This window comes from Methylotenera sp., assembly GCF_029946165.1.
Taxonomy (GTDB): Bacteria; Pseudomonadota; Gammaproteobacteria; order Burkholderiales; family Methylophilaceae; genus Methylotenera.
This window is the reverse complement of sequence record NZ_JAQSDZ010000001.1, coordinates 57672-115342: the sequence shown is the minus strand read 5'-3', so window position 1 is coordinate 115342 and position 57671 is coordinate 57672. Positions and strand designations below refer to the sequence as shown.

The 57671-nt window shown below is 41.2% G+C and carries 57 protein-coding genes (1 of these 57 only partly in view); 49 read left to right on the top strand and 8 right to left on the bottom strand.

What is annotated here, in order from left to right:
• Positions 1 to 82 precede the first annotated feature (82 nt).
• Both PSV17_RS00560 and vapB read right to left on the bottom strand, forming a co-directional pair.
• A complete protein-coding gene (locus PSV17_RS00560; RefSeq protein ID WP_300385883.1) occupies positions 83 to 487 on the bottom strand; it encodes a type II toxin-antitoxin system VapC family toxin in 405 nt (134 codons plus the stop codon).
• Positions 484 to 717 carry an antitoxin gene (gene vapB / locus PSV17_RS00555; RefSeq protein WP_300385880.1) on the bottom strand — a complete coding sequence of 78 codons (234 nt, stop codon included), beginning with the start codon at positions 715 to 717 and terminating at the stop codon, positions 484 to 486. Before vapB ends, PSV17_RS00560 begins: the two co-directional genes overlap by 4 nt.
• Before the next feature lie 504 nt (positions 718 to 1221).
• Between vapB and PSV17_RS00550 the strand changes: the two genes are divergently transcribed.
• The 13 genes from PSV17_RS00550 (at position 1222) to PSV17_RS00490 (ending at position 17165) form a co-directional block, all read left to right on the top strand.
• A complete protein-coding gene (locus PSV17_RS00550; RefSeq protein ID WP_300478456.1) occupies positions 1222 to 2676 on the top strand; it encodes a mannose-1-phosphate guanylyltransferase/mannose-6-phosphate isomerase in 1455 nt (484 codons plus the stop codon).
• Positions 2673 to 4037: a phosphomannomutase CpsG gene (locus tag PSV17_RS00545; RefSeq protein ID WP_300478453.1), complete on the top strand. Its 1365-nt coding sequence runs from the start codon at positions 2673 to 2675 to the stop codon at positions 4035 to 4037. Before PSV17_RS00550 ends, PSV17_RS00545 begins: the two co-directional genes overlap by 4 nt.
• Positions 4038 to 4060: 23 nt before the next feature.
• Positions 4061 to 5221 (top strand): capsule biosynthesis protein, encoded by a 1161-nt coding sequence (locus PSV17_RS00540; RefSeq protein WP_300478451.1) that lies wholly within the window; start codon positions 4061 to 4063, stop codon positions 5219 to 5221.
• A 43-nt stretch (positions 5222 to 5264) separates the two neighbouring features.
• Entirely contained in the window at positions 5265 to 6026 is a 762-nt protein-coding gene (locus PSV17_RS00535; protein WP_300478448.1) for an ABC transporter permease, read from the top strand.
• On the top strand, positions 6023 to 6673 hold the full coding sequence (locus PSV17_RS00530) for an ABC transporter ATP-binding protein (protein WP_300478445.1): 651 nt from the start codon (positions 6023 to 6025) through the stop codon (positions 6671 to 6673). Before PSV17_RS00535 ends, PSV17_RS00530 begins: the two co-directional genes overlap by 4 nt.
• Before the next feature lie 16 nt (positions 6674 to 6689).
• Positions 6690 to 8243 (top strand): glycosyltransferase family 1 protein, encoded by a 1554-nt coding sequence (locus tag PSV17_RS00525; protein ID WP_300478443.1) that lies wholly within the window; start codon positions 6690 to 6692, stop codon positions 8241 to 8243.
• Positions 8240 to 9979, top strand: coding sequence for a polysaccharide pyruvyl transferase family protein (locus PSV17_RS00520; protein WP_300478441.1), 1740 nt, complete (start codon positions 8240 to 8242; stop codon positions 9977 to 9979). Before PSV17_RS00525 ends, PSV17_RS00520 begins: the two co-directional genes overlap by 4 nt.
• Positions 9980 to 12298, top strand: coding sequence for a GSCFA domain-containing protein (locus PSV17_RS00515; RefSeq protein ID WP_300478439.1), 2319 nt, complete (start codon positions 9980 to 9982; stop codon positions 12296 to 12298).
• A 370-nt stretch (positions 12299 to 12668) separates the two neighbouring features.
• Entirely contained in the window at positions 12669 to 12827 is a 159-nt protein-coding gene (locus PSV17_RS00510; RefSeq protein WP_300478436.1) for a hypothetical protein, read from the top strand.
• Positions 12828 to 13122: 295 nt separating this feature from the next.
• Positions 13123 to 14325, top strand: coding sequence for a polysaccharide biosynthesis/export family protein (locus PSV17_RS00505; RefSeq protein ID WP_300478433.1), 1203 nt, complete (start codon positions 13123 to 13125; stop codon positions 14323 to 14325).
• Between the two features lie 22 nt (positions 14326 to 14347).
• The gene (locus PSV17_RS00500; RefSeq protein ID WP_300478431.1) at positions 14348 to 15493 is read left to right on the top strand and encodes a glycosyltransferase family 1 protein; all 1146 of its coding nucleotides are present in this window, start codon (positions 14348 to 14350) and stop codon (positions 15491 to 15493) included.
• 12 nt (positions 15494 to 15505) lie between these two features.
• Positions 15506 to 16132 carry an adenylyl-sulfate kinase gene (gene cysC / locus PSV17_RS00495; protein WP_300385673.1) on the top strand — a complete coding sequence of 209 codons (627 nt, stop codon included), beginning with the start codon at positions 15506 to 15508 and terminating at the stop codon, positions 16130 to 16132.
• Positions 16133 to 16136: 4 nt separating this feature from the next.
• A complete protein-coding gene (locus PSV17_RS00490; protein ID WP_300385676.1) occupies positions 16137 to 17165 on the top strand; it encodes a hypothetical protein in 1029 nt (342 codons plus the stop codon).
• Positions 17166 to 17244: 79 nt separating this feature from the next.
• Here the strand turns inward: PSV17_RS00490 and PSV17_RS00485 are convergent, their stop codons facing one another.
• Together PSV17_RS00485 and PSV17_RS00480 are read right to left on the bottom strand one after the other, a co-directional pair.
• Entirely contained in the window at positions 17245 to 17604 is a 360-nt protein-coding gene (locus tag PSV17_RS00485; RefSeq protein ID WP_300385679.1) for a transcriptional regulator, read from the bottom strand.
• The gene (locus tag PSV17_RS00480; RefSeq protein ID WP_300385682.1) at positions 17594 to 17902 is read right to left on the bottom strand and encodes a type II toxin-antitoxin system HigB family toxin; all 309 of its coding nucleotides are present in this window, start codon (positions 17900 to 17902) and stop codon (positions 17594 to 17596) included. Before PSV17_RS00480 ends, PSV17_RS00485 begins: the two co-directional genes overlap by 11 nt.
• 516 nt (positions 17903 to 18418) lie before the next feature.
• Between PSV17_RS00480 and PSV17_RS00475 the strand changes: the two genes are divergently transcribed.
• The 8 genes from PSV17_RS00475 (at position 18419) to PSV17_RS00440 (ending at position 24616) form a co-directional block, all read left to right on the top strand.
• Positions 18419 to 18754, top strand: coding sequence for a hypothetical protein (locus PSV17_RS00475; protein WP_300478426.1), 336 nt, complete (start codon positions 18419 to 18421; stop codon positions 18752 to 18754).
• Between the two features lie 5 nt (positions 18755 to 18759).
• Positions 18760 to 20931, top strand: a complete 2172-nt coding sequence (locus PSV17_RS00470; RefSeq protein ID WP_300478423.1) for a relaxase/mobilization nuclease domain-containing protein — start codon at positions 18760 to 18762, stop codon at positions 20929 to 20931.
• 477 nt (positions 20932 to 21408) lie between these two features.
• Positions 21409 to 22623 (top strand): integrase arm-type DNA-binding domain-containing protein, encoded by a 1215-nt coding sequence (locus PSV17_RS00465; protein WP_300478421.1) that lies wholly within the window; start codon positions 21409 to 21411, stop codon positions 22621 to 22623.
• Between the two features lie 104 nt (positions 22624 to 22727).
• On the top strand, positions 22728 to 23213 hold the full coding sequence (locus PSV17_RS00460; RefSeq protein WP_300478418.1) for a hypothetical protein: 486 nt from the start codon (positions 22728 to 22730) through the stop codon (positions 23211 to 23213).
• A 179-nt stretch (positions 23214 to 23392) separates the two neighbouring features.
• Entirely contained in the window at positions 23393 to 23623 is a 231-nt protein-coding gene (locus PSV17_RS00455; RefSeq protein WP_300478416.1) for a transcriptional regulator, read from the top strand.
• Positions 23624 to 23625: 2 nt separating this feature from the next.
• Positions 23626 to 23958, top strand: coding sequence for a helix-turn-helix domain-containing protein (locus tag PSV17_RS00450; protein ID WP_300478413.1), 333 nt, complete (start codon positions 23626 to 23628; stop codon positions 23956 to 23958).
• Positions 23959 to 24104: 146 nt separating this feature from the next.
• A complete protein-coding gene (locus tag PSV17_RS00445) occupies positions 24105 to 24371 on the top strand; it encodes a hypothetical protein (protein WP_300478411.1) in 267 nt (88 codons plus the stop codon).
• Positions 24332 to 24616 carry a hypothetical protein gene (locus tag PSV17_RS00440; protein ID WP_300478409.1) on the top strand — a complete coding sequence of 95 codons (285 nt, stop codon included), beginning with the start codon at positions 24332 to 24334 and terminating at the stop codon, positions 24614 to 24616. Before PSV17_RS00445 ends, PSV17_RS00440 begins: the two co-directional genes overlap by 40 nt.
• 96 nt (positions 24617 to 24712) lie before the next feature.
• On the opposite strand, the gene PSV17_RS00435 is transcribed toward PSV17_RS00440, so the two are convergent.
• Positions 24713 to 24889, bottom strand: a complete 177-nt coding sequence (locus PSV17_RS00435; RefSeq protein WP_300478407.1) for a hypothetical protein — start codon at positions 24887 to 24889, stop codon at positions 24713 to 24715.
• A 480-nt stretch (positions 24890 to 25369) separates the two neighbouring features.
• Positions 25370 to 27550, bottom strand: coding sequence for a TonB-dependent receptor (locus tag PSV17_RS00430; RefSeq protein ID WP_300478405.1), 2181 nt, complete (start codon positions 27548 to 27550; stop codon positions 25370 to 25372).
• A 420-nt stretch (positions 27551 to 27970) separates the two neighbouring features.
• Here PSV17_RS00430 and PSV17_RS00425 point away from each other — a divergent pair, with 420 nt between their 5' ends.
• Both PSV17_RS00425 and PSV17_RS13885 read left to right on the top strand, forming a co-directional pair.
• Positions 27971 to 28195 (top strand): hypothetical protein, encoded by a 225-nt coding sequence (locus PSV17_RS00425; protein ID WP_300478402.1) that lies wholly within the window; start codon positions 27971 to 27973, stop codon positions 28193 to 28195.
• 191 nt (positions 28196 to 28386) lie between these two features.
• The gene (locus PSV17_RS13885; RefSeq protein WP_366910266.1) at positions 28387 to 28569 is read left to right on the top strand and encodes an IS3 family transposase; all 183 of its coding nucleotides are present in this window, start codon (positions 28387 to 28389) and stop codon (positions 28567 to 28569) included.
• A gap of 137 nt (positions 28570 to 28706) precedes the next feature.
• Here PSV17_RS13885 and PSV17_RS00420 read toward each other — a convergent pair whose 3' ends face one another.
• Entirely contained in the window at positions 28707 to 28904 is a 198-nt protein-coding gene (locus tag PSV17_RS00420) for a hypothetical protein (protein WP_300478399.1), read from the bottom strand.
• 505 nt (positions 28905 to 29409) lie between these two features.
• Positions 29410 to 29664 (bottom strand): hypothetical protein, encoded by a 255-nt coding sequence (locus tag PSV17_RS00415; protein ID WP_300478396.1) that lies wholly within the window; start codon positions 29662 to 29664, stop codon positions 29410 to 29412.
• 501 nt (positions 29665 to 30165) lie between these two features.
• Here PSV17_RS00415 and rfbD point away from each other — a divergent pair.
• From rfbD to hisC, 26 genes are all read left to right on the top strand, one after another.
• Entirely contained in the window at positions 30166 to 31062 is an 897-nt protein-coding gene (gene rfbD, locus PSV17_RS00410) for a dTDP-4-dehydrorhamnose reductase (protein ID WP_300479033.1), read from the top strand.
• A gap of 47 nt (positions 31063 to 31109) precedes the next feature.
• Positions 31110 to 31997, top strand: coding sequence for a glucose-1-phosphate thymidylyltransferase RfbA (rfbA, locus tag PSV17_RS00405; RefSeq protein WP_300478394.1), 888 nt, complete (start codon positions 31110 to 31112; stop codon positions 31995 to 31997).
• Positions 31994 to 32536 carry a dTDP-4-dehydrorhamnose 3,5-epimerase gene (rfbC, locus tag PSV17_RS00400; RefSeq protein ID WP_300478392.1) on the top strand — a complete coding sequence of 181 codons (543 nt, stop codon included), beginning with the start codon at positions 31994 to 31996 and terminating at the stop codon, positions 32534 to 32536. Before rfbA ends, rfbC begins: the two co-directional genes overlap by 4 nt.
• A gap of 152 nt (positions 32537 to 32688) precedes the next feature.
• Entirely contained in the window at positions 32689 to 33000 is a 312-nt protein-coding gene (locus tag PSV17_RS00395) for a pyrimidine/purine nucleoside phosphorylase (protein WP_300478390.1), read from the top strand.
• Between the two features lie 108 nt (positions 33001 to 33108).
• Entirely contained in the window at positions 33109 to 33603 is a 495-nt protein-coding gene (locus tag PSV17_RS00390) for a YajQ family cyclic di-GMP-binding protein (RefSeq protein ID WP_013147868.1), read from the top strand.
• A 28-nt stretch (positions 33604 to 33631) separates the two neighbouring features.
• Positions 33632 to 35041, top strand: coding sequence for a 3-isopropylmalate dehydratase large subunit (gene leuC, locus PSV17_RS00385; protein WP_300478387.1), 1410 nt, complete (start codon positions 33632 to 33634; stop codon positions 35039 to 35041).
• 16 nt (positions 35042 to 35057) lie between these two features.
• Positions 35058 to 35192: an entericidin A/B family lipoprotein gene (locus PSV17_RS00380; protein WP_300478385.1), complete on the top strand. Its 135-nt coding sequence runs from the start codon at positions 35058 to 35060 to the stop codon at positions 35190 to 35192.
• Positions 35193 to 35195: 3 nt separating this feature from the next.
• Positions 35196 to 35834, top strand: coding sequence for a 3-isopropylmalate dehydratase small subunit (gene leuD, locus PSV17_RS00375; protein WP_300478383.1), 639 nt, complete (start codon positions 35196 to 35198; stop codon positions 35832 to 35834).
• A 79-nt stretch (positions 35835 to 35913) separates the two neighbouring features.
• Positions 35914 to 36969, top strand: a complete 1056-nt coding sequence (gene leuB, locus PSV17_RS00370; protein WP_300478381.1) for a 3-isopropylmalate dehydrogenase — start codon at positions 35914 to 35916, stop codon at positions 36967 to 36969.
• Positions 36970 to 37048: 79 nt separating this feature from the next.
• A complete protein-coding gene (asd, locus tag PSV17_RS00365) occupies positions 37049 to 38161 on the top strand; it encodes an aspartate-semialdehyde dehydrogenase (protein ID WP_300478379.1) in 1113 nt (370 codons plus the stop codon).
• A gap of 150 nt (positions 38162 to 38311) precedes the next feature.
• Complete coding sequence (locus PSV17_RS00360; RefSeq protein ID WP_300478377.1) at positions 38312 to 41221, top strand: FimV/HubP family polar landmark protein; 2910 nt, start codon at positions 38312 to 38314, stop codon at positions 41219 to 41221.
• 222 nt (positions 41222 to 41443) lie between these two features.
• On the top strand, positions 41444 to 41926 hold the full coding sequence (locus PSV17_RS00355; RefSeq protein WP_366910262.1) for a hypothetical protein: 483 nt from the start codon (positions 41444 to 41446) through the stop codon (positions 41924 to 41926).
• Positions 41927 to 41939: 13 nt separating this feature from the next.
• Positions 41940 to 42758, top strand: coding sequence for a tRNA pseudouridine(38-40) synthase TruA (gene truA, locus PSV17_RS00350; RefSeq protein ID WP_300478373.1), 819 nt, complete (start codon positions 41940 to 41942; stop codon positions 42756 to 42758).
• Between the two features lie 49 nt (positions 42759 to 42807).
• Entirely contained in the window at positions 42808 to 43425 is a 618-nt protein-coding gene (locus PSV17_RS00345) for a phosphoribosylanthranilate isomerase (RefSeq protein WP_300478371.1), read from the top strand.
• A gap of 67 nt (positions 43426 to 43492) precedes the next feature.
• Positions 43493 to 44695: a tryptophan synthase subunit beta gene (gene trpB / locus PSV17_RS00340; RefSeq protein WP_300478369.1), complete on the top strand. Its 1203-nt coding sequence runs from the start codon at positions 43493 to 43495 to the stop codon at positions 44693 to 44695.
• A 19-nt stretch (positions 44696 to 44714) separates the two neighbouring features.
• Positions 44715 to 45518 carry a tryptophan synthase subunit alpha gene (gene trpA, locus PSV17_RS00335; protein WP_300478367.1) on the top strand — a complete coding sequence of 268 codons (804 nt, stop codon included), beginning with the start codon at positions 44715 to 44717 and terminating at the stop codon, positions 45516 to 45518.
• A gap of 72 nt (positions 45519 to 45590) precedes the next feature.
• Positions 45591 to 46454 (top strand): acetyl-CoA carboxylase, carboxyltransferase subunit beta, encoded by an 864-nt coding sequence (accD, locus tag PSV17_RS00330; RefSeq protein ID WP_300478365.1) that lies wholly within the window; start codon positions 45591 to 45593, stop codon positions 46452 to 46454.
• A 68-nt stretch (positions 46455 to 46522) separates the two neighbouring features.
• Positions 46523 to 47824 carry a bifunctional tetrahydrofolate synthase/dihydrofolate synthase gene (gene folC / locus PSV17_RS00325; protein WP_300478364.1) on the top strand — a complete coding sequence of 434 codons (1302 nt, stop codon included), beginning with the start codon at positions 46523 to 46525 and terminating at the stop codon, positions 47822 to 47824.
• A gap of 78 nt (positions 47825 to 47902) precedes the next feature.
• Entirely contained in the window at positions 47903 to 48634 is a 732-nt protein-coding gene (locus PSV17_RS00320; protein ID WP_300478362.1) for an SPOR domain-containing protein, read from the top strand.
• Positions 48635 to 48677: 43 nt separating this feature from the next.
• Positions 48678 to 49169 carry a CvpA family protein gene (locus PSV17_RS00315; protein WP_300478360.1) on the top strand — a complete coding sequence of 164 codons (492 nt, stop codon included), beginning with the start codon at positions 48678 to 48680 and terminating at the stop codon, positions 49167 to 49169.
• Positions 49170 to 49304: 135 nt separating this feature from the next.
• Positions 49305 to 50861, top strand: a complete 1557-nt coding sequence (purF, locus tag PSV17_RS00310) for an amidophosphoribosyltransferase (RefSeq protein WP_300478358.1) — start codon at positions 49305 to 49307, stop codon at positions 50859 to 50861.
• Positions 50862 to 51099: 238 nt separating this feature from the next.
• Complete coding sequence (locus PSV17_RS00305; protein ID WP_300478356.1) at positions 51100 to 52287, top strand: O-succinylhomoserine sulfhydrylase; 1188 nt, start codon at positions 51100 to 51102, stop codon at positions 52285 to 52287.
• Positions 52288 to 52421: 134 nt separating this feature from the next.
• Positions 52422 to 55070 (top strand): DNA gyrase subunit A, encoded by a 2649-nt coding sequence (gene gyrA / locus PSV17_RS00300; RefSeq protein WP_300478354.1) that lies wholly within the window; start codon positions 52422 to 52424, stop codon positions 55068 to 55070.
• A 47-nt stretch (positions 55071 to 55117) separates the two neighbouring features.
• A complete protein-coding gene (serC, locus tag PSV17_RS00295; RefSeq protein WP_300478352.1) occupies positions 55118 to 56200 on the top strand; it encodes a 3-phosphoserine/phosphohydroxythreonine transaminase in 1083 nt (360 codons plus the stop codon).
• A 13-nt stretch (positions 56201 to 56213) separates the two neighbouring features.
• Positions 56214 to 57296 (top strand): prephenate dehydratase, encoded by a 1083-nt coding sequence (gene pheA, locus PSV17_RS00290; protein WP_300478351.1) that lies wholly within the window; start codon positions 56214 to 56216, stop codon positions 57294 to 57296.
• A gap of 29 nt (positions 57297 to 57325) precedes the next feature.
• A protein-coding gene (hisC, locus tag PSV17_RS00285; protein WP_300478349.1) for a histidinol-phosphate transaminase crosses the window boundary here: on the top strand, positions 57326 to 57671 show its start. The gene runs 791 nt beyond the window's last position; the window shows 346 of its 1137 coding nt (coding positions 1-346); its start codon is at positions 57326 to 57328; its stop codon lies off the right edge, out of view.

Here is a 57671-nt window from a genome sequence, read left to right as displayed (position 1 = left end):
AGATTCACATAGTGGTTTGATTTGGACAGAGTGAATTTAAGCGTTTTATCGGGTATTCGTAAAGTTTTGTGTATTAGCTAAATTAACAGCTAATCCAATCAACCAGCTTAATGCCTGTTATGCGACTAAACTCTTTGGTATTGTTTGATACCAGCGTTACATTTAGGCTTAAAGCATGTGCACCTATCATCGTATCTAATGGGCCAATTGGAATGCCTTGTTTTTCCAGTGTCGCGCGCAGTGTTCCATAGTACTCAGTGGCTGGCTCATCAAAATCTACCACTTCTAAGGGCAGAATAAACTCATCTAGCGCAGCCTGATTTTTTTCCTTAAACTGACTCTTGGCAACGCCATACCTTAACTCAGCCAGTGTTACGGATGAAATGCAAATATCACCGATTTGATAAGCACTAAACTTTTGCAGGATGTCTCTCGGCTTTTTCTTGATAATGGCGATGCAAATATTAGTATCTAACATCAACTTCATGCAAACAAATCCTCGCGGATTTGTGATTCAGGCTGATTGCGATCAGCCATAAAATCCGCACTGAACTTATCTAAGCTTTCAGCAAGCACGTCCCAGGAATGATTGGCAGGAATCAATACCACAGCATTACCTGAACGCTTGATGATGACCTCATCACCTTCAAATCGAAAATCCTTCGGCAACCGCACTGCCTGACTTTGACCGTTCTGAAATAGTTTGGCTGTTCTCATAACAAACTCCCATTTAGTATATATTTTAAGTATAGATTAATAAGGCGGGCTGTCAATACAAATTAATCACTAATACACATAACTTTACGAATAGCCGTTTTATCTAGGTAGAATATTTTGAGTCACTTTTGATTCATATTTTTTGTTTTTATCAATCGAAAATACCTGTAAATTTTTGTTTTGTGGTTAATGCCTTTGTAATAAAAGGGTTATATCAAGTATAATCAAAAATGTAGTGCGTTACATTCAAAAAAAATGAACAAATTGACTCCAGTTATTTTATGTGCTATTGCAGGCTTTTTCCTGTAGTCAGTTTCTCGTGAAATGCACCTCAAACTTTCATTCATTATGGTGGATGAACAAATTTTGCTATAAAAATACTTTTTACTTGGCTTAATGCCAAGCTGCTAGACCCTCAAGGCCAACGGAAAACGCTGGTTATATTGGGGCGAGATGTGACTAATATTTTAGTTGATAATAAATAAGAATGATGAATTAAAACTAATGATGCAATTAATCCCAACTATTTTATGTGGCGGAGCGGGCTCCCGCTTATGGCCAATCTCTCGCGAAATGCATCCTAAGCCGTTCATCCGCCTAGCGGATGGTCAAAGCTTGCTACAAAAAGCTTTTTTACGTGGTGCACTGTTACCCAACGTCAGTGAAGTGCTTACAGTGACTAATCGCGAATTATTTTTTAAAACAAAAGATGAATTTAGCAAAGTCAATACTAGTAATCTCGCCACTTCTTTTATATTAGAACCCTTTGGGCGCAACACGGCGGCAGCAATTGCAGCTGCCGCGCTTGATGTTGTTCGGCGTCATGGCGAAAACGCCGTCATGCTGGTACTGGCTGCCGATCATCTTATTGCAAATCAACAAGCCTTTGAAGATGCGGTGAGTATCGCTATTGAATTTGCACTTGATGGCAAAATAGTCACTTTTGGTATTAAACCAAACTCCCCTGAAACTGGCTTTGGTTACATTGAGGCGGACGGACATACTGTATTACGTTTTGTAGAAAAACCTTCGCTTGAAAAAGCACAAGAATATCTTTCAGCTGGCAACTTTCTTTGGAATTCGGGCATGTTCTGCTTTACTGCAGGTAATATTCTTAAAGCCATGGAAGTTTGTTGCCCAGAGATTTTAGCCGCAACACGTAACTGCCTTGCTCAATCACAAAATGCAACTGGCGCCGGGTTTTTACAAGTTGATTTGGATCCTGATTTGTTTGGTCAAATTCCAGAAGACTCTATTGATTATGCCGTAATAGAAAAACTAGCAGCTGCCAAAGTTACCAATAGCGAGAAAATTGGTGGGGTTGTTGTTGTACCTTGTGATATTGGTTGGAGCGATATTGGTTCTTGGATTGCCCTGGGTGACTTAACAGAGGCAGATGCAGATGGTAATCGCATTCAGGGTGAAGTGTTGTTGCATGGCACTAGCGGTTGCACTATTCATAGTGAAGATAGGCTAATTGGTGCAGTTGGCCTAACGGATTTAATTATTATTGATACGCCAGATGCTGTTTTGGTGGCCAGTAAGGCAAACGTGCAAGATGTGAAACACATCTATGCTAAGTTAAAAAACAATGGTCATGACTCTTACAGGCATCACACCACGGTACACCGCCCGTGGGGTACTTATACCGTATTAGAAGAAGGTGTTGGATTTAAAATAAAACGTATTGAGGTAAACCCTGGCGCAAGCCTAAGCTTACAAATGCATCATCACCGATGTGAGCATTGGGTGGTGGTGAGTGGTGAAGCTAAGGTGATCAATGGCAAAAATCAGCTGGTCATCAATACCAATGAATCAACTTACATTAAGGCTGGACAGCAACATCGATTAGAGAATGCAACTTTAGAAGTGTTGGTGATGATTGAAGTTCAGAGTGGCGACTATTTAGGTGAAGATGACATCGTTAGGTTTGACGATGCTTATGGACGCATTGTATGACGCAACTCACCTGTTTTAAAGCTTATGATGTCCGCGGGCAGCTTGGTGATGAGTTGAATGAAGAAATTGCCTATAAAATTGGCCGCGCTTACGCACAGCACCTCAATGCTAAGCGTGTGGTTGTAGGGTGCGATGTGCGTGAAACCAGTGAAGATTTAAAGCTGGCCTTAGCGCAAGGCTTGATGGACTCAGGGTGTGATGTCATTGATATTGGCATGACGGGTACTGAAGAAATCTATTTTGCCGCTTTTTATCTTGATGTAGATGGTGGTATAGAAGTGACCGCAAGCCATAACCCCATGGACTATAACGGCATGAAATTTGTAGGCCGCGGTGCGTTGCCTATCAGTGGTGATTCTGGCTTACGCGCTATTCAACAATTAGCTGAAGCTAATGATTTTAAACCAGCTTTAAACGTGGGTGTGCTTACACAGCAATCCATACTGCAAGCTTATGTAAAGCATCTCCTTACTTATATTGATATTACAAAACTCAAACCGCTCAAGCTGGTAGTCAACTCAGGTAACGGTGCTGCTGGGCATGTGATTGATGCAATAGAGCAAGCATTTGTAGCTGCAAATATCCCTATAACGTTTATTAAAGTGCATCACGAGCCTGATGCACAATTTCCCAATGGTATACCAAACCCATTGCTACCAGAAAATAGAGCAGCAACCGCTGATGCCGTTAGGTTGCATCAAGCCGATATGGGTATTGCGTGGGATGGAGATTTTGACCGTTGTTTTTTATTTGATGAAACAGGCGAATTTATAGAAGGCTATTATATTATCGGCTTGTTGGCACAGGCCTTTTTAGCCAAACACCCACACGAAAAAATAATTCATGACCCTCGCCTTACTTGGAACACCATAGATATAGTCACTAAATCAGGTGGAACACCCGTACTCAGTAAAACTGGCCATGCATTTATAAAAGAACGTATGCGGTTAGAAAATGCAATTTATGGCGGCGAAATGAGCGCCCATCATTATTTTCGTGATTTTGCTTATTGTGATAGTGGCATGATTCCATGGCTACTAGTGGCTGAGTTAATTAATACAAAAGCGCAGCCAATCTCAACGCTAGTGAGTGCACAAATTCAAGCCTACCCATGTAGTGGTGAAATTAATTATCGTGTTGAAAATGCCAATAAAGTGATCGACAGCATACTAGCGCACTTTGCCAAAGACCAACCACTTATTGATAAAACGGATGGCATTAGCTTAGAGTTTGCACAGTGGCGTTTTAATTTACGCACCTCCAACACTGAGCCACTATTGCGGTTAAATGTGGAGTCTCGTGGCGATGTCAAGCTAGTGGGCGCTCGCGTAAAAGAAGTTGAAAGTATTATTGGGCTATAATGCACGAAAGTCTGGAATAAAAAATGATAATAACACCCCAAAATACTAAATCTGCTGACTCTAAATCTGCTGGCTTAGGTAGCTTCATTAAAGCATCTATATCACGCATCAAATGGCTATTTGTATCTACAGTTGTTTTCCCCACAACTATTGCTATTATTTACTATGGTTTTATTGCTTCAGACGTATTTATTTCAGAATCGCAATTTGTAGTGCGTAGCCCAGAAAAACCATCCTCATCACCATTAGGCGCATTGTTTAAAGGAGTGGGTTTTTCACGCTCGCAAGATGATAGTTATGTAGTAAAAGAATTTATTTTATCGCGTGATGCACTGGTAAAACTAGATGAAAATATGGGTTTTCGTCAAGCTTATTCTAATCAAAATGTAGATTTTATTAGCCGTTTTGCAGGGTTGGATTGGGATAACAGCTTTGAAGCAATGCACCGTTACTATCAAAAAAAGATAGCTACACAACTTGATTCAAGCTCATCTATTACCACACTTACCGTCAGAGCTTTTACGGAAGAGGATGCTTACCGTATTAATAAAGCGCTGCTATTAATGAGTGAAGTGTTAGTGAATCAGCTTAATGAAAATGGCCGACGTGACATGATTAAATTTGCCGTAGCTGAGGTTGGTGATGCTGAAAGTAAAGCGAAAGCTGCAGCGTTAGCGTTATCTAATTTCCGCAACCAAAAAGGGGTAATAGACCCTGAAAAGCAATCTGCCATTCAGTTGCAGCAAATTTCTAGGTTACAAGAGCAGCTACTCACCACAAAATCTCAGCTTGCCCAACTTATAACATTTACTAAAGATAATCCGCAAATACCCACACTACAAAAACAAGTTGAAATACTGCAAAATGAAATTGCAATTGTTACAAGTAGTGTTACAGGCGGTGAAAAATCATTATCAACCAAAGCTGCAGAATATCAACGCTTACAACTAGAGCGAGAATTTGCGGATAGACAACTAGCGGGTGCAATGGCCTCGCAGGTGCAGGCGCGCAACGAAGCTGTGCGAAAACAACTTTACTTAGAACGCATATCACTGCCAAGTAAACCTGATATGGCGATGGAACCTCGTAGATTCTATGGTGTTTTATCTACATTGCTATTAGGGTTGGCTGCTTGGGGTGTATTGGCAATGTTGTTAGCTGGTATTCGTGAACATAAAGACTAATCCATCGCAAATGATTAAGTCTTTTTCAGCACTAATGCGATCAATGGCAATTCAGAAACGAGTAATTGGCGCATTGCTTATGCGTGAAATTCTTACTAGGTTTGGCCGCCATAATATTGGTTTTATGTGGTTATTTGTAGAGCCAATGATATTTACATTGGCTGTGACTGCACTATGGACACTTTCTGGTGCTTCACATGGGTCAGATTTTCCTATTGTTGCTTTTGCTATTACTGGATACTCAAGTGTATTGCTTTGGCGCAATATGGCTGGTCGCTGTATAGGTTCAATCGAGCCAAATGCATCGCTGATGTACCATAGAAACGTCAAGGTAATAGATATATATGCGGCTAGATTATTGCTGGAAGCAGGTGGGGCCACAATATCTTTTATGGTTTTGGGTTTATTTTTTATGTACATAGGCTGGCTTAACCCACCTGAGGACATATCAAAAGTTTTGTTTGCATGGTTTATGCTGGCATGGTTTGGTATTTCATTAGCTGTACTACTAGCCTCTCTTTCAGAGAAATACGAGCTTGTTGATAAGATTTGGCATCCCACATCTTATATACTCTTTCCATTGTCTGGTGCTGCCTTTATGGTGGATAGTTTACCAATACAAGCTCAGGAGTTTGTTCTTTATCTTCCTATGGTCCATGGTGTTGAACTGCTAAGAGAAGGTTATTTTGGCTCTACCTTTAAAGCACATTATGATATCGCTTATATGGCAACAGTGTGTTTATGTCTTACCCTTTTAGGTTTGGCAATGACACGTAAAATTAGCCGTGAGGTAATGCCTGGGTGATTAGCATTGAAAGCATTACAAAATCCTACCCCACTAGAGACGGTAGTGTAACCATATTAAATGGTGTTGATTTAACTATCAAACAAGGTGAAAAAGTTGGTATTTTAGGTCGGAACGGCGCTGGTAAATCAACCCTCATAAGGCTGATTAGTGGTGCAGAAATGCCCACAAGTGGTGTTATTCGTCGCGAGATGAATGTTTCATGGCCATTAGCTTTTGGCGGCGCTTTTCAAGGGGCACTCACAGGGCTCGATAATTTACGCTTTATTTGTCGGGTATATGGGGTTTCAACTGAAGAGAAAATTGATTTTGTGCAAGACTTCTCTGAGTTAGGTCGTTATTTCCGAGAGCCTATAAAAAACTACTCTGCTGGTATGCGCGCACGTTTAGCATTTGCCATCTCAATGGCGATTGAGTTTGATTGCTTTTTGATTGATGAGGTGATTGCCGTTGGAGATGCGCGATTTCACGATAAATGCCAGCACGAGCTTTTTGAAAAACGTAAAGATCGCGCCATGATTATGGTATCCCACGAAGCACACAATATTCGTGAGCATTGCGACCGCGCTTGTGTACTGCATCAAGGCAAACTCGTGCCATTTGATGATGTTGATGATGCATATAATTTTTATAATGAAAACTGTTGATTTTTAGGATTGTAAAATGAGTGAAAAGAAAATAAAAGTGCTATTGGAAATGCGCCCAGCGCTTGAAGGATTTGCGGGTATCCCGCAAGAGGTTCGCTTGTTATTTCGTGGGTTACGCAAAATTGATACTGTAGATGTTGAAGGCATGATACAAACATCCCATCGTGTGTTGGCACGTGGAACGAAAGATAGAGGCTTTTTTTGGAAAGAAATGAGTCAAACTAGAAAGCTTAATCGCTATTCACGAGTGATCATTTCATTAGCGGAAAAGCCGTACCGCAATATATTGGATGAGGTGCTCGATTTCATTGAAAAAAGATTTTCATCATCAAAGCTGTTGATGTCAACCCTCTTTAACACGGGCAAAGTCAAGTTAACACGTTTCGAATCAGATTCTTTTGAAGATTTTACTTGGAGAACGCTTTTTGCTAAAACGCTTCCAGCCTCAGATTTTGACCTGGTAGCTAAAGCTAATCATCGAATTTGTTCCACACCGTGGAACACCATGCACATGGTGGGTTTAAATTCTTTGAATCTGTTTGAAACACCGTCCTACCCAAGGTTAGATACACAAGGTTTTGATGTCTTTATCGGCCAGACGCCATACCCTGGGCGAACTGACCCCAATACGGTTTTTGTCGTTCGATACCATGATGCTATACCAGTATTTATGCCACACACCATCTCAGATAAATCTCTGCATCAAGCGACCCACTTTTATGCATTGATGAGCAATGTTAAATCTGGTGCTTACTTTGCTTGCGTTTCTGAGGCAACGCGGCAAGATTTGATCAGACTTTTTCCAGAGGCTGCCGATAGGGCCGTGACAATTCATAACATGGTTTCTCATCATTATTTTAAGGAAATTTCACCATTTGAGCGAGTGCCAGGAATTATTAGATCGAGACTGTATGAAGGAGATCCTTCAAAAGGTATTGATTTACTGCCAAAATTTTTTAGTTTGAAAGAAAAGGAAAATTTCTACAAGCGATCACTTGGTGATAAATATTTTAAGTACCTTTTAATTGTTTCCACTATTGAACCCAGAAAAAACCATACGCGTTTACTTGCGGCATGGGAAGTTATAAAAGCTGATGTAGATCCTGATATTAAATTAGTTGTAGTTGGAACATTAGGCTGGGAGCATAGCTCCATTACCAAAGCGTTTGAGTCATGGATTGACCGAGGTGAGTTGTTTATGCTCAATGCGGTGCCGGCTCCCGACCTTCGTGTACTTTATCGCCATGCAGCGGTAACAGTGTGCCCAAGTTTAGGTGAGGGTTTTGATTTCTCAGGTGTTGAGTCAATGGCGAGCGGTGGAATCACCATCGCTTCAGATATTCAAGTTCACCGTGAAGTCTACGAAGACGCCGCTGAATATTTTGACCCTTATGCAACAATGAGTCTAGTTAAAGCACTTAAAAAAGTGCTCTATGAACCTGATGCAGCACAGGTGCAAGAAGAAATGCGCCAACGAGGCGAGGAAGTTGCATCGCGATATTTGCCTGAAAAAATATTACCGCAGTGGGAAGCATTTTTAAAACGTACTATCAACGAAAAGAAAAAATGAAAAACTCAAAGCTTTTTAAGCTTTTTGTTAAGCTGTATGCAGGTGATATAGTTAAAGCAATCTATCAAGGCATCCTGGGCAGGCAGGCAGATGAGGTCGGATTTGCAGCATATTTTGAAAGTCTTAAAAAGTCTGGTGATATTGAGTCAGTAATTAATGAGATTTCGGGTTCAGAAGAGGCGTGGAAAAATCATTTTTACGCGTACCCTGAAGCCTTGGTTAGCCTAGTATTTAAAGGCTTACTGGCACGTGAGCCAGAAGCAGAAGCGCTAACCAACTACAGCGAAAAGCTCACTGAACATCAAAACTTAGCTGAAGTGTTATCGGAAGTTGGGCAATCTCAAGAGTATTGGGAGTATATTCTGGGCGTCAATGCAACCAAAATTGTAAATGGCATTTATTTAGGTCTGTTAGGTCGGGAAGCAGATGAAGCTGGCTCGTTAACTTATTGTGAAAAAATAAAGCAAACAGGTGACTTTGTTTCAGTCATTACTCAAGTGGGTCAGTCGCAAGAGTTTCAAATACGGAGTCGCCAGGAATCGACAATAGGGAAACAAAACAAGCCAGAGTTAGTGCAACGAGTTGAAAGTATTAATGATTTGTACCTTAAGTTTTTTGGTCGAGATGTTTCTAATCTTGAGTTAGCAAAACATCTTGAGGGTGATACTAAGTTTTACCAAATACTTAAAAATATCATCGATTCAACCACAAGAGATAGCAATAAAGCACCACGGGTACTCATTTTTGGCGCTTATGGTAATGGCAATATGGGTGATGCCTACCAAGCGCTTGCTGTAAGGTCGCACTTAAAACACACATGGAATCTTAAAGATGAGTCTATTTTTGCATGTAGCTTAATTGAAGTAGGTGATTACCCTTTTCCTGTGAAGCAAAAATTAACAGCAAATGCAATTTATGATATTGAGTTATTGAATACATTTGATGGCATCATTATTGGTGGTGGTGGGTTATTAGCGCACCCACATCAACCCCTTAACGATGCTGCTTGGGCAGATAAAGTGTGTGTTCCCATGATTCTATTGGGAGTTGGTGCAAGCAATTCAACTATAAATCACCATACTGCCCTTTTAAATAGAGCTTTATACGTTTCTGCTAGAGATGATGAGTCTTTAAAAGCTCTACAAACCATTAGGCAGGATACTGTTTTAATGCATGACCCTATATTGTGTATTCAAAATACTGAGGACTTAATAGCATTTGATGTGTTTAATGAAAATCTATCCAAAAAATGCGATGTGTTGTGGATATTAAAATATCCATCTAGTGCCAATGATATTGAAATGCTTAATTGGATTCGTGAAAAAGTAATCGAAGACAAAGATAAGGTGCACCACATTGTTGCTATTGAGCCAAAGTTAGATGTTGCATTGCAAGCATACTTCCCAAATCAAGAAATTATCTACTTAGAGTCTTTATTGAGTCTTAATCAATTGATTCAACAATCTGATAAGGTATTTTCGATGCGTTATCACGGAGTGATTTTTTCATTATTACAAAACCATCCTCTCGTATATGGTTTTTCGCAAGTGAAAATAAAGAATTTGTTTGAAAAAATAGGGATAAATGGAGATTATTTAGAAAATGTTATTGATATTAACCGTGCCTATTATGCACTTGGTAAGAAAAAAAAATCAGATTGTGAGAGTAAATTAAAAAGGATTAGTACGAAATTTAATGAAAATTTAATGCGCTTTAACATGTGGAAAGGGCTGTAAATGGCAGTGTCAAGAGATGCAGTGATATGGGGTTTTAGGTTTTTTCTGGGACGTGATCCTGAGTCAGAGAGTGCTATTGTTTCTCATATAAATTTTAAAGATGAAACAGCTTTAGCGATAGCTTTAATTAGTTCTGGTGAGTTTTCGGCTCGTAAGCGTTTCAGTCATCTTATAGAAATAAATGATAGAACATCCTTGCTTGTAAGCGCAGCTAAGTTGTCTAAAATAGTGACATCTTCGTGCAAAGTGTTGGTGCTTGGTAATTGTCAATCTAAAGTTTTGGCAACCTTATTTAAGGTGATGACGGGAGGGGTAAGTTCCAGTTTTCTAGAGTTGAATGAAAAAAGAATAACTGGTTTTCTATCTGGTGAAGCGGACATCGTTGAGCTTATATCCGATCATGACCTTGTTTTTGTACACGGCACATCAGACATGATTGCCATGGTAGATATTGCTAAGCAAAAAATTCCTGATGTAGCTGATAGGATACGTGTTATTCCTGCTATTTCCTATAATGCGTATCACCCTGATTTGGTTTATATTTATGCTGAAAAGCAAGGGCGTGTAAGTGGTTCATTGGGTGAGTATCAGTCATCACTAGCAATATACGGATGGGTAAATGGACTAAGTGCTGCTGAAACCGAAGGACTATTTACTGAGGATGTATATGAATTCCTCGGCTTCTTTGACTACTCTGAGTCCGCTAAAGAATTTTTATTAGGTACACAAGGTGTTACAAATATCCCCTTAAATGACCTAATCTCCAAATGGGAGCGTCAAGGTTGCTGGATGCACTCTATCAATCACCCAAAATTATTAGTATTAGCTGACTTGGCTCGATTGCTTCTTAATAGAGAGGGGATTGAGACAATTCAAAATGTAGAGCAATTTATTGATGATGACTTTGCAAATGGACCATGTTGGCCAGTTTATCCTGAGATTGCGACTCGCTTGGGAGTGAATTATGGCAGTTATTTATTCAAAAGACCCAAGCCTTCAGATGAGCAGCCTGTATTTATGTTAGACCTCAAAGGGTTTATTCACGAGTCTTTTGTTGCTTTTGCAAAATATGATAAAAAAGATATTACTTGTGACCGCCTTAATACAGCTAGATATTTAGCGTTAGCTGATTTTTTAAAGGGGAGAAAGCCATTAAAAAATATGGAAGAAAAACCTGTGATGATTACAAAATTGCAAGGTTACTTAGATACTGCAATTAAGGGCGTTGCAAGTTTATTGCCAACTTCAAACTTAGCAGTCGCTGAAAAAAAAGAAACCAATAATCCATATAAAGGGCTGCCAGACTATCAGTTTTGGCGTCGAGCAATTGAACGTCCCGCAATGAGCGATGTTGATCCTGTTGTGAGGGTCTCTAGACCTTTACAGCAACATGAAAAATTAGCAACGGCGGGTAGTTGTTTTGCGCAGCATATTGCTCGCACGCTTCAGAAAAATGGGTTTAATTATTATGTTGCTGAAAAAGGTGACAGCTCACTTTCCGCTGAGGAGTTATACAATAGAAATTATGGCGTCTTTTCTGCGCGTTATGGCAATCTATATACCACTCGTCAGTTGGTGCAGTTGTTTGATCGTGCATACGGCACATTTAAACCTAGTGAGCAGTATTGGAAAAACTCTGAAGGCAAATTTATTGATCCATTTCGACCACAAATACAACCTAATGGCTTTAATACAATTGTTGAATTAGAAAAATCTAGGGATGAGCATTTCGTCTGTGTTAGAGAAATGTTTGAAAGTATGGATGTGTTTGTGTTTACGTTAGGCTTAACTGAGTCATGGCGTAATAAGGCAGACGGCGCTGTTTATCCATTAGCGCCAGGGGTGGTTGCTGGCGAGTTAAATCACAACATCCATGAGTTTGTTAATTTTAGAGTTTCAGATGTCGTAAATGACATGCAGTTATTCATTGAAAAGTTACTCAAAGTAAACCCTAAAGTACGACTAATTTTAACAGTTTCGCCTGTGCCACTTATTGCTACATACGAGAATAAGCATGTACTTGTGTCTACAACATACAGTAAATCAGTATTGCGTTCCGCGGCTGAAGAGCTTTGTCAAGCTAACTCAATGTGTGAATACTTTCCATCATACGAAATTATTACTGGCAACTACACAAAAGGTGAGTATTTTGAGGAAGATTTGCGTTCGGTTAAATCTGAAGGTGTCGATCAGGTTATGCGTTTATTCCTTAAACACTATTCATCAGCAAGGCCAGTAAATAAAATGGATGAAGATATGATGCGAGAGAACGCTACCTTAAGTAGCGTCATATGCGATGAAGAAGCCATCGACAGGTAAGGTAGATAATTTATTTGATAAGACTACAAAAAGTTAACAATTAGAGGTTTCATTTGAAGCAATATTTAAAACGCACTGCATTTTTCTTTCGATACGCTTGGTTTTTTAGTCTATTTATTAACATTAGCCTACTGTTATCGCCTTTGTATATGTTGCAGATATACGATAGGGTGCTTACTTCCAGAAGCTTATCTACGCTTGCTATGCTGAGTATTGGCATGGTGCTGGCGGTGATTGTTTATATTGTGTTGGAAATCCTCCGTTCACGAATTTTGGTTCAGGCTGGGCAGGCGCTAAATAATTGGGGTCAGATAAAAATTAAATGCTCTACTACACACTAAAACAGCTCCTTCCAAAAATGCGGTAGTTAATGGCGCGTCTTCCAAGAATATCGCCAGTTGGCGTACCGGTTCATCTGATTCAGCGAGGTAATAATAGGCATGCTTGTTTCGGTGCGCCAGAAGACTATAGTGCCTACGTGGGTTGGTTGAACCGAGATTTTCCATTAGAGCGTTCAATTCCGTGCTAATTACCACTGCGATTGATGTCAGTGGCTGCACCAAAATGGCACTCCAATTTTCTAAGCGCTAAGCCAGTATTTGGCTTCCCCATTCTCGCTAAGTGCTAAAGCACTAAGTCGAATGTGAAATCTCATTATTCTGAGTGAAAGCACTTGAAAAGTTATATGTAGGAGGGGCTTGTAGCCCCGAACAGCAACGGTGAAATTTGTCACGCCGCTTTCGCGACTGCAAGCACTTGCAACAGTTTGAGTGTAATGGTACATGCGCAATTAGAAGTACATTAATTTAGGAAGAAACAATAATATGAAATTTTCACCCATTCAACTTGTTGCTAATAGCACCAAGCTTGGGCTAGTTATTTTTGCTGCAGGAGCATTAAACGGCTGCGCTACTTTTCCCGACTGGATCTCCTCATCAGGCGCAAGCCGTGCTCAGGTAATTGAGGCTAAAAGTGATGTTCAGGTTGAGTCTCCAATCCAAGTGGTGAATGTAACCGATGCTGTAACACGACGCATATTAGCTGGCCAGCATAAAGATTTGTTTTCAGATGCTTTGGGGGCTGATGTGATTCCGCGTTATGTGGTCGGGCCTGGTGACGTTATTACTGTGTCGATATGGGAGGCTCCACCAGCAGCACTTTTTGGTACAGCAATGACGGATGCTCGCGCAGGTATTGCAACCACTCGCGCGACAGATTTCCCAGAGCAAATGGTGAATAGTGATGGCATTATTAATATTCCATTTGCTGGGAGTATTCCGTGTGCTGGCAAAACTCTGCATCAAATTGAATCTGAAATTGTTAATCGGCTGACGGGTAAAGCTAATAAGCCTCAGGTGTTGGTACGTGTGGTTAAAAATGCGACTTCAAATGTAACGGTGGTAGGTGAGGTTGCTTTAAGCACACGCGTTGCGCTAACACCTAAGGGTGAGCGTCTGTTAGATGCTTTAGCGGCAGCTGGTGGTGTGCGGCAGCCTATTAACAAAATGACATTGCAGATTACGCGTGGTGATTTGGTGCAAACAATGCCTTTGGAATCGATTATTAAAGATCCCAAACAAAATGTGGTGTTGCATCCTGGTGATGTGATTACCGCTTTGTTTCAGCCTTTGAGTTTTACTGCATTGGGCGCTGCTGGTAAAAATGAAGAGGTGAATTTTGAGGCGACAGGGATTACCTTAGTGCAAGCTTTGGGTCGCGTTGGCGGTCTGCAAGATAATCGAGCTGATGCAAAGGGCGTATTTATTTTTAGGCTGGAAGATCCACAAAACCTTGGTGAAAAAGATAAAGAGAGATCTACATTAATGACGCCTGAAGGTAAGATTCCTGTAGTTTATCAGGTGGATATGAAAGACCCTGGAACATTTTTTGTGGCACAAAGCTTTCCTATGCGTAACAAAGATGTGATGTATGTTTCAAACGCATCAGGTGCAGAGTTGCAGAAGTTTCTTAATTTAGTCACTACAGTAGTTTACCCAGCAATCGGTATTTTCAATGCAGCAAAATAGAAGTTGAAAGGTGCAACGTGTTGTGCTAATTGATGTTACTCGCCTTGTGGGGCGCCTGCTAGATGGACGTTTACCTACTGGCGTTGATCGGGTTTCTTTAGAATATGTTCGACACTTTTATGGTAGATCCCAAGCAATTGTTCGCTACAGAGGGCGTTGGCTTGAGCTCACTTTAACCGATTCGCGTAGAGTGTTTGATGTACTTTTGAGCCCAACACCACCTTTCAAATTGCGCATTCGTATTTTGATTACTAAAGCCTGGTGGTTGAACTTTTTACCTGCTCGTCACCAGCAGAAACTCTTGCTTGAAACTGGCCATCATGGCCTAGAGCAATCAGGTTATTTGAAACAATTAAGTAAGCTTGAATTACGCCCTATCTTTTTTATTCATGATTTAATTCCACTAATACACCCAGAGTATTGTCGAGAAGGCGAGGCTGAGCGACATCGCGTTAGAATGGATACGGCGCTCCAATTTGGGCATGGGGTTGTGGTTAATTCCCAAGCAACCTTAAGTGACCTTAGCACTTATGCTAAGAATACTAAGCAAAGTATGCCGCCCATGGTAGCTGCCAAATTAGCGGCAGCAGTACTTCCAGGGCCAAGTGTTATATCACTGATTGATGCGCCATACTTTGTTATGCTTGGCACTATTGAACCACGTAAAAATCATTGGATGATATTACAAGTTTGGCGCCGCTTAATTGAACAGCTTGGGTCGGCCGCACCAAAATTGGTGATAATTGGTCAGCGGGGTTGGGATTGTGAAAATGTAGTGGATTTGCTGGACCGTTGTGAAATTTTACGTGATTTTGTGTTAGAACGCCCAGCATGTTCCGATGCGGATTTAGCCACTTACCTATGCCATGCTCAGGCACTGTTGTTTCCTTCTTTTTCTGAAGGTTATGGCATGCCGTTGGTAGAATCGCTGGCATTGGGTACTCCAGTAATTGCAAGTGATCTTGAAGTGTTTCACGAGATTGCAGGAGAAATCCCTGATTATCTTGATCCTTTGGATGGACTGGGTTGGCTGGCAAAAATTCAGGAGTTTTCTGTGCTAGACAGTGCGCCGCGTTTAGCCCAACTTGATCGTATTAAAGCTTTTGAGGCGCCGAGCTGGACAACGCATTTTGAGATAGTCGATAAATTTATTAATGGGATTTCTTAATTTTTATAAATTATGACGAATGAAAAAAATATTAGTTGGCACAAATCTTTAGTGACTAAGGTTCAGCGCGAACAAATGAACGATCATCGTGGCGCTATTCTTTGGTTTACTGGTTTGTCTGGAGCTGGAAAATCTACGCTGGCACATGCTCTGGAGCGTGCACTTTACGAAAGTGGTTGTCGTACCTATGTGTTTGATGGCGATAATGTAAGACATGGTCTATGCGCAGATTTGGGGTTTTCTGCCGAGGATCGTACCGAGAATATTCGGAGAATCGGAGAAATGGCCAAGCTTTTTACCGAAGCTGGCGTAATTGCGCTCACGGCCTTTATCTCGCCTTATCGTGCTGATCGAGACAAGGTGCGTGCTCTGGTTGCCCCAGAAGACTTTATTGAGATATATTGCCATTGCCCGTTAGAAACCTGTGAACAACGCGATGTAAAAGGGCTTTATGCTAAAGCACGTCAAGGATTGATTAAAAATTTTACTGGGATTTCTTCTCCTTATGAAGCGCCAGAGAACCCAGAGCTATTAATTAACACAGGCAAGTTAACGCTAGATAAATGTGTGGATATGGTGCTGTCATTGTTGCGTGAGCGCGGCATTATTCCTGATGTGCATACCAACCTTGGTGAGTAGTTCTTTGATACACCAGTTACCAGCCCAAGTATTTGCTTATGGTTTCTCTATCAGAAAGCGAGCAATTGTCCGCCGTTTTATGGGGGATGTGAAGGTATGCTTTGTTTGGTTTGGTAAATCAATCCCGGCAGGATCAACAGTGTTGCTTTGGGGTAGCGCAGAGCCACCTACAACAATGTCACCCAGTGTGAAAATTATCCGACTAGAAGATGGTTTTTTGCGCTCTGTAGGGCTAGGGGCCGATCTCGTGCATCCAATCTCTTGGGTAATGGATAGTCGCGGAATTTATTATGATGCTACTCATCCGTCAGATTTAGAACACTTATTGGCGACATCTGAGTTTGACGAAGTTATTTTAGAGCGTGCAGCGTACTTGCGTGAGCGCATTGTTGGGGCTGGCCTCACTAAATATAACGTTGGCGGAGGCTATTGGCAAAGACCTACTGGAACTAAAAGAGTGATTTTAGTGCCAGGGCAAGTGGAATCAGATGCTTCTATTCGATTTGGGGCACCTGGCATTCGAACCAATCTAGGCTTACTGCAAGCAGTACGTGAAGAAAACCCCCAGGCATTTATCCTATACAAACCTCATCCTGACGTAGTGGCAGGGTTACGTAAGCAGGGCGCTGGTGAAGATGACTCGGTTAAATGGTGTGATCAAGTAGTGGTTGATTTTGCAATGGCTGATTTACTCAAAGAGGTTGACGAAGTGCATGCCCTAACGTCACTTACAGGTTTTGAAGCACTATTGCGTGGCAAGAAGGTGGTATGTTATGGTCAGCCTTTTTATGCGGGTTGGGGACTTACTGAAGATAAAATTCCAATTGACCGTCGGGTAAAAAGATTGAGTCTAGATTCCTTAGTAGCGGCTACACTTATACTTTACCCAACTTATGTCAGCTTAAAAAACGCTACCGTCATAACCCCAGAGCAAGCTTTGGATGAGCTGCTTGAATGGCGGGGATGCGTAAATAAACCTATAACTTTGTGGCGTAAATTAGTTAGATTTTTTTTGAGGCAACGAGCTTATTGAATGTTTATTGATGAAAACTTGGCTGCAGTATTTCACAATACACCGATAGCAATCCTCCACATGCCTTGTTTTTTTCTAGCTATGCAACATCAGCCAACAGGCTTTCATACGGAATATGCAGGCCATCGTGCAGGCGTTTCACCATTCTGATACTTAAAGGACGTTTGTAATTAAGTATCTCAGATACACGTCCGCTAGAACCTATGTAAGGCTCTAGATCGCTTGGTGTGAGTGCTTGTTGATCCATTCTGAATCGAATGGCATTAATAGCACCAGGCGGACTGATAGGATAGTGCTTATTCTCATAGGCTTCGATTAACGTCACCAAAACTTCCATTTCATCTGCTTCAGCACTACCTACCTCCGCCTGAAAAACGTGCTCAAGATGAAGGAATGCCGCATGTAAGTCATCATCATTACGAATGGGTTTAATATTCATTTACTGTCTCCACATTAATTTTATCGTACTGCGCATGGGTGCCTATGAACTTTACCCAAGCAATACCAGCTCTGTACTGGAACTCAACAACCAAGCGGTACTTGTTGCCTCCGATGTTAAATACAATGCGGTTGCTACCACAGACACTCGCATTAGCGTATTGATCTTTTACCGCCTGTGGTGACGCCCATGTTGAATTGACCGCTTCCTCGTGCCAGCTTTCTAGTGGTCGTTGCGCATCGCCATAAGCAGGTTGTTCCCAGAACTTTTTTAACGTGCTTTTTGCGATAACCCGCATAATTTATAAGTTCTCCCAATTTGGGATAATTATAGGCCAGTAACTTTTATATAGCAATGGGTTATGGCATTGCTTGCGTAAAATTAATACTTAGTTCTCGTGGATGTTATATGCGTCGTTTGTTAGCGATGGCGTTAAGTAAGGAGTCTTGCATAGTATGATTCTGCCTATAATCAAATTAATATCAAGCTTAAAAATCCTCAATGGGCTTTATAACTAATTTTCAGACTAGGCCTATGAACGGCGATCTCTAACTAATTATTTCATCTGACGGACTGGGGTTGTAGCTGTACTCAGAAGACTTTGTTCAATCAACTATCCATGCTACGATGACTTTATCGATTATGTAGTATGGTATCTAAAGGGCAGGATGGAGATTGTCATACATTTTGACTTCGTCAAAAATATTCCAATCTCATAAGATATGTTCGGCGACTTCGTCTTCTCACATATTTTACCTGTCCTGCCGGAAGCGGATTACCCAATACAGTGGGTTAATTTGAAAGGATTGTCAGTATGGCTAATAATAAAAATGAGGTTGATCGTGCAACGAAAGTGATTACTTTTAGAGTGACGCAAAGTGAGTTTGATCGAGTGAGTAAAATGGCTGACTCTGGTGGCGTTTCAGTGAGCAAACTCATGAGAGCCGCCTACACTGGAAATACGATTCGCAGCAGATCGGATGAAAAAGCAATCAGTGAATTACGACGTCAAGGTGGATTGCTAAAACACATATTAGTGTTAAATAAAGATGGTGCGACTATAAATAAATTAACACCAGAGATAGTTAAATCACTTGAGGCGTTGATTCCGCAGATACAAAAAACGATATTAAATATTGCTGCGGAGTAACGATCATGTCAGCTGTCATTAAAGAAATTGCAAACAAAAACACTGGTAGGATAGGTTTAAAAAACCTTTTGGATTACCTTGAAAAACCCGAGGCAAAGCAAGAGCACGGATATGAAGCGGGGAAAGAAAAAGCCTTCGATGCATGGCATGAAAATGCCTTTTCAAATGAAACTGCTGATATAGAAATGATGGCGTTGGCTGAATCAAATGCACTTTCTCGCATACCGTTTCGCCACTATGTTATTTCATTCAGCGAAGGTGAAGAACCTAATCGTGAGCAAGCCCACCAAGCTGTAAAAATGTTGCTGGATGAGTTAGGTTTAGCGCGTGCTCTGGTTAAATGTGCAATGCATTATGATCAGGATAACACGCATATTCATGTCGCAATCATCATGAATAATCCAATCACAGAAAAATCCTTTCCACTCAAATTTCAAAAAGAATCCTCACAGCGTGCCGTTGCAAAAATCAACTATATTCAAGGTTGGGAAAAGGATGCTGGCCAGCGGTATATCATAGACAGTGATGGCGCATGTGTGCGTTCTGGCGATGCAAATATCCCATCGTTAAAAGGTAGGGAAGTTGAAGTTTTTAGCGGGCAAAGAAGTGCTTCAGATATTGCGCGCGATGCAATTACCGACGTACTGAAAGATAAGAATATTAAGTGTTGGGATGATCTACATGCGGTACTTGCATCACAGGGTGTCACCTATGAAAAGAAAGGGTCTGGTGCGACTGTTGATGTTAGACAGGGTAATGAAATTATCAAGGTTAAGGCATCTACCGCGAATAGATCTGCTGCACTTGGCAAGATGGAAGCACGCTTCGGTGCCTTTGAGAAATCTACCTATGAAATTTTAGCGCGGAAGATAGAACCCATGAAAGGAATGGCACCTGACGTCAAGGAAGTGTGGCATCAATATAACGCTGAGAAAGTAAGTCACAGGGGGTATAAAAAGAATAAAACTGACGAGCTGCGCGCAAAGCATCAAGCTGACTTTTCGTTATTGATGGAGACGCATAAGCAGGCGCGCGAAAAGCTTAATGCCTCAAGACCCGATTGGAAAGGTAATGGATCTGCATTAAATGCTTTGCGGTCAGTCTTGGCGCATGAGCATGCATCTCAAAAGGAATTGATGAAACATGCGCACAGTATTGAGCGTCAATTATTAAAGATGGAGTTAAGCATCCAGACTGCACATCCAGGTAAGTTTGGGGACTACGTACGTGATAGGTCTGAAGATTTGCACCAACTGCATACTACTTGGCGTGTTGCGCCTAACAACATCGCCCTGCGACAAGGTGATGGTGATAATGGCGTTAAAACATCGGACCTAGGCGCACTTTTTGTTCCAGTAAAGCATGGTATTAGCGCATATGAAGCCGAAATGACTACTCATGATGTCAATGTGAGGTCTACGACAGGACATGTGCGTTCGGTAAAAGAGACCATCGTTAACTACAAGAATAATGATTCAGGTGATATCGATTTTGTGGATAGCGGTAGAAAAATATCATTGCTGAAAGAGCGTGATCAATCAATAAAAGCAATGATCCAGCTTTCATCTCAAAAGTGGAAGACATTTCAATTGACGGGCAGCGATGAATTTAAACGCAGGGCAGTTGATGTCGCGATCAAGCTGGGTGTGGCAAATAAAATCACGAACCCAGATCTACAGGCGTATATCATCGACCAGCAAGATAAATCCAAAGGCGCAATGCTGGGGCATGTAACAGCCTCTGCATCTGCCAAAATAGATGCGCCTTCACCTAAGTCTTGGAATAAAGCTATTGAGAAGCCTAGGCTCAATTTGAAACACGTTGAAGTGCCAGTGTTTGATGTGGACGATGTTAAATCTAAGATGGAACTAGCGCACGAAGCGTATGCCAATATCAGTAATGAAATTGGTGACAATGCAGGCAATCAAAGCAGGAAAGATCTCATGATTGCCAATGTGATGCATGAAATCGGGTATAAGCGCACTGCGATTGTCGATGCTATCAAAGTGCTTAGTGACAACAGCAAAGACCATAAAGTGCATGAGAATTATGCGGAGAAGCTTGCTGATCATGCGCAGTCAGTAAAAGGCATTACTCTTAGACATGAGAATCGTCAACAGATTGATGAAGTCAGAACTAGTGTTGGAAAGGTACGCGGCTCTGACTTTCCCTTCTAGAGAGTGCTTTGTCACTTTTCGGCATTAAAGCGCCACTGATTTTTGGCGTAATGGTGCCACTAAAAGTAGCTTAAAACGGGGTTCAAATGTTAGTTAAAAATGACTGATTTTGGCTCCTTTAGTAGTGGATTATTTGATGAATTCTGTCATTGTTTTTGGTGTGTGGTAACTCAATATTTGTTTGAAATTGATGGGGAATTTATTGGTATTTCTAATGCGTCGAAAAGTGATTGACAACATTTTGACAACATCTCTCTTAGAGCCGCATGTTATAAGGGTGGAACGCGGGTTCGATTCCCGCCAGCTCCACCAATTAAGTGTTTTAAGAAGTATCAAAAAGTATTAAAAGCCTAGTAAATTCAACTTTCTAGGCTTTTTTTACGTCTATTGTAGTTGCATAAGGTTGCTTGACATACCCCACTTATTTGGGGTAACTTTGGGGGTAACAGCACTTACCAAAAAGAGAGTTACCCCAATATGGCACTTTCAGTCACTGCAATAAAGAACGCAAAGCCTAAAGATAAGGCTTTCAAGCTATATGATGAAGCTGGGTTATTTATTCAAGTTACCCCAAGTGGGGGTAAGTGGTGGCGTTTTAAGTATCGCTATTTGAATAAAGAAAAATTACTTGCCTTAGGTACTTATCCCGATGTTTCACTAGCAGAGGCGAGAATAAAACGAGATGAGGCTAGAAAGTTACTTTCACAGACCCCGCCAGTTGATCCTAGTGAATTAAAGAAATCTACTAAACAAAGTATTTACTCCAACAAAGCGGATAGTTTTGAGTTAATAGCACTTGAATGGGCAGAGTCTTTTTTTACTAATAAATCAAAGTCACATAAAGAACGCACAGTGAGGCGTTTAGAGCTTTATATATTCCCTTGGATAGGTAGCAAGCCTATTTCACAAATAACCGCGCCTGAAGTGCTAGAAGTGGTTAAGCGCCCACAGGTTCAAAGTAAATTAGAAACTGCCCATAGAGCATTGCAAGCGGTTTCACAGGTGTTTAGATATGCCGTGCAAACTGGTAAAGCCATGCGTGATGTTACAGTCGATTTAAGGGGCGCTTTACCCTCAGCTTCGGTTAAGCATATGGCGTCCTTTACCGAGCCTAAACAAGTAGCTGAACTATTAAGAGCAATAGACGCCTTTAAAGGCACTTTTACCGTTGAGTGTGCATTACGGCTTTCGCCATTAGTGTTTACGCGCCCTAGTGAGTTAAGGCGTGCTAAATGGGCAGATATAAACCTAGACGCGGGTGAGTGGGCTTACTTAGTTACTAAAACCAAAACGCAACATATCGTACCTTTATCAACACAGGCTATTAAAATTTTAAAAGAATTGTACCCAGTCAGTGGTTATGGTGAATATGTTTTTCAAGGTGGGCGCGACCCTAAAAAAGCTATGAGTGAAGCGGCTATAAACGCAGCATTACAGCGTATGGGTTACGATACACAAAAAGACATTACAGCACACGGCTTTAGAGCAATGGCGCGTACCATTTTGCATGAGCGTTTAAATATTGACCCCGCCATTATTGAACTTCAATTAGCCCATGCTGTACCCGATGCTTTAGGTGGGGCATATAACCGCACTAAGTTTGAGCAACGAAAAGTTATGATGCAACAATGGGCAGATTATTTAGATGAACTTAAAGCAGGGGCTAAAGTAATACCGTTTAAAACAGCATAACAGTTTAGCCACACCTAACACTAGCCTAATTAACTATTGCGAACGCTAAGCAACCCTAGCTTAGTTGGTGTGGTTTCTTATTTAGGGGGCGTAAGGGGCGTTTTATGGCAATTTCAAAAAAACAGTTTTATAAATTCTTCACATTTGGTTATCTTATTTTATCTGGAATTTATGTTGGAATGATTTTTGACGTACTTTTATCAAAACATTTGCCTGTAAATACATCACATTTATTTATTGTAGGCTTAGTTATGGGATCGTCACTGGTGATTTGTATTATTAAGGGATTTAGATTTTTTGATAAAACAGAAAAAGAACATTTAAGTCATATTGATTATCTTATGACAATTTTAACTACAAATTCAAAAGGTGAAACTGAAGATACTTCACCCTATCCAAATGAGCTTGCAATCGCTATAAAGGCATGGCAGGCTGTATCAAATGTTCAAGGTAAAGGTAAGCCTAAAGCAAGAATTAGAGCGTGGTTAGATGAAAGATATACGGATAATAAATTATCCAATGTGGCTAAAGAGCGCATTAGTGTGGTGGCTAATTGGGATAAAACTGGCGGGGCAGCCAGAATGGATTAGAAATAACTTACCTACCCATAAGAACTAAACAGGGCTTAGCTTTTGGCTAAACATACCTACCCATTTTTAATCAATTTACCCACCCATTGGTAACCATATCTACCTATTAATTAATTTTTTGATGCATAAAATTCATATCCAGCAACGTAATAACGCGTTGTTTTATGGAGTGAATAATTATGAATCAATTGAATAGTATCAACCCAGCATTGCGCGATTTCGACCAATTACCCGATAGCGCGCACGTTGGTTTACCAGTAGTAAAAGCCCTATACGCTTGCAGTCCTGCAAGTGTGTGGCGTGGTGTTAAGAACCTCACAATACCAAAACCGTACAAACTGTCCCCTAGAACGACTTGCTGGAATGTGGGCGAATTAAAAATAGCCCTTGCTGCAAAGGCAGGTGCTTAATCATGGCTAACAATGATAGCGCTAAAAGAAAAGGGTTAGCCACGCTAACGACCAACCCCAAAGCTAAAACAACTCAATCAAAATTTACCGATAACAGCGCACTTAATCAACGTTTAAAGTTGCTGGATTACTTGCTAGAACATGGCAGCATTTCAACAAGTGAAGCGCGCGAAAAACTAGACATATACTACCCGCCTGCAAGGGCTTTTGAACTAAAGCGTGACGGCTATCAAATTTTAACTATTTGGAATAGCTGGACAAGCGAGCATGGCATTCAGCATCGTATAGGTCGCTATGTGCTTACGCAAAAGCATCCATTAGATTGTGAGGCTTAATCATGCGTATAGACTGGTTAGAATGCCTACAAACGCTTATAACGCGACATTCAAACATTGGACTTAATGCTGATTTAGCTTCGCTTAGTTTAATTGAGCTATACGGTGTTTATTGCTACCTCTCACGACTAGGCGGTGATTAAGTCATGGGCATAGACCGAATAGAACAAGCACGTAAACCTGCTAAATTTAGTATGATTGGTGCGCGTATTTGGTTGCCTTTAGATGTGTTGCAAGGGGGAGCCTATGCAAGTTTAACGCAAACGGCTAAAGCCTTATTATTTGACATTGCAGCACAATTAAGAGCTAAACATGGCGAAATTATTAACAAGGGTGATTTAACCACCGCAATCAGCAAATTAATAATGGCAGCTTGCCGACTAGCGCACCCGCTCACGCAGGAAAAAACCTAAATCAACCAAACGAACTATTGGAGGTTAAACATCATGCGAATGGCTGGACAACGGAAAGAAGGCAACGACAAGCGGAACTAATCAAGCAATGGCAGCCGTGGAAACATAGTACAGGTGCACGCACGACAGACGGCAAAGCAAAGGTTTCGCGCAATGCCTATAAAGGCGGCTTGCGTACCATATTGCAGAATATTGCCGCTATCTTGCGTGATCAAAAGAGGGTTATAAATAAACCAAAGCTTTGACGCTTTAAAATCAGTTTTATTATTTTAAAACAGTAAACCAAACTCTAAGCAGTATCAAAACATAGTTCAATTTAGAGCATTAAGAATTGGACTATGTTAATTAAAATCTGTTTTTCTTACGTTATGAGGTTCGTAAAGAACCCTCTCAATAACAGGAACAGGTAATCCAGTTTTTTCCAGAATCTTTTTAGCAGAGTCAAAGTGTGAGTTTTTTGACATTTCAATTGCTTTCTTTGCAGCAATCTCAAATATTTTATTGGTACGTTTTTTCATAACAGGACAATACTGATGAACTAAAAAAAATTGGATATGAAAAAGGCTTATTTTTTTGTAGGATTATCTTCAATTTGTAAATTAATTATCAAACTGTTAAATTTAGATAAACATGGAGACTTTTCAAAAGAATAGGGGGCTTAAAATCCTTATATGTTATGACTTAGTAACCCACTCGCTATCATTGACATGGTTAAACCTAACCAAAAAAGATAATGGGGCGGTGCCAAACCTTGTTAATTCGTAATATGTCATCCATTAGCAATCAAGCAGTGTGATAAATCGTAACAATTTGGCTTAATTATTAAAATTTGATTTTTATTAATAATGTTGAAAGACTTTAATTTAATAAATTTAGTAGCGATATATGGGGCAGTTTTAAACTAATTGGGGTAACTTTGGGGGTAATTTTTAGAGTAAATCGGAACTAATACACGTAAGACATGACAGGCCAGCTTGAATAGCTGGCCCTGTCATTATTTAGAACTCCCCGCGCAATCCTATTAGTAATGAGCGTCTTCCCATTGGGGCTATATCCTTAAGGAACGATGAGTGCTCACGGATTTCTTCATCCAGTAAATTGTTAATTTTTGCAAAAGCTTCCAAATGAAACTTGGATGGCAATTGATAAGTAAATGACGTGTTTACCGATGTATATGCACTTGTGCTTAATTCCTCAGGTCCTTTTCGATCTTGTTCGAAAGCATGCAAAATATCAAGTCTAGCTCCAAATCGAACCAAACGATAATCCAGTCCAACACCGATCTTTAAAGGAGCTATACGTGGTAATGGTTGTCCAGTGTCACTATTGGTAGCGCGAACATAATCACCTCTGAGCTTTAAATCAAGGTTGCCATGATTTTCATAAACTCTGAATTTCGCTTCTGACTCAAATCCTTTAAAATTTGCTTTAACACCAGTAATGCGGGCTTCTGGAATAATCTCTTCACCTGCAAGCGTTGAACCTGGATTGAGGGGATCTTCAATTGGATTAATTTCACCATCAGCGCCACGTTGATTGCCTGAATTTGCAAGGCTCAGGAAATTACTGAACTTGGTATAAAAAGCACCAATGCTAAATGACCGTTTTTCCGTCTTCCAACGAATTTGTGTATCAATACCATTAGATTTTTCCAATGCTAAATTGGAGTCGCCAACTTCATACTGACCTGTTGCGAAGTGTGGACCGTTTGCGAACAGTTCATTGTAAGTTGGTGCGCGTTCCGTATGAGCGAGGTTACCTGTCCATGACCAATTATGCTCTAAAGAATATAACACTCCAAACGCAGCACTGAACGGATTAAAAGTCTTTGTTTGTGCTGCACCGAATCGTGGGCTTCCAGGGTTATTAGGGTCGTTTGGACCACCTCCGGATGATCCAATTTTGTCATGCTCGATTCGTCCACCTAAACTCAGCTTTAAATCTTTATCTCGCAATAAATCAATTGGAAGTTCTTCATACATATAAAAAGCTTTGTTATCAGTACTGGTCTTGGGTATAAATGCTTCTGCACCTAAGGCCTCAAAGTCTGTATTTTGAAACTGCACTCCTACTACACCGGTCAAGTCGCCAATTTTTGCATGGGTTGCTTCTAATGTACCTTCTATACCTTGGTTAATGAAGGTAGTTCCAACTTCCCCGCCTTCTAATTCACGATGTTGGTAATCAGTGTGAGCCATACGAAATTTGAATCCGCTGATAACGGAGCCTAAATCATGAAATTCACTCGAAAAATCCAAGCGGTTGCTTTCCATGTCGATTCTAACGCTAGGCTCAGCAATCGAACCGTAATTGCTATTAAAGGTTGAATACGAAAGGCCGGCATAACCTTTATCAAAAGTTAAGGAAGCGCCTAATGCTCCACCATCGCTTTTCATCGAGCTATTACCAAGCTTGCCTCTGCGTAAGTCTACTGGGTCACCGTTTTCAGATTGCTGTTGACGTAATCGCCTTGAGGCTTGGTATCCAGGAATATCGAGATCATCACTCTCTCGCTTGTATGCATCGCCATGAATCGCAAATACTCCATTACCTCCATCCACAACGGCTGCGCCACTTTTTTGATCGTCAGCACCACCGTATCTGACTTCACCTCGTCCAGTTATTCCATCTAGTTTTTCTTTAGGAATTCTATGGTCAATTGCGTTAACAACACCTCCCACAGCACTCCCACCATACAAAAGCGCAGCTGGGCCTCGTACCACATCGACTTGCTCAATTACAAGAGGATCCAGTGCTACGGCATGATCAAAACTTAAACTAGATGCATCCAGAATGCCAACTCCATTTTGCATGATTTTTACACGGTCTCCATCAAGGCCACGGATTATGGGTCGAGAAGACCCAGGTCCATAAAACGTGGAGCTAACGCCTGGTATTGACTTCAGGGTTTCACCCAAGGTTGCCTCTCGCTGTAACGACAACTCACGTCCATTTAACACGGCTACTGGAACCACTAACTCATCGGATGCGACACCCAATGGATTGCCAGTCACAGGTAGCGTTGGCAGGTCGATATTTATGGTGGATTTATTTAGGTTGTCTTCAGCCCAGCTCTGACTAATCAGAGCTGGTGAACTCAACAAAATACTGATGGCAAGGAAGGTACGTTTTTGTTGCGTTACAAAAATAGCGCGTGCGTCTGCTGGGGGATAAGTCATTTTCTGCCTCTTAAATTATGCATAACAAATAACCATCCTCTGTAAGAAGATGGTTAGAATAAGTATTTAAGAGAAAGAAGGTGGAGCGCGGGCAGAGTAGGGAGTTAAATGTGGATTGTCGCGGGGTGTATTTTTAAATAAAAGGATTTCATAGCTAGATGCAATGATTGGTAATACTGAAAACGATGTAGCCATCCCGCCCGAAAGTTGGGAATACCCGATACATTTATCGCACACCGACGAATGAGGTGCTTTGTCCGGTAACTGAGAGCTCTGTGCTATGTCATGTAAGTGGGATATCTCATGCGAAACTGCGCCTAGTTGGCTTATGGCAAACAAAAATACAAGTACAAAATTAGATAAGAAGCGTCGCAACATAGTTGCAATTGTAACAGAGCAATAGCTCAAAACAATGAAAATATGGCATTAACCATTATAAATGCAACACAATTGCATTGGAAATATTCAGCATATCTGCATTTTTCAATTTATCCGGACGTGGAGCAGATTTATAATGCAGGTGTAATCAACTCCTCATCCCAAGACAAACGCAAACAACATAATTCCATACTTAAACCACCCAAGCTAGAGCCACCGCCACAACACCTTGATGAAATAAGCAAAGAAGAGCCGCTGACTGAATGACGTTATTATTGAAGTAGAATGATTACTTAAAAAGCTAGAATCCTTAATTCCGCAACAAAAGTTCTCTATGCCAAAACCATAACTAAAATGGTCAACAATGCTAGACTCTTATCAAGGGTAGCAATATCCGATGCCTGCTCACCAAAGTTAATTGAGTAAACAAAACTTAGCTCTGCATGTCCAGAAAGTAACTGTTTGAGAAAGGCTGCGATGGGAAACTTCGGTACACTGAAGTCGGAGGTCTTTTTTATGTTGATCTGCTAAAAACAGATATAGATCAATACATTCGTTACTATAATCACGATAGAATCAAGTCGAAATTAAAAGGATTGAAATCTGTTGATTGGAGAGCCCAGAGCTTAGCTATCGCTTAATATGTACTAGCTCAGACCTGATCTGAAAGTTTCGAAGTTTGATTGTAAATCTAACCCGACAATAAGGGCTTAATAATTTTACTCTTCAATATTACGGAAAGTTCAATAGTAATTTTTGGTTTGAAAGAGTTTAATTTTTAATTAATATCAGGCTGTAGTGGGCTGGCTTTTTTTCGCTCTTCTTCATTTATGAATTTTATATAGTCGTTATAGCTCATGTGAACCAAGTCATCATCAGTTTCTGTTTCTACATCATGCTTGCCGACAGGAAGTGGTTGGTTTCTTCCAAGTAAGTTTGATATTTTATATAAATATGAATCGAAGATGTCTTTCATTTTCACTGTCCTAGTTTAAGTTTTATTTAGCTATAAACAGCTATCAGCAAAAGATATGCCACTTAATTTCTAGAAAGTCTAAATTTAATTAACTATATGAATATATAGAATTTAATCTCTATTTTTAATTGTCTCCAAGTTGATTTTCTTAAATAAATCATGATTGTCAATTAATGTAATTGGCAATTTTTGAACAATATTGTGGATTTTTTTACAGTATTATTAGGAGTATTTTGTTAAAGTAAAAGCGGAAAAATCAGATTTTAAAAAATAAAATTCCATACATACACCCTTACTCTGGAAGATAGTGAAGGGTATAAGTATGGAACTAAGGAAAGTATATGTAAGTTAAAGATTTATGAAAGTTAGTAGATTGAAGCTATATATGAATTAGTTTTATTCACTGTTAGGTTTTTATTAATTTTTTAATCTCTTAATCAATATCTTTTTAAGTTAACCTTAGGCTTAATTTACATTGGATATGTAGCGTATTATTGTTTGTTATTTATGCAGTTCTAGCTTCATCAGCGTTACGAGATAATTTTCTGCGCTCTATCATTGTTGTGCTTTCAAATTCTTCTAAACTAATTTCTGCTACTTCGTAGTCATCATTAGCAGGGAGGGTATCAAAAATGGAGGGTTGCAGATCTATTTCACTGATTTTGCTTGGTTGGCTAATGTTAGTAGAATTTTGAAACCTTGAATTCTTAAAATTTGAAGTAGTCTTTTTGGGAAAAATAAAATTAAAAAACGATTTCATTTTATAACCTTTCACTGTGTATTAAATAATGGCTTACTTGAAGTCGGGTAGTTTTATATTACTAAAAGCAAAAAATATGCCGACCAAGTTAACATTATTAATTTTCATATGCTATTGAAATTAAGTACTTGAATTCATTGTTTTTATTAGATTTAAAATTAATGATTAATCTGAAATAATGAAGTTGATTTAAATTTTTATAGCCGAAATAGGTTAGTTGTCATCATACTTGTCTTGATTTAAACGAAGTAATTTTTAAGTTCTATTTAGCTTAATTAATCACTAATTTGAAACGTGCAAAATAATCGTTAGTGACTACCACAATGGAGCAGCTTATATTCCATTATTAGATTCAAATTTTTTAATTAATAAAATAAAATATTTAAGATTGTTTAAATTTATATGGTGATAATTGACGGGTTATCTTAGTGTTATTGCTTGATTTGTATTTGAAAAATTTAACTAAAATAAAAATCTTGATTTAGGTGAAATATGAGTTCAATAAAAATTCTTTTGCTTGGTAAAAACGGCCAAGTTGGTTGGGAGTTGCAGCGTAGCCTAGCGCCTTTGGGTGAAGTGATTGCTTTAGATGCTAGAAGCTTGGACTTTTGTGGCGACTTTATAAATATTGATGGTCTTGCCGAGACTATTCGAGCGATTGCGCCAGATGTGATTGTGAATGCGGCCGCACATACTGCGGTAGATAAAGCTGAAAGTGAGCCTGAGTTGGCGCGAACCATTAATGCGCTTGCACCGACTGTTTTGGCGAATGAGGCTAAGCGCATTGGTGCATGGCTGGTTCACTATTCAACGGATTATGTATTTGATGGTAGTGGCGAGGTGGCAAGGCTGGAAACGGATGCCACGGCGCCATTAAGTGTTTATGGTCAGACCAAGCTTGAAGGCGAAAATGCGATTGTTGCATCAGGCTGTAAACATTTAATATTTCGCACTAGCTGGGTATATGCGGCGCGCGGTGGAAATTTTGCTAAAACCATGCTCAAACTTGCAAAAGAGCGAGATGTGTTAAAGGTGATCAACGATCAAATTGGTGCGCCAACAGGAGCCGATTTAATTGCAGACGTGACTGCGCATGCTATTCGCAAGGCGTTAATAAATCCAGATGTGAGCGGTATATATCATCTTGTTGCCAGTGGTGAAACTTCTTGGCACGGTTACGCAAGTTTTGTGATTGAGCAAGCGCGGCAAGCAGGGGTTGAGATTAAGGTTGCGGCTGATGCAATTCAGGTTGTACCAACCTCAGCTTTCCCTACGCCAGCCCAAAGGCCGTTAAATTCACGTTTAAATACTAAAAAGTTACAAAATAGTTTTGACTTAGTTTTGCCAAGTTGGCAAAGTGGCGTCACTCGATTGTTGGCTGAAATTTTAGACAAATAAACATCATTAGTAGCCAGCATAAAATAAAAGAAAAGTAGAGGTAGCTTATGGCAACACGTAAAGGCATTATATTAGCAGGCGGTTCTGGCACAAGGCTTTATCCTGTCACCAAAGTTGTTTCAAAACAACTATTGCCGATTCATGATAAGCCGATGATTTATTATCCGCTCAGCACGTTAATGTTGGCTGGAATACGTGATATTTTAATCATATCAACACCACAAGATACGCCGCGTTTTCAGGAGTTATTAGGAGACGGCAGCGATTGGGGTTTGAATTTAGAGTATGCCGTACAACCAACACCAGATGGTTTGGCGCAAGCGTTTATTATCGGCAAAGACTTCGTTGGCAATGCTCCAAGCGCCTTAGTGCTTGGCGATAATATTTTTTATGGGCATGACCTACATATGCAACTTGAGCAAGCAACTGCGCGCGAAAGTGGCGCAACGGTGTTTGCTTACCATGTGCAAGATCCTGAGCGTTATGGTGTGGTGGCTTTTGACGTCGATGGTCGTGCAACCAGTTTAGAAGAGAAGCCATTGAAACCTCAGAGTAATTATGCAGTGACGGGTTTGTATTTCTACGATAATCAAGTCACTGACATAGCGGCAGATTTAAAACCTTCAGCTAGGGGTGAGTTAGAAATAACCGATTTGAATCGTGTTTATCTTGAGCGAAATCAATTAAGTGTTGAAATTATGGGTCGAGGCTATGCGTGGTTAGATACTGGCACACATGAGAGCATGATTGATGCGAGCAACTTTATTCAAACGATAGAGCAGCGACAAGGTCTTAAGGTTGCGTGCCCAGAAGAAATCGCTTATCGCAAAGGGTTTATTAATGCAGCGCAAGTAGAAAAGCTTGCTCAACCGCTGGCTAAAAATGGCTACGGTCAATACCTAGTTCGCATGTTAAAAGATGGAGTGCAGCCTTGATAGTCACGCCAACAGCAATTGCAGATGTACTGGTGATTGAACCAAATGTGTTCGGTGACGACAGAGGCTTCTTTTTTGAAAGTTTTAATCATGCAAAATTTGAAGCTGCAATAGGTAAGTCAGTTAAGTTTGTGCAAGACAATCACTCTAAATCGGCAGAAAATGTACTGCGTGGGTTGCATTATCAAATTCAACAGCCACAAGGTAAATTGGTGCGAGTTGTGCAGGGTATAGTGTTTGATGTTGCTGTGGATATTCGCAAGAATTCGCCGACTTTTGGTCAATGGGTTGGTGTGATTCTGTCTGCCGATAATAAAAAACAGTTATGGGTGCCAGAAGGCTTTGCACACGGTTTTGTCGTGCTTTCTAAAACCGCAGAGTTTCTATACAAAACCACCGATTATTACGCGCCGGAATTCGAGCGTTGTATCGCTTGGAATGATCCTGAAATCGATATTAAGTGGCCGATTAATGGCGCAGCATTATTATCTGCAAAAGACCAGTTAGGTAAATCTTTTGCTGAAGCGGAGTATTTCTAGTCTATTTTTCTGAAATTCTAATTAAAACTCTTCGTTTTGAGTTAATTTCCCTCTTCAAATCAGCTTGTACGCGCTTTAATCTCTATGCACCATCTTGGTTAGGCGTGCCTTTTCTGCGATAATGCTATTTTGATTATTAATGAAAGCAACAAATGGCACAATTTGACAATGTCAGCGTAAAAAAGAAAGCTAATATTTACTTCGATGGTAAATGTGTTAGCCATACAGTCATGCTACCAAATGGCACACGTAGCACCATTGGCGTTATTTTCCCAAGTTCACTTACATTCAATACAGCAGCGCCAGAGCTAATGGAAATCAATTCTGGTTCATGCAAAGTTCGCCTAAGTGGTGAAGAGACATGGAAAACTTATGGTGAGGGTGAGAAATTTACTGTGCCTGGTAATTCAAGTTTTGATATTGAGGTAGTCGAAACCCTAGACTACGTTTGCCACTTCGAGTAAAGAAGGCTCGACTCTGCGGCGTTATTTCGCGCTCGTCGTACTAAACGTACTGCCTTCGCACTCATGCCTTGCATAGTCTTCGCTTATAGATCTATTGGGAATTAAATTATGCCAAGTTTTGATATTTCATCTGAAGTAGATATGGTCGCGTTGAAAAACGCGATTGATACTGCGGGTAAGCAAATCACCAACCGTTATGATTTTAAAGGCACTTCAGCCAAGGTTGAGTTAAACGAAAAAGACAGCATTATTACTTTGTTTGGTGATAATGATTTTCAACTCGATCAGATTAAAGACATTTTGCTGCCGGGCATGGAGAAGAAAGAGCCTGACTCAACGAAACGTCTTGAGCATAAGGATGTCCAAAAAGTTGGCGGCAATAAAGTTAAACAGGAGCTTAAAATCAAAGATGGTATTGATAGCGATTTAGCAAAACGTATCAGTAAATTGATTAAAGATTCTGGCTTAAAAGTACAGGCAAGTATTCAAGGCGACACTGTTCGCGTGAATGGTGCAAAGCGTGACTTATTGCAAGATGCAATTGCTTTTGTGAAAAAGTCCGTGACAGATTTTCCATTGCAGTTTGGTAATTTTAGAGATTAGTTTTTAGGTTAATACCTTAGGTTAAAACATGGCAAAAACGCTATACGATAAATTGTTTGATTCCCACGTAGTGCATGAAGAAAACGGCACTGCGCTGATTTACATTGACCGTCACTTGGTGCATGAAGTCACCAGCCCTCAAGCATTTGAAGGTTTGCGTTTGGCTGGTCGTAAACCGTGGCGCATTTCATCTATTGTGGCAACTGCCGATCACAATACGCCGACCAATGGCTGGGATAAAGGCTTGGCAGGGATTGCTGACCCTGTGGCGCGCTTGCAGATTGAAACGTTGACGAGCAATATTAATGAGTTTGGTGCAAAAGCTTACTTCCCGTTCATGAATAAGAATCAAGGTATCGTGCATGTGGTTGGGCCTGAGCAAGGTGCGACTTTGCCGGGTATGACTGTGGTTTGCGGCGATTCTCACACCAGCACACACGGTGCTTTCGGTGCATTGGCGCATGGTATCGGCACCTCAGAAGTTGAGCACGTGATGGCGACACAATGCTTGGTGCAAAAGAAGTCTAAAACTATGCAGGTCTTAGTCAATGGCGTGTTAGGCAAAGGCGTGACTGCTAAAGATGTGGCATTAGCTATTATCGGTAAAACAGGTACTGCTGGTGGTAATGGTTATGCGATTGAGTTTGCGGGTTCTGCGATTCGTGGCTTGAGCATGGAAGGTCGCATGACTTTATGCAATATGGCGATTGAAGCGGGTGCACGCGCTGGCTTGGTTGCAGTGGATGAGAAAACCATTGAGTATGTTAAAGGCCGTCCATTCTCACCTACAGCAGATCAATGGGACGCAGCGGTTGCTTATTGGCAAACATTACATACAGACTCAGGTGCTGACTTCGATACCGTTGTGACCTTAAATGCTGAAGATATTCAGCCGCAAGTTACTTGGGGAACTTCACCAGAAATGGTTGTGAGTGTTGATGGGCGCGTGCCTAGTTTGGATTTAGCTAAGAATGAGGTACAACGTGCCGACTGGGAGCGTGCATACGCTTACATGGGCTTAACGCCAAATACGCCGATTAATGAAATCAATATTGATAAAGTTTTTATTGGTTCTTGTACTAACTCGCGCATTGAGGATTTACGTGCTGCCGCTGCCGTGGCTAAAGGCAAACATATCGCGCCTAATGTCAAATTGGCGCTAGTGGTGCCAGGCTCTGGCTTGGTAAAAGCCCAAGCAGAACAAGAGGGCTTGGACAAGATTTTCATCGCGGCTGGCTTTGAGTGGCGCGAACCAGGTTGCTCAATGTGTTTGGCAATGAATGCTGACAGGCTAGAGTCTGGTGAGCGTTGTGCATCAACCTCAAATCGTAATTTTGAAGGTCGTCAAGGTCAAGGCGGCCGTACACATTTAGTTAGTCCTGAAATGGCTGCGGCAGCCGCGATTACAGGGCATTTTGTCGATGTTAGAGGTTTGTAAAATGGAGAAAATAACAATGAAGAAGGTTTTAGGCATATTGGCTGTTTTTGCTGCATTGAATTTAACAGCATGCAATACCATGTCAGGCTTAGGTAAAGACGTATCTAAACTTGGTGACAAAATTGAAAATAAAGCAGATGAGCATAAGTAAGTAATGGATAAATTTATTCAATTAAAAGGTTTAGTAGCCCCGTTAGACCGTGCGAATGTCGATACCGACGCGATTATTCCTAAGCAGTTTTTGAAGTCAATTAAGCGTTCAGGTTTTGGCCCGAACGCATTTGATGAGTGGCGCTATCTAGACCATGGTGAACCTGGAATGGATAACTCCAAGCGCAAAATCAACCCAGATTTTGTGCTAAATCAAGCGCGTTATCTTGGTGCTCGCGTTTTGCTAACTCGCGAGAACTTCGGTTGCGGCTCATCAAGAGAACATGCACCGTGGGCGCTTGAAGATTTTGGTTTTAAAGTGATTATTGCTTCAAGTTATGCTGATATCTTCTTTAATAACTGTTTCAAAAATGGCATGTTGCCGATTGTTTTGTCAGCTGAAATTGTAGATAACTTGTTTAACCAAGTATTTGCAGCTGAGGGCTACAAGCTAGATGTGGATTTAAGTGCTCAAACTGTGACTACGCCAAGTGGTGAAGTATTTAAGTTTGAAGTTGATGCTTTTCGTAAGCATTGTCTGTTAAACGGTTTAGATGACATTGGTTTAACTATGCAACATCAGGACAAAATCAAAACGTTTGAAGCAAAACATCAACAAGCGCAACCATGGCTGTTTAATTAATTGGCTTTTAATTAAACAGTTGCTCAACTATTTAATCTAGTAGGTAAATCTAATAAGTTTAAGTTAAGAAAGTAATTTCATGAAAATCGCAGTATTGCCAGGTGATGGCATCGGACCAGAAATCGTAGCTCAAGCTGTTAAAGTGCTAAAAGCACTCAATTTGAATCTCACTATGACAGAAGCGCCAATTGGCGGTGCTGGTTATGAGGCTGCGGGCGATCCGCTGCCAGATGCCACTTTGCAATTAGCTAAAGATTCTGATGCGGTTTTATTAGGTGCAGTGGGTGACTGGAAGTACGACAAGTTGGAGCGTCATTTACGCCCAGAGCGTGGTTTATTGCGCATTCGTAAAGAGCTTAATTTGTTTGCAAATTTACGTCCAGCTTTGCTTTATCCTGAATTAGCGGGTGCGTCTACATTAAAACCTGAAGTGGTTTCTGGTTTAGACTTAATGATAATTAGAGAGCTTACTGGCGATATCTACTTCGGTCAGCCGCGCGGTATCAGTACGCTAGAAAATGGTGAGCGCGAAGGCGTCAACACCATGCGTTATAACGAGTCTGAGATTAAACGCATTGGTCGAGTGGCGTTTGATATTGCAATGAAGCGTAACAAGAAGGTCTGCTCTGTAGATAAGGCCAACGTATTGGAGTCGACAGAATTATGGCGCCAAGTCATGATTGAGTTATCAGCAGAATATCCTGAAGTTGAGTTAAACCATATGTATGTGGATAACGCGGCAATGCAATTGATTCGCGCACCTAAACAATTTGATGTGATGGTGACTGGTAATATTTTTGGCGACATACTTTCTGATGAAGCTTCAATGCTCACAGGCTCAATTGGTATGTTGCCATCAGCTTCTTTGGACGAAAATAACAAAGGTATGTATGAGCCTAGCCATGGTTCTGCACCTGATCTTGCAGGTAAAGATATTGCGAATCCATTGGCGACTATTCTTTCCGCTGCCATGATGTTGCGTTACACATTTAACGATGAAGCTAACGCAGTTAAAATTGAAAATGCATGTAAAAAAGCTTTAGCGCAAGGTTATAGAACTGCTGATATCGCAACTGAGGGTTGTCAATTGGTGGGCTGCAATGCGATGGGCGATGCTGTTGTTGCTGCGCTGTAATTTTCTGAGCTACAAAAGTTGCTGCACTGTAAATTAACACGTTAAATAGTTGCCGCATTAAATTAATAAGGTTATGAAAATGCTTAAAGTTGGATTTATAGGTTGGCGCGGTATGGTTGGTTCAGTCCTCATGCAGCGCATGATGGAAGAAAATGATTTCGCGTTAATCGAACCGCAGTTTTTCACCACGTCACAAGTTGGTGGAAATGCGCCGAATGTCGGTAAAGATTCTGCACCATTAAAAGATGCGATGAGTATTGCTGATTTAAAAGCGATGGATGCGATTGTGTCATGCCAAGGTGGTGATTACACCAGTGAGATATTTCCTAAACTTCGTGCAGAAGGCTGGACAGGCCACTGGGTCGATGCGGCTTCTACTTTACGTATGGAAAAAGATGCGGTAATTATCCTTGATCCAGTGAATATGCATGTGATTCAAGATGCTTATTCGCAAGGCAACAAAAACTGGGTAGGCGGTAATTGCACCGTGTCATTGATGTTGATGGCATTGAATGGATTGTTTAAAGCAGATTTAGTGCAATGGGCGACTTCAATGACTTACCAAGCGGCTTCTGGCGCCGGCGCGCAAAATATGCGTGAGTTGCTCAAACAAATGGGTGAAGCGCATTTTGCGGCGAGTGAGTTGCTTGCTGATCCAGCCTCAGCAATTCTAGATATTGATCGCACTGTAGCTGGTACTTTGCGTGATGATAAATTTCCAACTGCAAATTTTGGTGTGCCACTCGCTGGTAGCTTGATACCTTGGATCGATAAAGACTTAGGTAATGGTCAAAGTAAAGAGGAATGGAAAGGCGGCGTTGAAACAAATAAGATTTTAGGTCGCGAAGCTAATCCTATTGTTATTGATGGACTGTGTGTGCGCATTGGCGCGATGCGTTGCCATAGCCAAGCGCTGACAATCAAGCTTACAAAAAACGTGCCTTTAGATGAAATCAACCAAATGTTAGCAGAGGCTAATCAATGGGCAAAAGTGATTCCGAATGAGCGTGAAGTGAGTATGCGTGAACTTACGCCCGCCGCAGTAACAGGCACATTGAACACGCCAGTGGGTCGTTTACGCAAATTAAGTATGGGTGATGAGTATTTATCTGCTTTTACCGTAGGTGACCAATTGCTTTGGGGTGCAGCTGAGCCGTTGCGTCGTATGTTGCGGATTTTAATAGAGAAATAATTTGAATGAATTGAATGTTGTTCTGAAACTTAGGGAGCTCTAACTATAAGCATATATAGCCTCTGAATATAATGTGCATTATCAGCTTGCATAGCTAACTATTTGATGTTATTTTAATATTTAGGTATAAAGATTGATCAAGGGCTCAATGTGCGTAAATCTAAAATAAAGCAAATTTCTCTGGCTGTGTGTTTAGCACTATTGCCGTTATCTAGCTACGCTGCAGGGCTGGGTAAGCTAAACGTGAGTTCTGGGATAGGTGAACCCCTTAAAGCTGAAATTGAGCTTTTGTCAGTAACACCAGAAGAGCTTTCTACTCTTGCGGCTTCAATTGCTTCAGAAGATGCATATGCGCAACAAGGTTTACCTCGCCTAGGTATCCATAACAATATTAAAGTGGATATTGCAAAGAGTGCTGATGGTTCCCCAATTCTAAAAATACGTTCAAGTCAGCCAGTCAGTGATCCATATCTCGATATGTTGATTCAAGTTGACTGGGCTACAGGGCGTTTGCAGCGTGAATATACTGTTTTATTAGATCCTCCAGGGTACAAGCCTGAAAGTTCTGCGTCAGCTCCAGTAACGCTGCCATCGGCTGGTGGTGCAAGTTCGCAATCTACAAGTTCAGCTGAAGCTACTCAGCCTACCACACAAAAATCAAAAAAACAAAAAAGACCAGCACCACCTGCTGTTCAGCAAGAGTCAGCTTCAGATTCAGTTGTTAAGAATGAGCAAGAATTAACTATCAAACGTGGTGATACGCTTAGTTCAGTTGCAAAAGAAGTTCAGGTCGAAGGCGTTAGCCTTGATCAGATGCTTGTTGGTTTGTATGAGAACAATAAAGAGGCGTTTGTTAAAGGCAACATGAACCGCCTTAAGGTTGGTCAAATTATCAAAGTGCCATCCAAAGAGGCGCTTACCAGTATAGATAGTCAGCAAGCAAAAAAAATAATCAAGTTACACTCAGTTAATTGGAATACTTATCGCAATGCCTTAGCAGGTAATGTAGAAGCGTCTTCAGCTATTGCTGAAGCTGAACAAAAACAGTCTGTCTCTGGAAAAATTGCAACGGCGGAAGATAAAGCTGCGCCAGTATCCTCTGAGCCTAAAGATGTTGTTAAACTCTCAGCTGTTGATAAAAATAATGCAGAAAGTTTTAAAAATGATGCTAAATCTGCTCAGGCAAAAATTATTGCGTTGCAAGAGGAAACTACTGCCCGTGAGAACGCTTTAAAAGAAGCTAATGATAAAACTGTCGCGTTGGAAAAACAAATTGCGGACTTACAAAAACTGATTGCAATGAAAAACCAGTCAATGGCAGACATTCAAAATAGTCTGGAGGCAACAACTAAAGCTCCAGAATCAGTTGATGCGTCAACGGAAAATGCTAAACCTGAGGTTGCTATTGTAGAAGATGCAAAACCAGAGGTTAAAAAACCAGTGGTGAGTTTACCAGCTATCGCACCTGTAACAGAAGAGCTAAGCTTCTTTGCTGGCCTGATTAATTCAGTAGATTTGGCGTTATTAGGTGTGGCTGGAGGGTTGGCTGTTCTTCTGGGTGGGGGCTGGGTATTTCTCCGCAACAAGCGTAGAAAAGATTTAGATAGCTTTGAACGTGGGATTTTAACTTCTGGTGGATTACGGGCTAATACTGTATTTGGCAATACTACTGGTAATGCAAGTATGTCAGACACTTCTTTCTTAACCGATTTTGCTCAAAGTGCTGATGGCAGCATGATAGATACTCATGATGTTGACCCTATTGCCGAGGCGGAAGTTTACATGGCTTATGGTCGTGATGCACAGGCCGAAGAAATATTGAAGGATGCGATATCTAAAGAGCCTAAACGCTATGAGTTACATCTTAAATTATTAGAAATGTACGGTGCACGTAAGGATACCTCAGCATTTGAGACAATAGCCGGCGAGCTCTATACAACCCTAGGTGCAGATGATCCAACTTGGGCTAAAGTAGCTGCGATTGGGATCGAGATGGAACCAAATAATCCACTCTATAATGTTAGTAAGCCCGTTGCTGTAAATACTTTAGTTGTAGAGAATCTTGCGGCCACTGATTTTTCAAATATTGAAATTAAAGAAGACGCAGACTTAGATTTCTCATTCAACGATGATGTGGTTGCTAACGATCTAGTTGACGCAGACGAAGCAAGCTCGGCAGTAATGCAAAGTTTTACTGAAGCACAAAACATAGATTCCGATATTTCATTCGATCTTGGTACTTTAGATGACTCATTACAAGATAATACGCCAGAAGATGGTGCTGAAGAAGTCACACGTTCGATGAGTTCTGTTGTAGAAGAAGATATCCCTGAAGCTTCTAATAAAGACGCTGAATCAAATTTGATGGATTTTGATTTAGGAGACTTTGTCAAAGAATCAGCGCCTACAATAGAAGAAGAGTCGGTGAGTGAAACTCTAGTACCTGAAATGACTGATAATAGTTTAGAGTTTAATGTCCCTAAAATATCAAATTTAAATGAGAGCGTTAACTTAGCTGAAAGTAGCGATTTGATTGATAGCCATGAAGATTCATCAACAGATTTTGCTATGAACTTTAATCTTCCCTCTGAAGCAGATGAGTTACCTCAGGAGAATTCAGCGGTATCAGACTCGATCGAAGAGATTTCTTTTGACTTTGACTCTATTGCCTCTGCAGATGCTGATGCTGATTCAGAAGAGTTACAAGCTTCAGAAATAACCTTTGATTTTTCCAGCATCAATGATCCGGTTCCAACTACAGAAGAAGTGGAAGCAAAGTCCGATGAATTTGAAGCGAACATGTTTGATTTATCTGAAATTGATTTGAGTTTAGCGGATGCTGAATCCGAAGTGTTTGAAAATCCAATATCTAACAATGCTCCATTTGCGGCTGAAGAAATGCCTGAATCACCAGATATTAATATTAAACTAGATCTGGTGGCGGCATATATTGATATGGATGATAAAGAGGGTGCGCGCGAGCTTTTAGAAGAAGTGCTAAAAGAAGGTGGTACTCAGCAGCAATTACGTGCACAAGAGTTGTTGAATAGCTTGGGATAAGAAGAATGTGATTAAAAAGCCGAGCGCATTGCTCGGCTTTTTAATTTAAACACTCGATTGATACTGAAAACAATGCATCCATTCGTTAAAATCTCATTATTCGTTTTTACTTTAATGCTCATGAGCTATCTGAGCAATGTCTATATTTCACTCATGTGCCTGATTCTGTTCGTGTATGCGACCTATATAGCGGGAAATGGTTTTTTACGTGTGGTTAAGCGTATGAAATGGTTATTTATTTCTATATTTATCATCTATGCATATGGAACGCCAGGTGAATATATATCGCATATACCATCCAGTGTGGCGCCCACTATCGAAGGATGCATCTTGGGGATTATTCAAATCGTTAAACTAATTATTGCACTGGCTACTCTTAGTATTTTGTTTGCTACTAGTTCAAAAGAGCAGTTAATGATTGGTTTACATCTAATGCTATTGCCACTCAACTTGTTAGGTTTGAATACCAATAAATTTACTGCTAGGTTATTGCTCACATTGGGTTATGTTGAGGAGTTAGCTGCAAATTTGAAGTTCAAATTTAGATTTGATCAATTAGATAATATGCTTTCAACAACAGAGCTAATCAATCATAGTAGAGTAGTCACGTTACATAACTTAGCCTTTAAATGGACAGATATAGGGGTTCTAATCTTACTGTTTACTAGTACAGCAGCTCTATTTTATTTTAAGGTGCCATTTTGATTGAGGCGTGGATTTGAGAGTTGCGCTCGGTTTAGCCTATGATGGCGCTAATTTCTGTGGTTGGCAAAGTCAGCCTAATGGCGGTGGCGTTCAAGATGCGCTTGAGTTGGCTATATCAAATATCGCACAGCATCAAATTAGAGTTCATGCAGCTGGACGCACAGATACAGGGGTACATGCGCGTTGTCAGGTTGTTCATTTTGATACGACGAGTATGCGCCCAATCACTGCTTGGGTGCGTGGCGTCAATGCATTTTTGCCTGACACTGTTCGAGTAGAGTGGGCGCATGAAGTTGACGATGGTTTTCATGCGCGCTTTTCAGCGTTTTCCCGCAGTTATCAATATTTGCTTTATAACGCGCCAGTGGCACCCGCCTTAATGGCAACTAAGGCCGGTTGGTTTCATTTACCACTTAATGGTGCGGCGATAGCAGAGGCCGCAAACTATTTAATCGGTGAACATGATTTTAGCGGATTTAGAGCTTCGGAGTGCCAAGCAAAAACAGCAACTAGGCATATGATTAAGTCTGACGTGAAAATAGCAGGTAAGTACTTTATATTTGAATTTACTGCTAATGCGTTTTTACAGCACCAAGTGCGCAATATGATAGGTGCGTTGGTTTATATAGGCAAAGGCGCTTATCCACCAATCTATATGAAAGAGTTGTTGCAAAAACGTGATAGAACCCTCTCTCCGCCTACTTTCTCTCCCAATGGTTTATACTTAACTGGAGTAGGATACGACGCAAAGTGGGGGCTACCTATTAATCTAACTGACAGTCAGCAAGACATACAAAGCGATAGTCAAAGTCACATTCAAGTCCTCATTTAAGCGTTACAATAACGCTTTCGGCTTTTTGCTAAATCTGTGAAAGATCTTCTTGAGAGTTAGAGTCAAAATATGTGGTATCACGCGAGTTGAAGATGCCTTAAGTGCCGTCGAACAGGGTGCGGATGCGATTGGCTTGGTCTTTTATGATAAGAGCCCGAGAAATGTTAGCATCAATCAAGCGGCGGAAATTATTAAGCATATTCCCGCATTTGTGAGTGTGGTTGGTTTATTTGTGAATGCTGAACCTAGCTTCATTAATGAAGTCATAGCCAAGGCTAAGATAGACCTTTTGCAGTTTCATGGTGACGAAAGTCCAGCAGAATGCGCCAGCTATTCCTTACCTTTTATCAAAGCAATTCGCGTTAAGTCGGACACAAATTTGGTACAATATGCAAAAGAATATTCAGCCGCAAAAGCCTTATTGCTAGATGCCTATGCTGAGGGTGTAGCTGGCGGAACAGGCAATGTATTTGACTGGAATTTAATTCCAAAGCAATTGGCAAAGCCAGTGATACTTGCTGGCGGTTTAAAAGCAGATAATGTGGCTCAAGCAATACAGCAAGTAATGCCTTATGCTGTGGATGTGAGTGGTGGAGTTGAGGTCTCAAAAGGCGTGAAGGATGCAGCGAAAATCGTAGCATTTATGCAGCAAGTTTATAGCAAATAAAAACATATATTGGCAATTTTAATTGACTTAGAAATATTGCCCAAAAATTGAATGTGGAGAACTAGAAATGCAGCTTTATGATATGCCAGATGCACGTGGGCACTTTGGACAATTTGGCGGTACCTTTGTTGCTGAAACTTTAGTTGAAGCGCTAGAAGAATTACGTGTGATGTATGAAAAATACAGGCACGATCCAGTATTTTTAGCTGAGTATGCCTATGATTTAAAACACTTTGTTGGTCGCCCAAGCCCTATTTATCACGCAAAACGTTTGTCTGATAAAGTCGGTGGTGCGCAGATTTATCTTAAACGTGAAGATCTTAACCATACTGGCGCTCACAAAATCAACAATACTATCGGCCAAGCTTTATTGGCTAAACGTATGGGTAAGCCACGCGTGATTGCAGAGACAGGCGCTGGTCAACATGGCGTGGCGACAGCAACTATTGCAGCACGTTTAGGGCTTGAGTGCGTTGTTTACATGGGTTCTGAGGACGTTAAGCGTCAAGCACCAAACGTATTTAGAATGAAATTGTTAGGTGCAACGGTTGTGCCAGTGGAAAGTGGTTCTAAAACACTTAAAGATGCGCTTAATGAAGCGATGCGCGACTGGGTGACTAACGTGCATAATACTTTTTATATTATCGGCACAGTGGCTGGTCCACATCCATATCCAATGATGGTGCGCGATTTTCAAGCAGTGATTGGTATTGAAGCTAAAGAGCAAATGATTGAAATGGTTGGTCGTCAGCCTGATGCCGTGGTGGCGTGTGTAGGTGGCGGTTCTAATGCGATGGGTATTTTCTACCCGTATATTGATGTGCCAAATGTGCGTTTAATCGGTGTAGAAGCCGCAGGTTTGGGCATGGAAACGGGCAAACATGCGGCGCCATTAACTGCAAACAGCCCAGTTGGCGTACTACATGGTAACCGTACTTATTTAATGCAAGACGCTGATGGCAACATCATTGAAACGCACTCGGTATCTGCTGGTTTAGATTATCCAGGTGTGGGTCCAGAGCATGCTTGGTTGAAAGACATTAAACGTGCGGAATATGTTGCGATTACAGATGATGAAGCCATGGCTGCATTTCATAATCTTTGCCGTACCGAAGGCATAATTCCGGCATTAGAATCTAGCCATGCGTTGGCTTATGCGGAAAAGCTGGCTAAAACTATGAGTAAAGATCAAATTATTTTGGTCAATTTATCAGGTCGTGGCGATAAAGATATTAATACCGTTGCCAAGCTAGCTAACATCACTCTTTAATTTATAAAAAATATAACTCATGTCACGTATTCAAACAGTTTTTACAGCGCTTAAACAACAGGGCAAAACAGCTTTAATCCCATACATCACAGCGGGTGATCCACATCCTAAGCATACTGTGAATTTGATGCACACTTTGGTTAAACATGGTGCCGATATGATTGAGTTAGGCGTACCGTTTTCTGACCCAATGGCAGATGGCCCTGTGATTCAACGTGCCAGCGAGCGTGCTTTACTGCATAAAGTGGGTTTAACTGCTGTGCTTGCTATGGTCAAAACCTTTCGTGAAACCAATCAAACAACGCCAATTATACTCATGGGTTACGCAAATCCTATTGAAGCCATTGGCGCTGCAGCCTTTGCAGACCGCGCCAAAGCAGCTGATGTAGATGGTGTGATTACTGTAGATTATCCGCCAGAAGAATGTGGTGATTTTGTTCAGCAATTACGTTCTAGGGATATTGACCCAGTGTTCTTGTTGTCACCAACCACTGATCAGAAGCGTGTGGATTTAATTGTTAATCAAGCCAGTGGTTTTGTATACTACGTGTCATTAAAAGGCGTAACAGGCGCTGCGAATTTGGATATTAATGAAGTTTCACAACGAGTGGCTTCAATTCGTACGCAAACTAATTTACCAGTAGGCGTGGGTTTTGGTATTCGTGATGCGGCAACAGCAAAAGCTACGGCTGCAATCGCCGATGCTGTTGTGGTTGGTAGCCGTATGGTGCAAACCATTGAAGCTTCAAATGATGAGAATTTGTTAAGCAACGTGGCTACGTTGATGGACGAACTTAAAGCCGCAGTAGACGCGGCAAAGTAACTGGTTTTTAATAATTAGCAATAAAATACTAAACGATAAAATCGTAAAAAGAGTTACCAAGGGGATAGTGTTATGGGTTGGTTAAATCAATTACCACAAAAAATTAAACGTGTTGTTGGCGGCGATAAAAAAACTGTTCCAGAAGGTTTGTGGAGTAAGTGTCCTGCCTGCCAAACAGTTTTGTACATGAAAGATCTGGCTGATAACGCTGAAGTTTGCCCTAAATGTTCTTATCATAATCGTATTGGCGCTCGCGCAAGATTGGCGCAATTGCTCGACGCGGATGGTCAATTTGAAATCGGTGCGAATGTTGTCGCTGTTGATACGCTAAAATTTAAAGACAGCAAAAGTTATGCTGAGCGCATCAGAGAGTCACAAAAATCTGTGGGTGAAAAAGATGCCTTGATTGTGATGCAAGGCAGCATCAAAACAGTGCCAGTGGTCGTTGCTGCATTTGAATTCAAATTCATGGGCGGCTCTATGGGTTCAGTTGTAGGTGAGCGTTTTGCACGCGGTGTGCAGACGGCGATTGATAATAAAATGGCATTCATTTGCATTTCTGCAAGTGGCGGCGCACGTATGCAAGAGGGTTTACTCTCATTGATGCAGATGGCTAAAACTAGCGCGGCACTTACGCAGTTAAGTAAAGCTGGTTTGCCATTTATCTCTGTGTTAACTGACCCAACCATGGGCGGTGTATCAGCAAGTTTTGCCATGTTAGGCGATATTATTGTGGCAGAACCACAAGCTTTGATCGGCTTTGCTGGCCCGCGCGTGATTGAACAAACCGTGCGTGAAACCTTACCGCATGGCTTTCAGCGTGCAGAGTTCTTGTTAGAACATGGCGCTATTGATTTAATTATAGATAGACGTGAAATGCGTAATCGATTGGCAAGTATTTTGGCTAACTTGATGCGCTTACCTGTTGCGGCATAATTATTTGCGCATAGCTTTTCCTCAATTGATTCAATGCCCATGGCTAATTTTGGCTAATGGCTCATCACATGCATCATTCTAAGTCGACAAGAAACTTAGCCGAGTGGCTAAGTTATATTGAAAGTTTGCACCCTAAATCTATTGCAATGGGTTTGGATAGGGTTAAGCAGATGATTGATCGTCTGAAGTTACATCCTAAATTTACCATTATTACGGTGGCTGGTACCAATGGCAAGGGCTCTACATGCGCAATGTTAGAGCAAATTTATACCAATGCGGGCTATCAAGTAGGCTGTTATACCTCCCCGCATTTGCTACGTTATAACGAACGCGTGCGTATTAACAAACAAGAGGCAAATGATGAAGCGATTTGTGCAGCTTTTGCTGCGGTAGATGCTGCTAGGGCGGATACTGCCAGTTTGGATGCAAATGGTGACGCCATTGCACTCACCTATTTTGAAGTTGGCACGCTAGCGGCCGTGTGGCATTTTATGCAGACTGGTGTAGATGTAGCGATTCTAGAAATAGGTTTAGGTGGCAGATTAGATGCCGTGAATGCCTTCGAGCCTGACTGTTCTATCGTGACTAGTGTTGACTTAGACCATCAAGAGTATTTAGGCGATACACGTGAGAGCATTGGTTTTGAGAAAGCTGGTATTTATCGTACTTCTGTAACAGCAATATGTGGTGACACTAACCCACCATTGAGCTTAGTTACCTTTGCACATGAAGTTAAAGCCAATTTAAAGCTTGTACAACATGATTTTAATTTTACTGTCGACGGAGTCGATAGTTGGCGTTACTCCGCTGGAGAGGTAGACTTTCAATTACCTAGACCTGCTTTGAAAGGCGCTTATCAGTTAAATAATGCGGCATGCGCTGTTTCTGCTGTTGAATCACTACAATCGAGCTTACCTGTGAGCTCCGACCAAATAGCAAGCGCAATGCTGCAGGTGAGTTTAGCTGGACGTTTCCAAACTGTATCAACCTCACCAGAAGTTATTTTAGATGTGGCACACAATCCACATGCGGCGCGCGCCTTGGCCGAAAATCTTAATGTAAGCAGAGCGTCTCAAGGTCAAACAGTCGCAGTATTTGCAATGCTGGCAGATAAAGACATGCAAGGCGTGGTGCACGCCGTGAAAGATGAAATTGACCTATGGTATATCGCAGGAATTGACAATGTTAGAGGGGCATCAGTTGAAGAGTTGCTTGCAATAGTTTCTGAAGTTGACCCTAATGCAAGGATTAAAACATTTCAAAACGCTAATATTGCTTACGAACAAGCCTGTATTGATGTCAGCGAAAATGATAAAATAGTCGTATTCGGTTCTTTTTATACAGTTGCGAGTGTGATGCAAAAGTTATAACTCAAGCTTTAAACGAAGCTGTAAAATTTAATCCCTCGGAAAACTAATCTTTTAGAATTAATCTTTAAGGAAGCGGTAATGGCAACTGAGTCACCTATTGATCTAGAACTAGCCTTAAAGAAACGCGCTCGCCGCCGCTTAGTAGGCGCTATCGCTCTTGTGCTTTTTATGGTGATTGTATTACCTATGGTGTTGCAAGATCGTGCAGTTTTAACGCCACAAGAGACTATTAAAATTACAATGCCCGACGATGTTAGTCAGCAAGAGGCAAAGAGTGAGACGAATACAGCACTTGTAGATGCGCAATCTGAAATTACAACTGAAAACGAATCTGCCCCTTCTGAGTCAGTAAAATCAGAGACATTGGCAGCTAATGAGATGGATGCTAAAGAAATTAGTGATGCAAAAATAACTATCGTTGATGAGAAAAAAACTGAAGAAAAAATGCCAGTGAAAAAAGCTGAAATTATTATTTCAGATACTAAAAAACCTGACGTTAAATCAAGCGAACCAAAAGTAACAGAAGTTAAAAAGCCTGAGGTTAAGACCCAGGAATTAAAAACAGCCGCAACAAATGGGGAAAGCTTTACCATCCAAGTGGGTGTTTACTCAGATTTAGCCAACGTAAAACAGTTGCAAGCAAGATTAAAGCAGGTTGGGCTTGATTCTCACACCGAGAACATTACGACACCAAAAGGTGAAAAAATACGCTTAAGAGCAGGGCGCTTTAACTCACGTCAAGAGGCTGCTCAAGCGCTTACGAAGTTACAAGCTGCAGATTTAACAGGAATGGTCATTACTAATAATTAATGAGACATATTTTTTTATTGCGATTGATTGATTTGAAAAATACATGACAAGCTTTGATTATTTAGCGCTTGCCATCATTGGGTTTTCCATCATATTAAGTGTGATGCGAGGTTTTATAAGAGAAGCATTAGCATTCTTAGGCTGGATAGCGGCGTTTGTGACAGCCAAGACCTATACTAATCAGATTTTGCCGATGATGCCAGAAAGTATACCAACTGAATCGATACGTATATTCGCTGCATTTTTAATATTATTTTTCGCGACCTTGCTAGTTGCTAGTTTGTTAGCCATTGCACTTTCATCGCTTTTTAAAAAAATGGGGCTTGGTTGGCTTAACCGCCTATTAGGAGTATTTTTTGGATTGGCACGCGGTGTAGTCATTGTATGTATTATTGTATTTTTAGCGGGGCTTACTGAGTTACCCAATGATGAACGCTGGCGAAATGCTATGTTTAGTGCGCCACTAGAAGCATTGGTTATTAGTATGTTGCCATGGGTGCCGATTAGCATTGCTAAGCATGTTAAATACGATTAAATTAGCAAAAGCTAGTCAATGGCTTAGAAGTTAACGACTTAGAAATTAAAGACTTAGACTTGAATAATTGTATCAAGGTCTGCATCTTACAAATATGAATTTTTTAATTAGAATTAATCACTTAAGGCTTTCTTCATGTGCGGAATCATAGGCATTGTAGGTAAAAATCCAGTTAATCAATTATTGTATGATGGTTTGTTGGTGTTGCAACATCGCGGTCAGGATGCAGCAGGCATTGTAACGACGGATGGCAATACGTTCTTCATGCATAAAAACAATGGCTTAGTAAAAGATGTGTTTCAAACACGTCATATGCGCAGCTTGATTGGTAATGTGGGTATCGCCCATGTTCGTTATCCAACTGCAGGCTCTTCTAGCGCAGCAGAGGCTCAACCGTTTTATGTGAATTCTCCGTTCGGTATTGTGCTTGGGCATAATGGTAATTTAACCAATTCACAACAACTAAAATCGGAAATGTTCCGTCAAGATTTACGCCATATCAATACTAATTCAGATTCTGAAGTGTTATTGAATGTGTTGGCGCATGAAATTGAAAAAACCTCGCGTAATGCGGTGCTCAATACTGATATGGCTTTTGACGCGGTATCTGGCGTACATAAACGTTGTAAAGGCGCTTATGCAGTAGTGGCGATGATTGCTAATTTTGGTTTATTAGCATTCCGTGATCCAAACGGTATTCGTCCTTTGGTCATTGGTAAGCTTGAAACTGCTCAAGGTGCTGAATATATTGTGGCTTCAGAAAGCGTTGCACTAGATGTGCTCGGCTTCAAATTGGTGCGCGATGTAGAACCTGGCGAAGCAGTTTTTATTGATATGGATGGTAATTTCTTCTCACGTCAATGTGCCGAAAATGCCAAACTCAATCCTTGTATTTTTGAGTATGTCTATCTTGCGCGTCCTGATTCAGTGATTGACGGCGTATCGGTTTACCAAACACGTTTAGATATGGGCAAAAGTCTTGCTGAAAAAATCAAACGTGAATGGTCTGATAAGAAAATTGATGTAGTGATTCCAATTCCAGATACCAGTCGCCCAAGTGCATTGCAGGTAGGGATTGCATTAGGCTTAGACTATCGCGAAGGTTTCATTAAAAACCGTTACATTGGCCGTACTTTTATTATGCCAGGTCAAGCTTTACGTAAAAAATCTGTGCGTCAAAAATTGAATCCAATAGGCATTGAGTTTAAAGGCAAAAACGTCTTATTAGTTGATGACTCAATCGTCCGTGGTACTACCTCACAACAAATCGTGCAAATGGCGCGTGATGCAGGTGCAAATAAAGTATATTTTGCATCAGCTGCGCCACCAGTCAGGTTTCCAAATGTGTATGGTATTGATATGCCTAGCCGAGATGAGTTGTTGGCTACAGGTCGAACTGATGAGCAAATCTGTCAAGAAATTGGTGCAGATGCCTTGATTTATCAAGATTTAGATGCGCTGGTAGAGGGGGTTAAGTTAAATAACCCGCATATTAAAAACTTTGATTGCTCATGTTTTGACGGTAAGTATGTTACAGGCGACATCAACGAAGCTTATTTGAATAATATTGAATCCGCCCGTGGCGACATGAATAAGAAGCAGAAGCCAGCAAATTCAAGCACACAAATGGATTTGAATCTGATTGATAGTTTCGATAATGAGTCTGTTGAAGAGGCTACAGAAGTAAGTTAGATTTAAATGCAAATGGGTCTTGACCAGAAAGCTTCACAGGTCTAAGATGAAATTGCGCTGATTTGAGTGACTTAACTTAATCAAGGTCTTACTCAGCTTGCGGGCGCATAATAAATACAGCTAAAGCGAGTTTAAAAAAAGAACCCGTTTTGGCTAATGCTTAAACGGGTTTTTTAATGTCAAGATCCTTGCTAAATTAACATTTTTTCAATGGTCTTGAAGTGAAATGAGAATAACGATGACAACAAACCAATACCACCCTGAAACATTAAGCGTACGCGCGGGTAACGAGATGACAGATTTCGGTGAAAACTCTGAAGCCTTGTTTTTAAATTCTAGTTTTAGATTTAACAGTGCAGCTCAAGCAGCAGCACGTTTTGGTGGCACTGAGCCAGGTAATATTTACTCAAGATTTACCAATCCGACTGTCACCATGTTTCAAAATAAATTAGCCGCCTTAGAAGGTGCGGAGCAGTGCGTGGCAACCTCTAGCGGTATGTCGGCGATTCTAGCTTGTGTCATGGGTTTATGTAGTGCTGGCGACCATATAGTGGCTTCACGTAGTATTTTTGGTACTAGCGTTCAGCTGTTTAGCAATATCATGGCGCGATGGGGTTTGCAGGTCACTTATGTTGCATTGACGAATCCTGCTGAATGGCAAGCGGCTGTTACGCCAAAAACTAAACTATTTTTTGCTGAAACGCCATCAAACCCGATGACTGAAGTTGGCGATATTCGTGTCTTGGCTGATATTGCACATCAAGCTGGTGCCTATCTCGTGGTGGATAATTGCTTCTGTACACCCGCGGTTCAAAGGCCACTTGAGTTGGGTGCTGATGTTATTATTCACTCAGCGACCAAGTATATTGATGGTCAGGGCAGATGTTTGGGTGGCGCAGTGCTTGGCAGCAAGAAGTTGATGGAGCCTGTTTATGGTTTCTTGCGCACGGCAGGTGTGACCATGAGTGCATTTAATGCTTGGGTGTTTTTAAAGGGTTTAGAAACTTTATTCATTCGCATGGAAGCGCATGCTAAAAATGCACTAGTATTGGCGACATGGTTAGAAGCCCAGCCACAGGTAGCGCGTGTCTTTTACCCAGGATTGAAATCTCATCCGCAACATGCACTCGCTATGCAACAACAGAGCAATGGTGGCGGTATAGTGAGTTTTGAAGTTAAGCCAAAAGCTGGTCAAACAGCTCAAGAAGCCGCATGGGCGTTGATTGATGCAACCAAACTGATTTCGATAACAGCAAATCTTGGTGATGCAAAAAGCACCATTACGCATCCAGCCACTACTACGCATAGCCGCGTAAGTGCAGAAGCGCGAGCAGCAGCAGGAATCCAAGATGGATTGGTAAGAATTGCCGTCGGCTTAGAGCATGTGGAAGACTTAAAAGCAGACTTGTTTTTACTCACACAATAGTGCTTACAATACGTGCTCAACTCTAGAGCACGTATTGTAAGTAGCTAATCGTTAATCACTGTTAGCGCTACTAATTTGCACTCTTTTTGTGCTAAAATAATGGCACATAAAAACCATTAAAAGTTAGTTCGCACATGGATCAATTCGCTAAAGAAACCCTACCCATCAGCCTAGAAGATGAGATGCGCAGATCGTATCTCGATTACGCAATGAGTGTTATCGTAGGGCGCGCTTTACCGGATGTACGTGATGGTTTAAAGCCAGTGCACCGTCGGGTTTTATTCGCGATGCATGAGCTTTCAAACGACTACAATAAACCCTACAAAAAATCTGCGCGTATCGTGGGTGATGTTATCGGTAAATACCATCCGCATGGCGACACGGCTGTTTACGACACTATCGTTCGTATGGCGCAGGACTTCTCGTTGCGCTATATGCTGGTGGATGGTCAAGGTAACTTCGGTTCTGTCGATGGTGATAACGCTGCGGCGATGCGATATACCGAAATCCGTATGTCGAAAATCGCACATGAATTGTTAGCTGATATTGACAAAGAAACCGTTGATTTTGGCCCTAACTATGATGGCAGCGAGCATGAGCCGCTCATCATGCCTGCACGTATTCCAAATCTACTGATTAACGGTAGTTCTGGTATCGCTGTAGGTATGGCAACTAATATTCCGCCACATAATATCAATGAAGTACTAGATGCTTGTTTCGCGCTGCTTAAATATCCTGAAATGGGCATAGAGGAACTGATTGAGTTAGTGCCAGCACCAGATTTTCCAACAGCAGGTATTATTTACGGCACAGTGGGTGTTAAAGAGGGTTATCGCACAGGCCGTGGTCGTGTGGTGATGCGTGGTCGCACACACGTTGAAGATTTAGAGCGCGGTGGTCGTCAGGCTTTGATTGTCGACGAACTGCCGTATCAAGTGAATAAAAAGACCTTTGTCGAAAAAATCGCTGAATTAGTTAACGAGAAGAAAATCGAAGGTATTTCTGATTTGCGCGATGAATCAGATAAATCGGGTATGCGCGTGGTAATTGAGCTTAAACGCGGCGAGATTGCAGAAGTTGTATTAAATAACTTATACAAACAAACGCAATTGCAAGATACGTTTGGTATGAATATGGTGGCCTTGCTAGATGGTCAACCACGCTTGCTCAACCTGAAACAAATGCTAGAGGCGTTCTTGCGTCACAGACGTGAAGTAATTACACGTCGTACAGTGTTTGAATTGAAGAAAGCACGTGCACGCGGCCATATTTTGGAAGGTTTAGCCGTTGCTCTTGCTAACGTGGATGAGATGATTGCTATCATCAAAGCTGCGCCAACGCCGCCTGAAGCTAAAGTAGCTTTGATGGCGAAAGCTTGGAAATCACCAGTGGTTGAAGAAATGCTTAAACGTGCCGCGATGGAAGCTTCACGCCCTGAAGGTTTAAGCGTTGAGTTTGGTTTGATGCCAAATGGCTATCATTTAAGTGATGTACAAGCGCAAGAAATCTTGCAAATGCGCTTGCAACGCTTAACTGGTCTTGAGCAAGATAAAGTTGTCAGTGAGTATAAAGAAGTCATGGATATTATTGCTGACTTACTGGATATTTTGGCAACACCTGCGCGTGTGACGGCTATCATTAACGATGAGTTAACTGAAATTCGTAAACAGTTTGGCGATAAACGCCGTAGTGAAATTGTAGTAAATGCACAAGATTTATCATTAGAAGACTTTATCACCCCGCAAGATGTGGTTGTAACGCTTTCTCATACAGGCTACGTAAAATCTCAACCGCTTGATGAGTACCGTGCACAGCGCCGTGGTGGCCGAGGTAAGCAAGCGGCACAAACTAAAGAAGACGATTTTATCGACAAGATGTTTGTCGCAAATACGCATGATTACATCTTGTGCTTTAGTAGCCTAGGTCAAGTGTATTGGTTAAAAGTTTACGAAGTGCCACAAGGTAGCCGCACTGGCCGTGGTAAGCCAATTGTGAACCTATTCCCGCTTGAAGAAGGTGAGAAAATTAACGCGATTCTTTCTGTAAAAGAATTTGACGAAAACCACTTTATTTTCATGGCAACTTCACAAGGTACAGTTAAGAAAACGCCACTATCTGATTTTGCCAACCCACGTAAATCAGGCATTATCGCCATCAACTTAGATGAAGGCGACTTCTTAATTGGTGCTGAAATCACTAACGGCGCAAACGACGTTATTTTGGTTTCAAACGGCGGTAAAGCAGTTTGGTTTAGCGAAGATGACGTACGTTCAATGGGTCGCGCTACTCGCGGTGTTCGCGGTATGAAGCTTGCGGACAATCAGCAAGTATTATCCTTGCTCATTGCGGATAATGATCAGCAGTCAGTGTTAGTGGCTACGGAAAATGGTTACGGTAAACGTACTGTATTATCGGATTTCCGTCATTCTGGTCGAGGCACGCAGGGCGTTAAAGCGATTGCAATCAGTGAGCGTAATGGCTTGGTGGTAGCGGCTAAATTGGTCAACGAAGATGACGAAATTATGTTGATTACCACTGGCGGCGTGTTGATTCGTACTCGTGTAAAAGAGATTCGTGAATTAGGGCGCGCAACACAAGGTGTCACGTTGATTAATCTGGGTGAAGGTGAGAAGCTTTCTGGACTTGAGAAAATTGTTGAGTCTGACGACCCTGAGTCAGAAATTGATGCAGATGCAACGGTAGAGTTAGCTGCGTCCGCTGAATCTAGTTCAGAAGTTGAATCTGATACAAATGACAGTGCGGAAGCAGATGATAACGCTTAACTTTATAAAGTAACTTCCAGATAAAAATTTTAAAAGAAATATTCAGAATGACTCAGATTTTTAATTTTTCTGCAGGACCTGCAGTATTGCCGAAACCGGTCTTAAAGCGTGCTCAAGCAGAAATGTTGGATTGGCATGGCTCTGGCATGAGTGTGATGGAAATGTCACATCGTGGTAAAGAGTTTATGAGTATTTTGGTCAAAACGGAGGCTGATTTACGTACGCTGTTGAATATACCAAGTAATTACAAAGTATTGTTTTTGCAAGGAGGTGCGATTGCTGAAAATGCGATGATTCCTCTAAATTTACTTGGCGGCAAAGCCGCAGATTATGCGGTGACTGGTGGTTGGAGTAAACGCAGTGTTGAAGACGCCAGCGCATATGGAAGAATTAACGTAGTAGCCAGCACGGAAGCTGATAAATATACCTACGTGCCTGAATTCTCTAGCTGGAAATTGAACAAAGATGCGGCATATTTGCATATTTGTACTAATGAAACCATGAGTGGCGTAGAGTTTTTAGACTTACCAAACACCCATGGCGTACCTGTTGTCGCGGATATGTCTTCACATATTCTTTCACGTGAGATTGATGTGAGTCAATACGGCGTGATTTACGGTGGCGCACAAAAAAATATTGGCCCTGCTGGTTTATGTATAGTGATTGTGCGTGAAGACTTGCTCGACAAAGCTTCACCACTTACCCCAGCTGTTTTTAATTGGAAAACACAGGCTGAGAATCACTCAATGATTAATACACCAGCAACTTATAGTATCTATATTGCAGGCTTGGTGTTCGAGTGGTTACTAGAGCAGGGTGGCGTAGCTGCCATTGAGAAAGTCAATATTGAAAAAGCCAAGTTACTTTATGACTATATCGATTCAACAGATTTTTATGTGAATCATGTGGCGGTTAAAAATCGTTCGCGCATGAATATTCCTTTCTACTTGGAAGATGAATCACTCAATGATGCATTTTTGCAAGGCGCACAAGAAAATGGCTTATTGCAACTTAAAGGTCATCGCGCTGTCGGCGGTATGCGCGCTAGTATCTACAATGCAATGCCGATTGAAGGTTTACAGGCACTAGTTTCCTATATGAAAGCATTTGAAAGCAAAAACAGTAAATGATGGAATATTGGGTATGAGCGAACAGCTTAAACAACATCGCGATCAAATCGATGCCATAGATGAGCAAGTGCTCAAGCTTGTTAACGAGCGTGCAAAGCTAGCCCGCGCCATTGGCAGCCTAAAAGATGATGGTGTTATTTATCGTCCAGAACGTGAGGCGCAAGTGTTGCGTCGTTTGCAGGCAAACAACCAAGGCCCGTTAGCTAATGAGGCTGTAAGCAATATTTTTCGTGCTGTGATGTCGAATTGCCGTGCGCTAGAGAAAGAACTTGCAATAGCTTTCTTAGGCCCGCTCGGCACATATAGTGAAGAAGCCGCTTTAAAGCAATTTGGCTTAGGTAGAAGTGCCGTGGTTTGCGGCTCAATTGATGAGGTATTTCGTACGGTTGAGGCGGGACAGGCTGACTATGGGGTTGTGCCAGTTGAAAATTCTACTGAAGGTGCAATTGGCTTAACTTTAGATTTACTTTTGTCTAGTGGGCTGAAAGTGTGCGGTGAAATCACACTACCTATTCATCATTGTTTACTCTCTAAACAAACTGACATTAGTCAAATTTCCCATGTGTTTTCGCATACGCAATCGTTAGCGCAATGCCATGAATGGTTAAGCAGAACATTACCAAAGGCTGATCGGGAGGCTGTAACGAGTAATGCACGTGCTGCGCAAATGATTCATGATTTGGTTTCTACTGATGGTACCTTTGCCGCGGCGATTGCTAGCAAACGTGCTGCCGAGCTGTTTGAGTTGAATATACTCGCAGAAAATATTGAAGATGATGCAAAGAACACGACGCGTTTCCTAGTATTAGGCTCGCATGATGTAGCGCCATCTGGTCGTGATAAAACCTCGTTAGTCATGACATCTAAAAACATTCCTGGTGCGATGGTTCAGTTATTAGAGCCACTTTCTAGGCATGGCGTGAGTATGACTAAATTCGAATCTCGTCCTTCTAAACAAGGGCTTTGGGATTACGTATTTTTTGTTGATATTGAAGGTCATCAAAATGATGCAAAAGTACAAGCGGCATTAGCCGAATGCCAACAACGTGCATCTTTCCTCAAAGTGCTGGGATCTTACCCAGTGGCTGTTATTTAAGCTTTATTTAGGTTTTTAAGGTTTCTCGTATGAGTACGTCTAGTAATCACTCCACTAAAAGCATTGTGGCAACATTAGCGCCAGAATATATTAAGGCGATTGCAGCCTATCAAGGCGGAAAACCAATTTCGGAGTTGGCGCGTGAAATGGGTTTGCAAGTCGAAGATATTGTAAAACTTGCTTCTAATGAAAATCCATTAGGAATCAGCCCTAAGGCTGAGTTTGCCATACAAGAAGCCTTGCTTGATATTGCACGTTATCCTGATGGCAATAGTTTTGCCTTACGTGACGTTGTTAGCAAAAAGTTTAATGTTGCACACGATCAAATAGTTTTCGGTAACGGTTCTAACGATATTTTAGAGTTAGCTGCGAGAG

Excerpts from the sequence above, each read along its gene's own strand:
- PSV17_RS00525 (WP_300478443.1), top strand. The coding sequence starts at position 6,690 with ATGAGTGAAAAGAAAATAAAAGTGCTATTGGAAATGCGCCCAGCGCTT.
- rfbA (WP_300478394.1), top strand. The coding sequence starts at position 31,110 with ATGGCAACACGTAAAGGCATTATATTAGCAGGCGGTTCTGGCACAAGG.
- PSV17_RS00460 (WP_300478418.1), top strand. The coding sequence starts at position 22,728 with ATGGCAATTTCAAAAAAACAGTTTTATAAATTCTTCACATTTGGTTAT.
- leuD (WP_300478383.1), top strand. The coding sequence starts at position 35,196 with ATGGATAAATTTATTCAATTAAAAGGTTTAGTAGCCCCGTTAGACCGT.
- trpB (WP_300478369.1), top strand. The coding sequence starts at position 43,493 with ATGCAGCTTTATGATATGCCAGATGCACGTGGGCACTTTGGACAATTT.
- PSV17_RS00545 (WP_300478453.1), top strand. The coding sequence starts at position 2,673 with ATGACGCAACTCACCTGTTTTAAAGCTTATGATGTCCGCGGGCAGCTT.
- PSV17_RS00425 (WP_300478402.1), top strand. The coding sequence starts at position 27,971 with ATGGCATTAACCATTATAAATGCAACACAATTGCATTGGAAATATTCA.
- folC (WP_300478364.1), top strand. The coding sequence starts at position 46,523 with ATGCATCATTCTAAGTCGACAAGAAACTTAGCCGAGTGGCTAAGTTAT.
- PSV17_RS00315 (WP_300478360.1), top strand. The coding sequence starts at position 48,678 with ATGACAAGCTTTGATTATTTAGCGCTTGCCATCATTGGGTTTTCCATC.
- PSV17_RS00510 (WP_300478436.1), top strand. The coding sequence starts at position 12,669 with ATGGCGCGTCTTCCAAGAATATCGCCAGTTGGCGTACCGGTTCATCTG.
- PSV17_RS00515 (WP_300478439.1), top strand. The coding sequence starts at position 9,980 with ATGGCAGTGTCAAGAGATGCAGTGATATGGGGTTTTAGGTTTTTTCTG.
- purF (WP_300478358.1), top strand. The coding sequence starts at position 49,305 with ATGTGCGGAATCATAGGCATTGTAGGTAAAAATCCAGTTAATCAATTA.
- vapB (WP_300385880.1), bottom strand. The coding sequence starts at position 717 with ATGAGAACAGCCAAACTATTTCAGAACGGTCAAAGTCAGGCAGTGCGG.
- PSV17_RS00450 (WP_300478413.1), top strand. The coding sequence starts at position 23,626 with ATGGCTAACAATGATAGCGCTAAAAGAAAAGGGTTAGCCACGCTAACG.
- PSV17_RS00355 (WP_366910262.1), top strand. The coding sequence starts at position 41,444 with ATGAAATGGTTATTTATTTCTATATTTATCATCTATGCATATGGAACG.
- PSV17_RS00320 (WP_300478362.1), top strand. The coding sequence starts at position 47,903 with ATGGCAACTGAGTCACCTATTGATCTAGAACTAGCCTTAAAGAAACGC.
- PSV17_RS00420 (WP_300478399.1), bottom strand. The coding sequence starts at position 28,904 with ATGAAAGACATCTTCGATTCATATTTATATAAAATATCAAACTTACTT.
- PSV17_RS00465 (WP_300478421.1), top strand. The coding sequence starts at position 21,409 with ATGGCACTTTCAGTCACTGCAATAAAGAACGCAAAGCCTAAAGATAAG.
- gyrA (WP_300478354.1), top strand. The coding sequence starts at position 52,422 with ATGGATCAATTCGCTAAAGAAACCCTACCCATCAGCCTAGAAGATGAG.
- PSV17_RS00540 (WP_300478451.1), top strand. The coding sequence starts at position 4,061 with ATGATAATAACACCCCAAAATACTAAATCTGCTGACTCTAAATCTGCT.
- PSV17_RS00560 (WP_300385883.1), bottom strand. The coding sequence starts at position 487 with ATGAAGTTGATGTTAGATACTAATATTTGCATCGCCATTATCAAGAAA.
- PSV17_RS00550 (WP_300478456.1), top strand. The coding sequence starts at position 1,222 with ATGATGCAATTAATCCCAACTATTTTATGTGGCGGAGCGGGCTCCCGC.
- PSV17_RS00520 (WP_300478441.1), top strand. The coding sequence starts at position 8,240 with ATGAAAAACTCAAAGCTTTTTAAGCTTTTTGTTAAGCTGTATGCAGGT.
- PSV17_RS00480 (WP_300385682.1), bottom strand. The coding sequence starts at position 17,902 with ATGCGGGTTATCGCAAAAAGCACGTTAAAAAAGTTCTGGGAACAACCT.
- PSV17_RS00505 (WP_300478433.1), top strand. The coding sequence starts at position 13,123 with ATGAAATTTTCACCCATTCAACTTGTTGCTAATAGCACCAAGCTTGGG.
- PSV17_RS00390 (WP_013147868.1), top strand. The coding sequence starts at position 33,109 with ATGCCAAGTTTTGATATTTCATCTGAAGTAGATATGGTCGCGTTGAAA.
- leuB (WP_300478381.1), top strand. The coding sequence starts at position 35,914 with ATGAAAATCGCAGTATTGCCAGGTGATGGCATCGGACCAGAAATCGTA.
- PSV17_RS00445 (WP_300478411.1), top strand. The coding sequence starts at position 24,105 with ATGGGCATAGACCGAATAGAACAAGCACGTAAACCTGCTAAATTTAGT.
- pheA (WP_300478351.1), top strand. The coding sequence starts at position 56,214 with ATGAGCGAACAGCTTAAACAACATCGCGATCAAATCGATGCCATAGAT.
- PSV17_RS00415 (WP_300478396.1), bottom strand. The coding sequence starts at position 29,664 with ATGAAATCGTTTTTTAATTTTATTTTTCCCAAAAAGACTACTTCAAAT.
- PSV17_RS00430 (WP_300478405.1), bottom strand. The coding sequence starts at position 27,550 with ATGACTTATCCCCCAGCAGACGCACGCGCTATTTTTGTAACGCAACAA.
- PSV17_RS00395 (WP_300478390.1), top strand. The coding sequence starts at position 32,689 with ATGGCACAATTTGACAATGTCAGCGTAAAAAAGAAAGCTAATATTTAC.
- asd (WP_300478379.1), top strand. The coding sequence starts at position 37,049 with ATGCTTAAAGTTGGATTTATAGGTTGGCGCGGTATGGTTGGTTCAGTC.
- leuC (WP_300478387.1), top strand. The coding sequence starts at position 33,632 with ATGGCAAAAACGCTATACGATAAATTGTTTGATTCCCACGTAGTGCAT.
- PSV17_RS00535 (WP_300478448.1), top strand. The coding sequence starts at position 5,265 with ATGGCAATTCAGAAACGAGTAATTGGCGCATTGCTTATGCGTGAAATT.
- trpA (WP_300478367.1), top strand. The coding sequence starts at position 44,715 with ATGTCACGTATTCAAACAGTTTTTACAGCGCTTAAACAACAGGGCAAA.
- PSV17_RS00475 (WP_300478426.1), top strand. The coding sequence starts at position 18,419 with ATGGCTAATAATAAAAATGAGGTTGATCGTGCAACGAAAGTGATTACT.
- PSV17_RS00380 (WP_300478385.1), top strand. The coding sequence starts at position 35,058 with ATGAAGAAGGTTTTAGGCATATTGGCTGTTTTTGCTGCATTGAATTTA.
- PSV17_RS00435 (WP_300478407.1), bottom strand. The coding sequence starts at position 24,889 with ATGAAAAAACGTACCAATAAAATATTTGAGATTGCTGCAAAGAAAGCA.
- PSV17_RS00485 (WP_300385679.1), bottom strand. The coding sequence starts at position 17,604 with ATGAATATTAAACCCATTCGTAATGATGATGACTTACATGCGGCATTC.
- PSV17_RS00455 (WP_300478416.1), top strand. The coding sequence starts at position 23,393 with ATGAATCAATTGAATAGTATCAACCCAGCATTGCGCGATTTCGACCAA.
- PSV17_RS00470 (WP_300478423.1), top strand. The coding sequence starts at position 18,760 with ATGTCAGCTGTCATTAAAGAAATTGCAAACAAAAACACTGGTAGGATA.
- accD (WP_300478365.1), top strand. The coding sequence starts at position 45,591 with ATGGGTTGGTTAAATCAATTACCACAAAAAATTAAACGTGTTGTTGGC.
- PSV17_RS00305 (WP_300478356.1), top strand. The coding sequence starts at position 51,100 with ATGACAACAAACCAATACCACCCTGAAACATTAAGCGTACGCGCGGGT.
- cysC (WP_300385673.1), top strand. The coding sequence starts at position 15,506 with ATGACGAATGAAAAAAATATTAGTTGGCACAAATCTTTAGTGACTAAG.
- serC (WP_300478352.1), top strand. The coding sequence starts at position 55,118 with ATGACTCAGATTTTTAATTTTTCTGCAGGACCTGCAGTATTGCCGAAA.